General features: G+C 37.3%; 55 protein-coding genes, 2 tRNA genes and 1 riboswitch (2 of these 58 running past the window's edge). Of the genes, 46 read left to right on the top strand and 11 right to left on the bottom strand.

Features of this window, described 5'->3' with window-relative positions:
- Window positions 1-220: the 5' portion of an O-antigen ligase family protein gene (locus tag H3T48_RS01040; protein WP_198187830.1), read on the bottom strand. It extends 1,316 nt beyond the left edge of the window; 220 of the gene's 1,536 nt are visible here — the first part of the coding sequence; its start codon is at window positions 218-220; its stop codon lies beyond the left edge, outside the window.
- Window positions 221-655: 435 nt separating this feature from the next.
- Here H3T48_RS01040 and H3T48_RS01035 point away from each other — a divergent pair, with 435 nt between their 5' ends.
- The 3 genes from H3T48_RS01035 to H3T48_RS01025 all read left to right on the top strand — a co-directional run bounded on the left by H3T48_RS01035 (window position 656) and on the right by H3T48_RS01025 (window position 3,857).
- Window positions 656-970 carry a YxeA family protein gene (locus H3T48_RS01035; RefSeq protein WP_074425861.1) on the top strand — a complete coding sequence of 105 codons (315 nt, stop codon included), beginning with the start codon at window positions 656-658 and terminating at the stop codon, window positions 968-970.
- A gap of 207 nt (window positions 971-1,177) precedes the next feature.
- Window positions 1,178-3,184, top strand: coding sequence for a hypothetical protein (locus tag H3T48_RS01030; protein WP_198187828.1), 2,007 nt, complete (start codon window positions 1,178-1,180; stop codon window positions 3,182-3,184).
- 10 nt (window positions 3,185-3,194) lie between these two features.
- Window positions 3,195-3,857, top strand: a complete 663-nt coding sequence (locus tag H3T48_RS01025) for a putative bacteriocin export ABC transporter (RefSeq protein WP_198187826.1) — start codon at window positions 3,195-3,197, stop codon at window positions 3,855-3,857.
- Between the two features lie 115 nt (window positions 3,858-3,972).
- Here H3T48_RS01025 and H3T48_RS01020 read toward each other — a convergent pair whose 3' ends face one another.
- Window positions 3,973-4,302: a DUF2187 domain-containing protein gene (locus H3T48_RS01020; RefSeq protein ID WP_122036025.1), complete on the bottom strand. Its 330-nt coding sequence runs from the start codon at window positions 4,300-4,302 to the stop codon at window positions 3,973-3,975.
- A 94-nt stretch (window positions 4,303-4,396) separates the two neighbouring features.
- Between H3T48_RS01020 and H3T48_RS01015 the strand changes: the two genes are divergently transcribed.
- The 4 genes from H3T48_RS01015 to H3T48_RS01000 all read left to right on the top strand — a co-directional run bounded on the left by H3T48_RS01015 (window position 4,397) and on the right by H3T48_RS01000 (window position 7,599).
- The gene (locus H3T48_RS01015; protein ID WP_187158344.1) at window positions 4,397-4,945 is read left to right on the top strand and encodes a guanylate kinase; all 549 of its coding nucleotides are present in this window, start codon (window positions 4,397-4,399) and stop codon (window positions 4,943-4,945) included.
- A gap of 138 nt (window positions 4,946-5,083) precedes the next feature.
- The gene (locus tag H3T48_RS01010; RefSeq protein ID WP_122036021.1) at window positions 5,084-5,575 is read left to right on the top strand and encodes a C40 family peptidase; all 492 of its coding nucleotides are present in this window, start codon (window positions 5,084-5,086) and stop codon (window positions 5,573-5,575) included.
- A gap of 213 nt (window positions 5,576-5,788) precedes the next feature.
- The gene (locus H3T48_RS01005; RefSeq protein ID WP_122036018.1) at window positions 5,789-6,526 is read left to right on the top strand and encodes a C40 family peptidase; all 738 of its coding nucleotides are present in this window, start codon (window positions 5,789-5,791) and stop codon (window positions 6,524-6,526) included.
- Window positions 6,527-6,684: 158 nt separating this feature from the next.
- Window positions 6,685-7,599, top strand: a complete 915-nt coding sequence (locus H3T48_RS01000; protein ID WP_198187824.1) for a C40 family peptidase — start codon at window positions 6,685-6,687, stop codon at window positions 7,597-7,599.
- A 48-nt stretch (window positions 7,600-7,647) separates the two neighbouring features.
- Here the strand turns inward: H3T48_RS01000 and hflX are convergent, their stop codons facing one another.
- The 4 genes from hflX to H3T48_RS00980 form a co-directional block, all read right to left on the bottom strand.
- Complete coding sequence (gene hflX, locus H3T48_RS00995) at window positions 7,648-8,913, bottom strand: GTPase HflX (protein WP_198187822.1); 1,266 nt, start codon at window positions 8,911-8,913, stop codon at window positions 7,648-7,650.
- 241 nt (window positions 8,914-9,154) lie between these two features.
- A complete protein-coding gene (locus H3T48_RS00990; RefSeq protein WP_198187820.1) occupies window positions 9,155-10,708 on the bottom strand; it encodes a hydantoinase/oxoprolinase family protein in 1,554 nt (517 codons plus the stop codon).
- On the bottom strand, window positions 10,709-11,824 hold the full coding sequence (locus tag H3T48_RS00985; RefSeq protein ID WP_122036010.1) for a DUF917 domain-containing protein: 1,116 nt from the start codon (window positions 11,822-11,824) through the stop codon (window positions 10,709-10,711).
- 3 nt (window positions 11,825-11,827) lie between these two features.
- Window positions 11,828-13,171, bottom strand: a complete 1,344-nt coding sequence (locus tag H3T48_RS00980; protein WP_122036008.1) for a cytosine permease — start codon at window positions 13,169-13,171, stop codon at window positions 11,828-11,830.
- Between the two features lie 320 nt (window positions 13,172-13,491).
- On the opposite strand from H3T48_RS00980, the gene H3T48_RS00975 reads away from it, so the two are divergent.
- The 11 genes from H3T48_RS00975 to H3T48_RS00925 all read left to right on the top strand — a co-directional run bounded on the left by H3T48_RS00975 (window position 13,492) and on the right by H3T48_RS00925 (window position 24,492).
- Entirely contained in the window at window positions 13,492-14,937 is a 1,446-nt protein-coding gene (locus tag H3T48_RS00975; protein ID WP_198187818.1) for an MFS transporter, read from the top strand.
- A gap of 247 nt (window positions 14,938-15,184) precedes the next feature.
- Entirely contained in the window at window positions 15,185-15,472 is a 288-nt protein-coding gene (locus H3T48_RS00970; protein WP_198187816.1) for a type II toxin-antitoxin system HicB family antitoxin, read from the top strand.
- Between the two features lie 338 nt (window positions 15,473-15,810).
- Window positions 15,811-16,377 (top strand): aldose epimerase, encoded by a 567-nt coding sequence (locus H3T48_RS00965; RefSeq protein WP_198187814.1) that lies wholly within the window; start codon window positions 15,811-15,813, stop codon window positions 16,375-16,377.
- 100 nt (window positions 16,378-16,477) lie between these two features.
- Complete coding sequence (locus H3T48_RS00960) at window positions 16,478-17,575, top strand: LCP family protein (protein WP_198187812.1); 1,098 nt, start codon at window positions 16,478-16,480, stop codon at window positions 17,573-17,575.
- Window positions 17,576-17,594: 19 nt separating this feature from the next.
- Window positions 17,595-18,212, top strand: a complete 618-nt coding sequence (locus H3T48_RS00955) for a glycerol-3-phosphate acyltransferase (protein WP_122036001.1) — start codon at window positions 17,595-17,597, stop codon at window positions 18,210-18,212.
- Between the two features lie 40 nt (window positions 18,213-18,252).
- Window positions 18,253-21,228 (top strand): alkaline phosphatase family protein, encoded by a 2,976-nt coding sequence (locus H3T48_RS00950; RefSeq protein WP_198187809.1) that lies wholly within the window; start codon window positions 18,253-18,255, stop codon window positions 21,226-21,228.
- A gap of 265 nt (window positions 21,229-21,493) precedes the next feature.
- The gene (tyrS, locus tag H3T48_RS00945; protein WP_198187807.1) at window positions 21,494-22,759 is read left to right on the top strand and encodes a tyrosine--tRNA ligase; all 1,266 of its coding nucleotides are present in this window, start codon (window positions 21,494-21,496) and stop codon (window positions 22,757-22,759) included.
- A 99-nt stretch (window positions 22,760-22,858) separates the two neighbouring features.
- Window positions 22,859-23,248 carry an NUDIX domain-containing protein gene (locus tag H3T48_RS00940; RefSeq protein ID WP_198187806.1) on the top strand — a complete coding sequence of 130 codons (390 nt, stop codon included), beginning with the start codon at window positions 22,859-22,861 and terminating at the stop codon, window positions 23,246-23,248.
- 111 nt (window positions 23,249-23,359) lie between these two features.
- On the top strand, window positions 23,360-23,683 hold the full coding sequence (locus H3T48_RS00935; RefSeq protein ID WP_046307748.1) for a heavy metal-binding domain-containing protein: 324 nt from the start codon (window positions 23,360-23,362) through the stop codon (window positions 23,681-23,683).
- 57 nt (window positions 23,684-23,740) lie between these two features.
- Window positions 23,741-23,813: transfer RNA gene (locus tag H3T48_RS00930), tRNA-Thr, on the top strand.
- Window positions 23,814-23,838: 25 nt separating this feature from the next.
- Window positions 23,839-24,492: an HD domain-containing protein gene (locus H3T48_RS00925; RefSeq protein ID WP_198187804.1), complete on the top strand. Its 654-nt coding sequence runs from the start codon at window positions 23,839-23,841 to the stop codon at window positions 24,490-24,492.
- On the opposite strand, the gene H3T48_RS00920 is transcribed toward H3T48_RS00925, so the two are convergent.
- Complete coding sequence (locus H3T48_RS00920) at window positions 24,493-24,993, bottom strand: methylated-DNA--[protein]-cysteine S-methyltransferase (protein ID WP_370567501.1); 501 nt, start codon at window positions 24,991-24,993, stop codon at window positions 24,493-24,495.
- A 345-nt stretch (window positions 24,994-25,338) separates the two neighbouring features.
- Between H3T48_RS00920 and H3T48_RS00915 the strand changes: the two genes are divergently transcribed.
- From H3T48_RS00915 to H3T48_RS00865, 11 genes are all read left to right on the top strand, one after another.
- Entirely contained in the window at window positions 25,339-26,430 is a 1,092-nt protein-coding gene (locus tag H3T48_RS00915) for a BMP family protein (protein ID WP_046307744.1), read from the top strand.
- A gap of 125 nt (window positions 26,431-26,555) precedes the next feature.
- A complete protein-coding gene (locus tag H3T48_RS00910) occupies window positions 26,556-27,626 on the top strand; it encodes a BMP family protein (RefSeq protein ID WP_198187801.1) in 1,071 nt (356 codons plus the stop codon).
- Between the two features lie 78 nt (window positions 27,627-27,704).
- Window positions 27,705-29,240 (top strand): ABC transporter ATP-binding protein, encoded by a 1,536-nt coding sequence (locus H3T48_RS00905; protein WP_198187798.1) that lies wholly within the window; start codon window positions 27,705-27,707, stop codon window positions 29,238-29,240.
- Window positions 29,233-30,366: an ABC transporter permease gene (locus H3T48_RS00900; RefSeq protein WP_198187797.1), complete on the top strand. Its 1,134-nt coding sequence runs from the start codon at window positions 29,233-29,235 to the stop codon at window positions 30,364-30,366. The genes H3T48_RS00905 and H3T48_RS00900 overlap by 8 nt, the downstream gene beginning before the upstream one ends.
- Entirely contained in the window at window positions 30,366-31,322 is a 957-nt protein-coding gene (locus tag H3T48_RS00895) for an ABC transporter permease (RefSeq protein WP_046307737.1), read from the top strand. The genes H3T48_RS00900 and H3T48_RS00895 overlap by 1 nt, the downstream gene beginning before the upstream one ends.
- Before the next feature lie 8 nt (window positions 31,323-31,330).
- Window positions 31,331-32,269: a nucleoside hydrolase gene (locus H3T48_RS00890; protein ID WP_122035982.1), complete on the top strand. Its 939-nt coding sequence runs from the start codon at window positions 31,331-31,333 to the stop codon at window positions 32,267-32,269.
- Between the two features lie 322 nt (window positions 32,270-32,591).
- A complete protein-coding gene (locus H3T48_RS00885) occupies window positions 32,592-33,203 on the top strand; it encodes an ECF transporter S component (protein ID WP_122035980.1) in 612 nt (203 codons plus the stop codon).
- Window positions 33,196-33,939 carry an energy-coupling factor transporter transmembrane component T gene (locus tag H3T48_RS00880; protein WP_198187796.1) on the top strand — a complete coding sequence of 248 codons (744 nt, stop codon included), beginning with the start codon at window positions 33,196-33,198 and terminating at the stop codon, window positions 33,937-33,939. Before H3T48_RS00885 ends, H3T48_RS00880 begins: the two co-directional genes overlap by 8 nt.
- A complete protein-coding gene (locus H3T48_RS00875; RefSeq protein WP_198187795.1) occupies window positions 33,936-34,772 on the top strand; it encodes an energy-coupling factor ABC transporter ATP-binding protein in 837 nt (278 codons plus the stop codon). Before H3T48_RS00880 ends, H3T48_RS00875 begins: the two co-directional genes overlap by 4 nt.
- Window positions 34,769-35,563, top strand: a complete 795-nt coding sequence (locus H3T48_RS00870) for an energy-coupling factor ABC transporter ATP-binding protein (protein WP_198187793.1) — start codon at window positions 34,769-34,771, stop codon at window positions 35,561-35,563. Before H3T48_RS00875 ends, H3T48_RS00870 begins: the two co-directional genes overlap by 4 nt.
- The gene (locus H3T48_RS00865) at window positions 35,563-36,501 is read left to right on the top strand and encodes a nucleoside hydrolase (RefSeq protein ID WP_198187791.1); all 939 of its coding nucleotides are present in this window, start codon (window positions 35,563-35,565) and stop codon (window positions 36,499-36,501) included. The genes H3T48_RS00870 and H3T48_RS00865 overlap by 1 nt, the downstream gene beginning before the upstream one ends.
- A 94-nt stretch (window positions 36,502-36,595) precedes the next feature.
- Here the strand turns inward: H3T48_RS00865 and H3T48_RS00860 are convergent, their stop codons facing one another.
- Together H3T48_RS00860 and H3T48_RS00855 are read right to left on the bottom strand one after the other, a co-directional pair.
- A complete protein-coding gene (locus H3T48_RS00860; protein ID WP_109715836.1) occupies window positions 36,596-37,912 on the bottom strand; it encodes a C1 family peptidase in 1,317 nt (438 codons plus the stop codon).
- Between the two features lie 145 nt (window positions 37,913-38,057).
- Window positions 38,058-38,480 carry an Hsp20/alpha crystallin family protein gene (locus H3T48_RS00855; protein ID WP_046307732.1) on the bottom strand — a complete coding sequence of 141 codons (423 nt, stop codon included), beginning with the start codon at window positions 38,478-38,480 and terminating at the stop codon, window positions 38,058-38,060.
- Between the two features lie 226 nt (window positions 38,481-38,706).
- Here H3T48_RS00855 and greA point away from each other — a divergent pair, with 226 nt between their 5' ends.
- The 3 genes from greA (at window position 38,707) to H3T48_RS00840 (ending at window position 41,332) form a co-directional block, all read left to right on the top strand.
- Window positions 38,707-39,168, top strand: a complete 462-nt coding sequence (greA, locus tag H3T48_RS00850) for a transcription elongation factor GreA (protein ID WP_198187788.1) — start codon at window positions 38,707-38,709, stop codon at window positions 39,166-39,168.
- A 76-nt stretch (window positions 39,169-39,244) separates the two neighbouring features.
- On the top strand, window positions 39,245-40,561 hold the full coding sequence (locus H3T48_RS00845) for a nucleotidyltransferase (protein ID WP_198187785.1): 1,317 nt from the start codon (window positions 39,245-39,247) through the stop codon (window positions 40,559-40,561).
- 108 nt (window positions 40,562-40,669) lie between these two features.
- A complete protein-coding gene (locus H3T48_RS00840; protein WP_187158363.1) occupies window positions 40,670-41,332 on the top strand; it encodes a CPBP family intramembrane glutamic endopeptidase in 663 nt (220 codons plus the stop codon).
- Window positions 41,333-41,390: 58 nt separating this feature from the next.
- On the opposite strand, the gene H3T48_RS00835 is transcribed toward H3T48_RS00840, so the two are convergent.
- Together H3T48_RS00835 and H3T48_RS00830 are read right to left on the bottom strand one after the other, a co-directional pair.
- Window positions 41,391-41,461, bottom strand: a tRNA-Gly gene (locus tag H3T48_RS00835).
- Between the two features lie 94 nt (window positions 41,462-41,555).
- Window positions 41,556-42,161 carry an SOS response-associated peptidase family protein gene (locus H3T48_RS00830; protein ID WP_198187783.1) on the bottom strand — a complete coding sequence of 202 codons (606 nt, stop codon included), beginning with the start codon at window positions 42,159-42,161 and terminating at the stop codon, window positions 41,556-41,558.
- Window positions 42,162-42,257: 96 nt separating this feature from the next.
- On the opposite strand from H3T48_RS00830, the gene trpS reads away from it, so the two are divergent.
- The 14 genes from trpS to H3T48_RS00760 all read left to right on the top strand — a co-directional run.
- Complete coding sequence (gene trpS, locus H3T48_RS00825; RefSeq protein WP_198187781.1) at window positions 42,258-43,277, top strand: tryptophan--tRNA ligase; 1,020 nt, start codon at window positions 42,258-42,260, stop codon at window positions 43,275-43,277.
- 5 nt (window positions 43,278-43,282) lie between these two features.
- On the top strand, window positions 43,283-43,762 hold the full coding sequence (locus H3T48_RS00820) for a deaminase (RefSeq protein ID WP_109715831.1): 480 nt from the start codon (window positions 43,283-43,285) through the stop codon (window positions 43,760-43,762).
- Window positions 43,692-44,348, top strand: coding sequence for a TPM domain-containing protein (locus H3T48_RS00815; protein ID WP_370567500.1), 657 nt, complete (start codon window positions 43,692-43,694; stop codon window positions 44,346-44,348). The genes H3T48_RS00820 and H3T48_RS00815 overlap by 71 nt, the downstream gene beginning before the upstream one ends.
- Window positions 44,349-44,410: 62 nt before the next feature.
- A riboswitch (M-box (ykoK) riboswitch) is annotated at window positions 44,411-44,575 on the top strand.
- A gap of 86 nt (window positions 44,576-44,661) precedes the next feature.
- A complete protein-coding gene (gene mgtA, locus H3T48_RS00810) occupies window positions 44,662-47,352 on the top strand; it encodes a magnesium-translocating P-type ATPase (protein WP_198188291.1) in 2,691 nt (896 codons plus the stop codon).
- A gap of 111 nt (window positions 47,353-47,463) precedes the next feature.
- Window positions 47,464-49,440: a methionine--tRNA ligase gene (gene metG, locus H3T48_RS00805; protein WP_198187779.1), complete on the top strand. Its 1,977-nt coding sequence runs from the start codon at window positions 47,464-47,466 to the stop codon at window positions 49,438-49,440.
- The gene (locus H3T48_RS00800; protein WP_198187777.1) at window positions 49,440-50,207 is read left to right on the top strand and encodes a TatD family hydrolase; all 768 of its coding nucleotides are present in this window, start codon (window positions 49,440-49,442) and stop codon (window positions 50,205-50,207) included. Before metG ends, H3T48_RS00800 begins: the two co-directional genes overlap by 1 nt.
- A complete protein-coding gene (gene rnmV / locus H3T48_RS00795; protein WP_198187775.1) occupies window positions 50,194-50,766 on the top strand; it encodes a ribonuclease M5 in 573 nt (190 codons plus the stop codon). Before H3T48_RS00800 ends, rnmV begins: the two co-directional genes overlap by 14 nt.
- Window positions 50,759-51,649 (top strand): 16S rRNA (adenine(1518)-N(6)/adenine(1519)-N(6))-dimethyltransferase RsmA, encoded by an 891-nt coding sequence (rsmA, locus tag H3T48_RS00790; RefSeq protein ID WP_198187773.1) that lies wholly within the window; start codon window positions 50,759-50,761, stop codon window positions 51,647-51,649. The genes rnmV and rsmA overlap by 8 nt, the downstream gene beginning before the upstream one ends.
- An 82-nt stretch (window positions 51,650-51,731) precedes the next feature.
- The gene (locus tag H3T48_RS00785) at window positions 51,732-51,977 is read left to right on the top strand and encodes a Veg family protein (protein ID WP_046307712.1); all 246 of its coding nucleotides are present in this window, start codon (window positions 51,732-51,734) and stop codon (window positions 51,975-51,977) included.
- Window positions 51,978-52,101: 124 nt separating this feature from the next.
- Window positions 52,102-52,932: a pur operon repressor gene (gene purR / locus H3T48_RS00780; protein WP_046307710.1), complete on the top strand. Its 831-nt coding sequence runs from the start codon at window positions 52,102-52,104 to the stop codon at window positions 52,930-52,932.
- Between the two features lie 52 nt (window positions 52,933-52,984).
- Complete coding sequence (glmU, locus tag H3T48_RS00775; RefSeq protein ID WP_187158370.1) at window positions 52,985-54,370, top strand: bifunctional UDP-N-acetylglucosamine diphosphorylase/glucosamine-1-phosphate N-acetyltransferase GlmU; 1,386 nt, start codon at window positions 52,985-52,987, stop codon at window positions 54,368-54,370.
- A 152-nt stretch (window positions 54,371-54,522) separates the two neighbouring features.
- Window positions 54,523-56,091 (top strand): SLAP domain-containing protein, encoded by a 1,569-nt coding sequence (locus H3T48_RS00770; protein ID WP_198187765.1) that lies wholly within the window; start codon window positions 54,523-54,525, stop codon window positions 56,089-56,091.
- 161 nt (window positions 56,092-56,252) lie between these two features.
- Window positions 56,253-57,629: a glycoside hydrolase family 1 protein gene (locus H3T48_RS00765; RefSeq protein WP_198187764.1), complete on the top strand. Its 1,377-nt coding sequence runs from the start codon at window positions 56,253-56,255 to the stop codon at window positions 57,627-57,629.
- Window positions 57,630-57,645: 16 nt separating this feature from the next.
- On the top strand, window positions 57,646-57,671 hold the 5' end (the start) of the coding sequence (locus H3T48_RS00760) for an ROK family protein (RefSeq protein ID WP_198187762.1). It continues 859 nt past the right edge of the window; only the first 26 of its 885 coding nucleotides appear in the window; the start codon lies at window positions 57,646-57,648; its stop codon lies off the right edge, out of view.

Here is a 57,671-nt window from a genome sequence, read left to right as displayed (position 1 = left end):
TTAGATAGGCGATTAACCATTTTTGTGTACTCAACTTCTGCCACGACTCTTTTTGGCTAAAAAATAGACAAAATAAAACAGCTACGGTAATGAGTCGAATAATGGTCGGCAATGTAAAAGGTAAAATAGTAGCAAGGCTGCCATGGTAAAACCAGTACAAGTCAAGAAACGGTTGAACAAGGATAAACCAGAATAAAATGTTTTTTGCTTTTTCTTTCACTGTTTTTCTCCCAAAATGTTAAGTAATATGTAAGCCTAATTTTAGGCAAAAATGACCGAAAAAAAAAGAGTTTAAAAATTTAGCTGAGCTAAAATTAAGAGGATTTTTATATCTTATCCACTAGATTAGCCTTTATAGTAAAAAGTTGAATAATTTTAAAGAATGTAGAATCATTTTGGCTTGTACATCTTTTTAATTATCTGCAATTGCAATAACAAATTACTTTCAATGAATGAGAAGCTTAACATATAAATATGGTTAAGCTTTTCTAAATTTAAACTAAACTAATAATGAAGTAAGTACAATTGTTTATAATTATCATTATAAGTCAGAAAAAGTCATACTATGTCAGAATTCGGGAGTGCTTTTCAGTCATAATGGAAGCTGATAATTGTAGTAGTAATTCAAAATAAATACATTAAAAAGGAAGAATATATGAAAAAACTATTTTATTCTATTATTGGTATTATCGCACTCGCAATTGCAGCCTTGGTGGTTATACCTAATCAGTATACGGATTACTTTAACCCTCACATTAAGATGGAAACCGATTATGCAAAGGTACCGAAGAACACACAAAAATATTACAATGTTCAGGCCGTTGACCGTAATGGCAGAAAACTCCCTTATAAGATAATGTATGTTGGCGGTTATGATCCGTCACAGGAGTATATTGCAATTCATCATAAAAGACAGTATGTAAAACTAATTGAATATATCCCTAAAAATAAAATGCCAAAAAATGACTAACTGGAAAAATGTCCAAACAAAAAGGTCTCATTACGATATGAGACCTTTTTAATAGCAATTATACACATAGTATTTAAACTCTCCTAAATTTAAATTAAGTTAATGCTGATGTTTCTATAACTATAGTACAATTAACTAAATTGTGATTTTAAGCAAAAAGTACGGGTATCAATAGACTGTGTTTTTTGTATATTAGAAAGATAAAACATGTTACGGAAATTAAAAATTATACTTTTTTCACTGACCACAGTCATTGCAATTGGCTTATTTGCTGAGAGTATTCACACTTATGATGATGAAACACTGCCAAACAATCAAACTTGTATAAATGTTTATGCCGCCAAGCCTGTAAAAAATAGTGCCCCTATAAATCAAAAAGTTACTAAGAAGGCATTTTTTGATAAGCTTCGGGAAATAGCTGACGATAAAAATGTTTCTTTGATTAAATTACGGATTAATAAGACTAACGGACGTACAAGCAAACTAGTATATAATCTTGGCTCCAAAAATGAAACTTATGCAATTTATAAAAATGCAGCAATAAAAAAGCTGACAAATAATGAATTTCAATTAGAAGATATATACGGCTTATATTTTACCAATGCTAAAGGTGAGGCTTTAAATCGAATAGTTTCATTCCTACGTAAAGGCCTGAAAGTAGAAGTCAGAAGCACTGCCCCAACTCCCAGTATTTTATTAAGCTCAACTCTTAGTGGCTTTCCGCAAGGTACAGCAACTATTTTTATTAGTGTTATTAGTATCATATTTATTATTATGATACTGGAAAAAGTATACCGCTTTAAAGCTTATGCCATAATGAAGATCCATGGCTTGAGTAATTGGCAAATAATCAAGTCTGATTTCAAAGATGAAATGCTATGGTTTTTGTTGGCACTGGGTGCTATTGCTATGATAGTGATTGCAAGGAGTTTATATGTGTTTACATTTGCAGGCTTGCGAATGTTCTTACCGTATTTACTTATATTTTTGACGATTTTCTTACTAGTTTTTTTATGTTTAGACACTCTATCATATTCAGTTTTAGTATTAATAAAACCATATCAAGTGATTAAGGGAATAGGAAATTCACGCCCATTTTTATTAATTGGTTATGCGTTAAAGATACTATTGCTTGGGATAGTAGCACTTAATACTATATCTCTACATAATAGTCATCAGGCTTATGTAAGAGACACAAAAATAATTCAAGAAATCCATTCCAAGAATAATCGTTATTCACTTGGGCTTGTGTGGCAACTGTCAGACAAACAAGTAGATAGACGAGTAGCAAGACTGGTACATAAGCTGGTCGTGCAAACACCGAACGTAATAGTTGCGCAAAATTCACAGGAATATCTTCCACCTAGGCGCTCTATTCATCCTGACAATGGCAATGTAATTATTGCAAACGATAATTTCATTAAGAACAGTGAACTTAAGTCTCAACGATTCAAGTTTGACAATAAGAAAGTTCTTTTACTAGTTCCGCGCAATCGCTTAGATCAGACCAAACACGCTAAAAAGCAGATGATAAGCTATCTTAAATTCAGGAACTCTCTCCCTAATTATTATCAAAAAAAATCAAATCATTTACCGTCCATTCAAGTTGTACCCATTGACAGTGGACAAAAAATATTTAATTACACAGTTGGATACGATGATATTACGATGGCAATCTCGATAGACCCAATAATCGTAGTTGCAAACAATAAGCTACTATCAGATGATTTTTATTTGGCTTCCGTTAGTCAATCAAAAACGGTATTTTCTGATCTCAAGTTACTTAAAAAAATGATCAAGAAGTTGGGATTAAGGCCGTATTTTTGGGGCATTACCAGTCAAAGGGCATTAACAGATAATTATCAGCGAAATGCTAATCGCCATTTACTGATGCTAACAATTACAATGATTTTATCTATTCTCCAGCTTAGCTTTGTTATCATGTTTGTTAGCTCAACTTTTCTACAAAGCCAGAGGCATAAGATGGCAATTTATCGAGCATTTGGTAAATCAAGTGCTAAATTATTGGTAGAATTTTTGGTTTTCAATCTGGGCTTTGACTTATTGACAATTAGCTTTATTTTAATAAAGCATAGTTACTTGAGCTTGATACCATTTGGTTTCAGCTACATTTTACTGGAAGCAGTTATTATTTTATTAACATACTATAGAGCCCAGCAAAATATATTAATCACACTTAATCATGGAAATTAGGAGCTGTAATTTGATTAAAATAAGGAATCTTACAAAAAAATTTAAAGAAAAAACCATTTTTGAAGATGTTAGCTGTACCTTAGAAACGGGGAAAAGCTATGCTATTGTGGGCAAAAGTGGGGCTGGGAAAACCACTTTTCTAAATATTTTGAGTGGCTTAGAAAAAGCTACCTCAGGTAAAGTGGAATTTAATGACTTGAATATTAACTCAAAAAATAGGAAAAAACTATATCGTGATTACTTTGGATTCGTTTTTCAAAATTTTGCTTTAATTGATACTGAGACAGTTAAACAAAATTTGCGCCTGGGACTAACTAATTCAAAGCTGTCTAAAACGGAAAAAGATAATAAAATGCGGGCAGCTTTGGCCCAAGTTGGACTTGGGAAAATGCAATTACAGCAAAAAATATACACTTTAAGTGGTGGTGAACAGCAAAGAGTGGCACTGGCGCGGATAATATTAAAAGAGCCTAAGGTGATTTTCGCAGATGAGCCAACTGGTTCGCTAGATGTTGAAAATAGTCAACTAGTACTAAAAATCTTGTTAACTAACTTTGATTCAGATGCAACAGTCGTGATAGCAACACATGATCCAACGGTTTGGCAACAGTGTGACTATGTAATTGAAATTGAGAATCAAAAAATAAAAATAACTAAACGTAAAACTAATTGAATATATCCCTAAAAATAAAATGCCAAAAAATAACTAACTGGAAAAATATCCAAACAAAAAGGTCTCATTATGATATGAGACCTTTTTAATTGAACTTAAAAAATGTTTTCTAAAATTACTTTTCAGCTTTTTTGTCATCAGCCTTTTGTTCATCTTCTGTTTCATCTGCTACTTTGGCAATTTTTTCTACCTTAATGTCACTTGTTGCCTTAGCTTGAATTTCCTTAATTTTACGTTTAGGGGCAGCCTTGAGGTTCTTGAAGTTAACCACAATCTTTTGGTTAAGGTCGCTGACTGCAGTATCGTCAACTTCGTCATAGTCGATAATTGTCAACAGGGCAGAATTTTCGTAAATTTTTTCTACTTTGCCTAAAAACGGTTTGGTAAGTTCTTCTTCGGATTTTGCACTAAGAATGTCATCTATTTTTACATCTGATTTTTTCATGATGAGTTTTACTTCCTCTCTTACCCATGTTTATTTATAATAGAAAGATATTATTATAAAAAGCAATTGTTTTCAAGTAAAGGAAGCCTGGATTTTGCGAAAATTAATTTTGATTGCCGGTCCGAGTGGAGCAGGTAAAACGACAATTTCGGATTATTTAACCAAGGAATTTGCTATTCCGCGTGTTGTAACACATACCACGAGACCAATGCGTAAGGGAGAAAGTCCAGATAAGTCTTATTATTTTGAAAGTGAAAGTAGCTTCAAAAAACTTCACTTTTTTGAGCATGTTAAATATGGATCATATCAGTATGGCTCAAGTAAAGAAGCACTTGACGCTGCTTGGAAAAATCATCAAATAGTTTCCCTGATAGTTGATATCAAAGGTGCTGCTTCCTATATTAATGCGCTAAAAGAGCAAGTCTATTTTTTGTATATTACGACAAGCACTAAAGAAGAGCTACGCAAGCGTCTATTGGAACGCGGTGATACTCCAGAAAAAATCAATGAACGTCTCAGTGGTAGTGAACTAAATGCCTTGCCAGAAGAATTAAAGGCAGATGCACACATTTTGATAAATGATGATTGGGCACAAACGCAGCAAAAATTGCGTGAAATTGTTACAAACTGCCAAGATTCATAGTAAAAATTACATAAATATCGTCTTTCCTCTAAATTTCTAAATGTTTTGTAGCTCGTTTGACATGAACGTGTAACATTCGATGAGTAGTATATAGATTGTTGAGAACGAAATAGATTTGATATAGGAAAGAGATTAATTTTGGAACACAGACATAGACAGAGTTTAGTTAAATTAGTTGCTTTAGTAGCTTTATTTTTCACAGGTATTGTCACTGTCGGTAAGGTATCTGCAGCAACAGCAACTGAAGTTGAAGCAAGTACTGTTACACAAAAGCGTAATTCGGTTGCCAAACTTGCAAAGAAACAAGTTGGTAAGGGTTATGTATATGGTGCAACTGGCCCCTATGCCTTTGATTGTTCTGGATTAGTTCAATACGTTTATAAAAGTTCTGGTGCAGCCGTTTTACCAAGAACAACTTATTCACAAGTTGCTTTGGGTAAAAAGGTTTCAATGAATAAATTAAAGAAGGGCGACTTGCTTTTCTGGGGTTCAGCTTCTTCACCATATCACGTTGGAATTTATGTTGGTGATAATCAATACGTTCACGCTGCAACACCTGATCAAGGAGTAATAAAGCAATCAATTAGTACTTACTTCTATCCTTCAGCTGCAAAGCGCGTTATTGAATAGTCAATTTCTACTCAAATAAATCTTTCTTAACTAATAATTGATAAAAACTCAAGCCTCGCAAACTAATCTTTGGGAGGTTTTTTACGTTCCGGTATCATTTTTGTAATGGTTCTGTAACATGACTGAAGTAGAATTAAAGCTGTGATATTAAAATAATAATAATAATTAACTAATTAAAATAAAATATTGATAAAAATATGGGGGCAATTTGATTTGAAAGTTAAGAGCAATTTAGTAAAATTTACTACGGCTGCAGCTCTAACCATTACTGGGTTAGGAGCAGTAAATGCCGTTAATTCAAATTCCACCACTAATCATGTACAAGCTGCAACGACTAAAGTAAAAATTAACTATGTTCCAGGTTATGGCATTAACATTTGGGATGATTACAATAATCCAAGTTTTACTGGTGAACGTGTTCAACACGGTGAAACAGTAGATGTCTTAAGTACTGCAATTGATGCTAAAGGTAAAACTTGGTATCAAATTGGCGAAGGAAAATGGATTCAAGCTCGTTACACTGTTGATGCTAATAAAAAGACTAAGCAGCAGGCTGAGCCAGATATTGCAAACAGTGTGATTTCATCTTCAAAGCAAGCAAATAAAGTTGTTAACGCTGCAAATGCAGTTGTTGGTAAGCCTTATGCATGGGGTGGCACAGGCCCTAGCGGCTTTGATTGTTCAGGGCTAGCACAATATGTATATAGTAAGGCTGGACTTGACATTAGTCGCACAACTTATTCTCAAGTTAAAAAGGGTAAAACTGTTTCAATGAAGAATTTAAAACCAGGAGATTTGTTATTTTGGGGTTCAGCTTCTTCACCATATCATGTTGGCATTTATGTTGGTGATAACCAATATGTTCATGCCGCAACTCCTGCTCAAGGTGTTGTAAAAGAAAGCATTAGCTCATACTTTTATCCTTCAGTTGCTAAACGTGTACTTAATTAATTAGTTTAACAAGCTAAACACTTAGATTTTTGGTCTAAGTGTTTTTTTATTTTGTTCTTTTGATCGGTGCTGCTTGATAAATAAATTTAACCAGTTAAAATAAAAAGTGAAGTACTAATTTATGACCACATCGAGCTACCAGAAGGAGATTGAATTTAATGAGACGTAATTTTTTAAAAATAGGTCTTGCGGCGGCGATGACACTGACAGGAGTCGCCACAGTTGCACCACAGAAAATAGTGAATGCAGCTACTTTAAAAGCGCCAATTAAACGCGTCCAAATAGATTACTTACCGGGTAAGGACGTTAAAATATGGACAAATTATCAAAAAGACCAGTTGATTAGCTTCCGTGCTAAAAATAATAGCAAATGGAATGTTGCTGAAACTGCTGTCGATAAAAAAGGCAACTTATGGTATAAAATTGGCGACAATGAATGGATTGAAGCCCGCTATACTAAAGATTTAGATGGTGAGGCTGTTGATTCTAACGATCAGCCAGCTAAAAATCAACTAAAAGATTTGGCTACTAATAAAAAGAATAAAAAAGACAAAAAGGCTAAGAAGCAAAAGCAGCCTAAACAGACAAATAAAGAGGTTACTCCACAACCAACCAATGTGACAAATAAACCTCAAAAACCTAGTCAAGCTAAGAATAATCCTAGTTCATTACCTGCAGCAACTGCACCAGCAGCTACTGGCAGTACAGCACAGCGTCAACAAGCAGTTGTTAAATTGGCTAAAAGCCAGGTAGGTAAAGGTTATGTCTGGGGCGGAAATGGTCCGGATGCTTATGACTGCTCTGGCTTGGTGCAATCAATCTATAGTAAAGTAGGTGGGGTACAATTGCCCCGCGTAACTACTGACCAAGTAAAAGTTGGAACAACAGTTTCAATGGATCAATTGCAGCCTGGTGATTTGTTATATTGGGGCTCAGTTGATGCGCCATACCATATTGGGATTTACATTGGAAACAATCAGTATGTTCATGCTTCTACTCCTGATAAGGGTGTGGTCCTTGATACAATTAGCTCATACTTTTACCCTTGTGTTGCTAAACGTGTCATTCAATAAAAATAAAATAATAAAAGGTCACGCATTTGCGTGACCTTTTTGTGTCTTCTAAACAATATATTGGTGAAATTGAGCCTGCTTTTCAGGGGCCAATCTGGCAGTTACGTGAACTCCATCAGTCTTATATTCTTCTAAAATAATTTGGGCGTACTCATGCAGGTTAGCCAGTGTCTTACCATCAGCTAGTGGAACAACCAAATTAACCTTCTGATAGCTTGCAAAAACACGCTTAGTAATTAGTTGGGCGAGCAACTTAATCGATTCAGGATCAGTTGCTGAATATAAAATGCCGCTACCCTCAATTTGCGGATAATTTCGATCGGTTTTATCGGCCTTGTTATATGCGGTAATCATTGGCACATCCTTAACGCCAATTTCGCTCAAAACATTCTGTGTTGTTCGAATCATTTGAATCATGTTTGGATCTGAGGAATCAACAATGTTAATCAATAAATCAGCATCCTTAACTTCCTGTAAAGTTGCCTTAAAGGACTCGATTAGATTGTGTGGCAATTTAGAAATGAAGCCAACTGTATCAGAAAGAATGAAGCTGAAGTTATTACTTAGCTCAATTCGCCGTACGCTAGTATCAAGAGTTGCAAATAACATGTCTTTAACAAAAACTTGCTTTTCATCATTTTCTTTAGAAAATTCTTCCAGTAAACCGTTCATCGTTGTTGATTTACCAGCGTTTGTATAACCGACCAAAGCAACTTTGGGAATATGAGTCTGGTTGCGGCGTTTTGCCTTGATTTCTTCTTGCCCAGAAATAGCGTTAAGCTCTTTTTTAATTATCGTAATTTGCTTACCGATTGTTCTTCGATTTAATTCCAATTTTGATTCACCGGCACCACGGTTGGCAAAGCCACCACCACGTTGCTGGTCTAAATTATTTTCTGATGGATGCAATCGCGGCAATTCATACTCTAACTGAGCCAACTGAACTTGAAGTTTAGCCTGCTTTGTACGAGCACGACTTGAAAAAATTTCTAGAATAAGTTCGGTGCGATCAATAACACGTAATTTTGTCATTTTTTCTAAATTGCGAATCTGCACTGGCGATAACTCATCATTTAAAATAAGCACTTCAGCTTTTAAGCCATGTGCCATATCTTTTATTTCATTGATTTTTCCCAGACCAAAATAAGTCCCTGCAACCACGTGCTCTAAGTTTTGTCTTGATTGTCCGACAACTTCCATATTGGCAGCTTGAGCCAAGTTAGCAAGCTCGGTCATATAGTAATCAAAATTCGAATCATCTAAATTAACGCCGGCGAGATAAGCTTTAACTTTACGAGGGGTATTATCAATCATTTGTTCCTCTTTCTACGTAAATCTTTAGTTTGTTTATTTAATATTCGCTGTTTTAATTTTAATAATCCACATGATTGCTATCTTCTTTCTTTAATTAGGTTAGTTTAATTGTAATACAAATGTTTGGGTTTACAAAGATGATAAATCTCGATAAAAAACTGGATGCTTTAAATTCGCATCCAGTTTTTGGCATATTTAGTATTTAAGGACTTTAGAGATAATTAATTTACTTATTTAGAAGTTAAGCTATTTCGCCGACAACTTTGGTTTTTACTCTGGTTGTTTCACCAGGAGCATAGGCAAGTGGGACTTCCGTAACCTCGACGACTTTAATCGTGTCTGGATTTGCTCCCGCCATGATTGCCTGTTGTGCAGCTTGCTTTTCTACGTCTGCTAATGCATCTGAACGTTTAACTTCAACATATTGGTAAACTTTTTCATATTCACCACCGATATTGGCAATTGTTGCACCGATTGCGTTAGCAACACCGCCAAATTCGTTTTTAATGATTTGCTTAACGCCCTTGAGCTTGGTTGGTGCGATAACTGCACCACCACCGACTAAAATGACGTCAACATCTTCAGCACTGGTTTTCATTTGATCGATACCATCTTCTAAGATTTCGGCAATTTTAGCCATTGCTTCTTGTGCAATGCCTTCATCAATTGATTCAACTAGCTTTGGATCACCAACTTGGCATAAACCAAGGCGGACAGCAATATCGGTAGTCGTTAAAGTGTCCCCACCGAAAACAAGTGCCTTTTCTGTAATCGCATAACCAACACTATCAGGCCCAATTGCTACAGAGCCGTCATCTTTAACTCGGACGATCGTTCCACCGCCTAAGCCAACTGATAAAACATCTGGCATTCTAAAATTGGTTCTTACTCCACCAACAGTAACTGCTTTAGATGATTCACGGGGAAAACCGTTAGTTAGGACACCAATATCAGAGGTAGTGCCTCCAATGTCAACGGTTAATGCATTTTTACTCTTGGATAAGTAAGCTGCTCCTCTGATACTGTTAGTAGGACCACTACCGATTGTCAAAATTGGATATTTGGCAGCATATTCTAGTGACATCAATGTACCATCATTTTGACATAAATATACTTGTGCTTTAGTGATATTTTCCTTTGCTAAAGCATTTGAAAAGCCATTAGTAACATTTTTAATTACCTTATTTAATGCAGCGTTTAAAATAGTGGCATTTTCACGTCCAATTAAGCCAATGGAGCCAATTGATGATGAAGTAGAGACAGGGAAGTCAGCGCCCAAAATTTCATGAGCCAATTCAGCTACTCGTTTTTCCTGGTCATCGTTAATTGAAGAAAAGACACCAACAACTGCTAGACCATCAATCTCACCTTTCCACTCAGTTAATTTTTCTTTCACTTCTTGTTCTGAAAATGGCACGATTGGGTCGCCATTAAATTCATAGCCGCCATGAATTAATGCGTAACGATTTGAAAGGATAGCAGCAATGTCTTCGGGCCATTCAGTATATGGCAAGATTGAAGCAGTTGCTGGATAACCAATTCGCAAGATACCGACCTTACCCAAGTTTTTGCGTTCGACAATCGCATTGGTGGCTTGCGTTGTTCCAAGCATGGCCTGAGTAATTTGGTTAACATCAATGTCTTTTTCATTTACTACTGCATGGATTGCATTCTTAATTCCCGTTTCTACATCTTTAGTAGTATGCGTCTTAGTAGAAACAATTACATTAAGGTTTTCGTCTAAAATAGCTGCATCTGTATTAGTACCACCAACATCGATTCCTAATTTATACACTTATTTTTCCTCCTGCTGACTTTTGTATTCTTGACAACGTTTTTCAATTGGAATGTAGTCAACATCATATTTGAAGTAGCGCGGCCCCACCAATTCAATTCCGGCATCAGTGCGCCATTTGTCGTTAGCAGGTAAGCCAAGCACCATGATTCGTTTACCGTAACGAACCTCTTCATTTGTAATTGGCTGTAGAGTGTCTACGTCAACCATTGTGATTAAGTCGGGAACAGTTGCCAAGATTTGATCATCAAGCTGCATAATAATGTTTTCGTTTTGGAAAGAAATTTTACCAGTTTGTCCTTCATTTTCATTGAGCCCACTTAAAGTGATTTCGCCAAAGTTAAAACCGCCTTTAGTAACATGAGAAATGTCAGTAATCTTTGCAGTCATTAGCTTGTAGCCATGAGTTAATTTGAGCAATTCCTCAAGCGCACTAGCCACAGAGTCATAATCATTAGCATGTTGAATTAATTCACCAATTTTCTGACTAAGCGCAACAATATTTAAAACACCAGCCTCACGAAGCTGCTTACCAGTCAATGAATCACTGGCACTGGATGAGGTAGCACCTACTTGAACGGTAAAATCACGTCCAATTTTTTCTGCCCAAAAAGAATCTGGTGTATTAATCAGAGAGGTGTTGCCACGTTCGTCTGATAGAACCATTGGCGTAACAGAATGTCCTGCTAAAACAAAGGTAGACATTTGTAATTCAGGGAAGGCACGGCCCATCCCATCTGCATCTGCAATTGGCAAGTGCATCTTTGCAGCAGCGACAATTGGCATCATTGAGTTGATTCCACCAGCTTCAACCGGAAAGGTGCCGTAAATTTTTCTACCATAGTATTGTTCAAAAATTTTGAAGGCATTAACGAATTCATTACCGTTAGGAAACTTTTCCATTGAGACTGCTGGCGCACCAATGTTTGATGCAGAAACAAATAACTCATCATCTGGAAATTCATCAGGTTCGAGTAACGTTACTGGACCATGTTTTTTAACTGCGGAAATTGCCATCAATTCACCAATGAAAGGATTACCGCCACCACCAGAGCCAAGTAATGCAGCTCCAATGGCAATTTGCTTAATATCTTTAATTCCTATTTCTCTACTCAAAATTTACTCCTCAATTTCTCTATCTCTTAATCTACGTTGATCCACTTTTCTAACTAATAAACTGCCTAAATAGTAGACAACTCCTGAAGAAATCAAAACGTTAAGTGACTGAACGCCCCAAGTTACAAACTGACCAACCAAGATTCCAGCAACCCAAGCGATAACGGTCATTAGTGGCAGTTTAGAGGATGTTTGAGGTAATTCGCCTTTTGCACGACTGTCATCAAGTTTTTGCCGGTCTGTTTTTAAAATCCAGTAGTCAACAAACATAATTGCTGCAATTGGTGGGAAAACAACCCCTAGAATAGTTAAGAAGCCTTGGAACTTATCAATTAAACCGACTACTGAAAGAATTGTACCCAAAATTCCTGTAATAACAGTCATAACAGAACGATTCAGGTTAACACTGAATACCTGCCGGAAGAAGTTAACAACATTCAGGCTGGCTGAGTACAGGTTCATATCATTAACCTTAACCGATGATAAAACGATTAGGGCAATTCCAAGTGCTCCAGTTAATTGATAAATAATTGGCATAATTTCTTTTGAACCAATTGCATGGGCCATCAGTACACCAATGACATTAACACCTAATTCGCCGACAATTGTTCCGATTACACAAACCCAAAAGACATCGCGTCCATTTTTAGTTCGACGTGTAATATCCGGCATAATAATCGCACCAACAATGAAGTTACCGGTAACCATCGTAATGCCGGCACCCATGCCCATCGCAGCGCCAGGAGCAGCCATAGTAATTAAATGGTGCAAATCGTTGCCCTTTAACATATTGTATGTGGCTACGCCCATTACAACAATAAAGGCTGGAATAGAAATATTAGTTGTCCAACTTAAGCCTTTAAAGCCAAAGATAACTGAAAAAGTAACTAATAATCCGGTGATTGTGGCAACTAACTGATAGCTAATATTGCCGTGGGTGATAGAATGCATGATTTCAACTACACCTTGTGCAAAAACTGAGTTTTGAATTCCAAACCAACCAATCAAACTAATTGCAAAAGTTAGGCCAACAATGGCAGAGCCAATTGTGCCAAAGCCGGCCCATTTAGAAAGAAGACTTGTGGGTAAACCTTCTCTTTGACCGGCTAACCCTAAGCCGAAAGAAATAAATTGTAGAATTACACTACCTAAGATAGTAGATAAAACAGCGTCACGGAAATTCATTCCATAACCTAGTTCGGCCCCAAGCATAAACTGACTTAAAGCGACGAAGCCTCCAATTTGGACCATCAAAACTTTCCACATGGGATCGCGTTTGTCTTTAGGAAAGCGCTGTGTTGAATAGTCATCATAAATGTCTTCATTTGTGGTGTTCTTAGCTGCCATAATTGCCTTCTTTCTAAAATAAGCTCTATTTTGTTAATGCAATATTAAAATAACCATAGTTAGTTAATTAATATTTAATATAAAAGAGTCTAATCTAGTGGTAGTTGGATGTCAATGCTGAATGCTAAGTAATACAGAGAAGCTGACTTGATGAAAAATTAGTGAAAGCTAGATAGGGAGTGCTATTATGCAAACTTAAATAAATCTAGATAAAAAGTGAAATTAACTTATTTTTCTACTTGGCACAAAAGAAAATAAGAGTATAATTTAACTAATTAAGGTACCTAACTAAATTTCAAAAATTGAGAGGATCTGTAAAAATGACACAAGCTTTGAGTTATCAGACTGACGAAAAAGTGCAAAAAAATAGATGGTGGATCTTAGTGGCAGTCGGTTTGTTTACCTTCATGTCAACTCTAGATGGAACGATTGTTAATATCGCTTTACCAGTCATTAGTAAAAATTTGAACATTTCGATGAGTCAGTCCGAATGGGTTGTTTCATTATATTTAATTGTTGTTTGTAGTTTTATTCTATTCTTCGGTAAATTGAGTGATCTTCACGGGAAAATTAAAATCTTCCGTCTAGGTGCCATCTTCTTTATTGCTGGTTCACTTTTATCGGGATTTAGAGTCAACTTGGTATTTTTGTTAGTTTCACGTGCGATTCAGGCTTTTGGTGCTGCGATGACAATGGCAACCAATAATGGAATCATTACTGAAATTTTCCCATCAACTGAACGCGGGAAAGCTTTAGGAACAATTGGTTCATTTGTTGCCTTAGGCTCAATTGCTGGTCCTGGTTTGGGTGGCTTGATTTTGAGTCACCTGTCATGGTCATACATTTTCTGGTTGAATGTTCCTGTTGGCATTATTGCTGCAATTATTGGCGCAATCTTCCTACCAAAAGATATTACTTTTACCAATGCAGTATTGGATAAGAAGGGCTCATTTGGTTTTGCACTAGGGATGATTACTTTATTTGGTGGTGTCTTCTTAGGCCAACAATTAGGTTTTACTTCTGTACCAGTTCTATCAATGTTAATAATTGGACTAATTAGTTTCATTTGGTTTGTTTATACTGAAAATCACACAACTAATCCATTATTACAATTCAATCTGTTCAAGAATCCAGACTTTTCAGTTAGTTTGTTATGTGCATTGTTAATCTTCATTACAAACTTCTTCTTTAATGTAGTAACGCCTTTCTATTTAGAAAATGCGTTACACTTGGCACCAAGTCAAGCTGGTATTATCTTAATGATTTTACCTGTAGTTCAATTATTTGCTGCTCCAGTTGCGGGTACACTTTCAGATAAAATTGGACCAAAATTGATTACTTTTATTGGTTTAGTATTACTATTAGTTAGTCAAATTGGTTACTCACTATGCAATCTGCACTCATCAATCTGGCTATTTATTATTAGTATCGCAATTATGGGACTTGGTAGTGGTATTTTCAGTTCACCAAATAACTCTTTAGTAATGAGTTCTGTAGAACAGAAGGATCTTGGTGTTGCCGGCAGTATTAACTCGCTATCACGTAACCTCGGGATGGTAATCGGTATTTCAAGTGCTACGACAATCTTGTTTGCGGCAATGAGCCATGCAAAGGGTGCACGTGTGACTGAATACCTACCTAAGCAACCAGAAATTTTTATTTATGGTATGCATGTTGTATTTATTATTTCAATGATTATTTGTTTAATAACTGTTGTTTTAAGTGGCTGGCGTCTATTTAAAAAAGACGAAAAAGCAGCTAAGTAATCTATTATTAAAATAAAACTAGAAAACGTTATTGCATTATTAGCAATAACGTTTTTCTTTTTTGCATTAATCAAAAAATACTGTAAAAATCCCTATTTAACAATGCTCTGATTGAAAAAGTGGCCAATATAAAACAAAGGAATAAATAAAAATTTCATAATTTTTCCTTATTTCGCCGTTTTTGGGTATATGATGGTATTAAAGGAAAAGCTATGAACTATAACTAAACAATAGGGAGGTTGGGTAAATGGATCATCGAATTGTTACGTATCCGGCAATTTTTAAGCCGCTAGAAAATGATGTATATGTGATTCACTTTCCAGATATCAAAGGTGGTATCACAGAAGGTGAAGGTCTTCGAGAAGCGATGAAAATGGCTGCTGATACTTTGGCAAGCAGACTATATAATAAGGTAGATTTGCCGAAAAGCAGTAAAACAAGTGAAATAGAGCTTCCTGATGATGGATCCTTTGTTGCACCAGTTTCCGCAGATTTGACAGAAGCATCTCATGATCGGATGAATTACGAGATATAACAAAAAAGCACCCCAGTTGCTTGAGGTGCTCTTTCTTATTAACTTGTTCCAAAAACTAATTATATTCTCGGGAACAATAGTATTATAGTATATTATAACGAAATTTGCTAATAAATTAGGCGGATTTTTTTAAAAAAATCAGTTGATAAAGGTGGTTGAGCGCTTGCAGTAATAGTCTAACCAATCTTTTTAATATAACTGATATTAGTTTTGTAGTATAATCCTTGCACATTGAATTTCTCAGTTAAACTTAGCTAAAAAGCGGGATTTTAAGCTCGAATTGACATTAGTGTCAGTTACATGCTATTTTCTATAAGGGAGAAAGTTTGGAGTAAGCTATGCAAACAATAGAAAGTTCTATTTTGCGTGCTGCTGTTGATGAAAAGGATGCAAAGTTAGTTAATTTTGTATCCCAACATGATCAAATTGATTATTTCAAAGATGGCGACATGCAAAAGAAATTAGGAGTTACCTTTTTAGGCGACGGCCAAGGTGAAAATTGGGCGAAGCTCTTGCCTTGGACAGTTGTAGATAAGGGAGACTCGCGGGTCAGTTTGGCCTTAATTGATGATAGTGAAAGTTATAAAAAGTTTCCGTATCATTTTGAAGTGATCTTAACCTACATTCTTGAAGGTAACCGGATCGATATTAAGTACTACCTCAAAAATAATTCACATAAAGAAATGCCTTTTTCAGTGATGTTCACATTGCCGATTATCGAAGGCTGGGTTAAAAATAGAAATGTGAATGAAATTGAGTTGAGCAATGATGAAGTTAAATTAAAACTTGCTTCATCAAGCTTTGACTTAGATGTAAAAGACAAGCAAGTTGTTGCTTTACTTGATAAAGCAACACTTGAAGGCGATAGTGATGAAGAATTCACGCTAACTTTGACATTAGGCTAGATAATTAATGATTTTAATAAGATAATATAGACAAACCGCAGATGGTTTGTTTTTTTGTTATAATGTATTCATTGTATTTAAATTAGGTAAGTAAGAGAATATGGATCACAATCATAATCATCCGGACAAGAGTCGGGTAGAAATACATGTAAAAGATTACAACAAAAAGAAGAAATTGATAGCATGGCTATGTGGACTTATCTTTCTCATAGCTGCTGGTGTTGCTGCATACTCGTCTTACGTTTATTTTAAAACTAAGAATGCGGTAGACAACACCTATGATAATAATACGCATGTTCAAGTAAAAAACGGCGAATTTAATGGCAAGAAAAAGTTTGCCGTCTTACTAATGGGAACCGATACTGGAGCACTTGATCGTAAGGAAAAGATTGGCAATACTGATACGATTATTATTGCAGTTGTTAATCCACAAAAAAAGCGCTACTCACTAGTGTCTGTTCCCCGCGATACAATGGCGCAAATGGTTGGTGCTGAGCAGTTCCAAGTCGAAAAAATCAATGCTGCCTATCCAATAGGTGGTGCTAAGATGGCAATGGACAGTGTCTCTGAACTTGTTAACGTACCAATTAAGTATTATGCCCTAGTTAATATGAAAGGTATCATGCGTCTTATTCGCTATGTAGGTGGAATAAATGTCAGACCTACACTTAGCTTTGAATATGGTGGTTATGTTTTCAAGAAAGGACAGCTGACTCATATGGGTGGCGGCGGTGCCCTTGCATATTCACGGATGCGCTATGACGATCCTAAGGGTGACTATGGCCGTCAGGAACGGCAAAGACAGGTTATTACGACACTTATTAAAAAGGCCGTTTCATTGAACACATTGACGCAACTTGATTCAGTGCTAACTTCAATTTCTGGCAATGTCAAAACTAATTTGCCATTTGATGCACTAAAGGAGATTGCCTTTAATTACCGCAGCTCAACTAAGAACGTCAAAAATGACTATCTGCACGGGCATAATGCAACGGTTGATGGCGCATCTTATCAAGTTCAGTCAACTGAGGAGCTCCAACGAATTTCTGACTATCTTCGTGCGGAATTAGGTTTAAGCCCTAAAAAGGTTGATAACAATGAGACTTACCAAAACAAGCGAAATAAGGAACACGGCTTTGATTTCACTGATCTTGCAACGCAGGACTATAATATCTACAGTGATTATGAAGGACAATAATAAAAGAAGGTGACGATTAATGACGAGACTGCTTGCCGTTTTAATCGGCTATGCATTCGGATGTATTTTATTTGCCATGTTAGTGGGTCGTTTTTGGTTACATCAAGACCCAACTAAAGTTGGATCCGGGAACCCAGGAACCGCCAACGTTGGTGCCGTTTTTGGTAAAAAATGGGGTATAATTACTTGCATTGGTGATATTTTAAAAACACTAATTTGTTTACTACTTGTACACTATTTTTTAGGAAAAAAGGTAATGTTGGCCTATGCAGGTTTAGGACTAATTTTAGGACACTGTTTTCCTTTTTGGGATCATTTTCGAGGTGGCAAAGGAGTGACAGTTGCTGTCATTTTAGCGGCTATTTATGATGTTAAAGCTGCGGCAGTAACGCTTTTAATTGCACTTATTTTGACTATTATTCTTAAGAACTTAACGGTTCCGCCGTTAGTTTTTATTTTATTATTTAGTCTCTACGAATTGACCCAACTCAGGGAAGCTGGCATTGTATTATTAATTATTACCTTGATCATGACTTTTAAATTTAGATATGATTTACGGGACTTTTTTACTGGAAACGGGAAAAAAGTAGATATTTTATACTCAATTAAGAAAAAATTGGGTATAAAAATGCAGTGATTAATAGCATCATTTTTTAGTGAGGACAGATACTAGAAACATGAATAAAAACAAAAAATCGTTAAAAGTCGTGCAGGCGATTTGCATATTAGTGGCAACGCTCTTTATGTTAATTCAAATGTATAGTTTGAAGGGTGTGGCTGCGAGAGCACATTACTCATTCGTGCGTTTTATGCCTAACATGATGCATAACGCAACAATGATGATTGTACCAATGGTTTTTGGTGCAGTTTATAGCAGGAAAAAACAAAGTGTAAGTGAAAGCTTTAAGTATTGGCTGATGGCCTTCGTTACGCTAGTTGCTTATTACGTCCTATTTTTCATTAAGGTACCTGCACGCTTTAATATGTGGCGTGTTTGGGGAATGTTGTTCCCAATTATTACCAGTACCTCAGTTTTATTTTCTGGCTTGTTTTTCAGTTTACTGGCACAACCACGGATTTATGACTTACAACATAAGCTGACTAAAAAGCAAAACTTACTAGTACTTAGCTTATTAAGTCTTCTTGGCTTTGCCTTGAGTGCCGGAAACTTATCCTTCCAATATTCACTCTATGGTTTATACCTTATTTTGTTCTTTGCATGGGGGATGTTTTTAGCTGGAGTTAAGGTTAATGGTAAGCTCTTTGGTCTAGCTTTATTTAGTGGGATTGTTTCATTCTTTGTTGTTGTAATCGGTGTTTCGGGTTTTGATGCCGTCTACTGGTCACAAATCATTTCCGGCAACGGTGGTGGTGACTGGAACAGAGAATTTTTGAACAATCCATCTTCACCATTTATGCTCCTGATGGTTCTAGCGGCATTCTTATTGTTCAAAAAGGTTATTATGACCTTCAATGAGAAGCAAATGCGTTACTTTATCCCAGTAATCATGTTCATGGATGCGCCAATTTCGCCTAGATTTATGAACGACTTCCGCTTCACTGGCTCATCTTTTGTTAACAAGCTAATCATGATTGTTGTCATGCTGCTTGCAGCTGCAATTTGGGATATGGTGCTGGAGCGGTATCTATTCAAATTTAAGCCAGTTACTAAGATTGTTAAGTACTTAGATCATGAAACTAATTTAGCGAAAATTTGTGAGAAGGCTTGGACAAAATTTACTAAATTTATTGTTGCCAACAGAGTTAACTTACTCACTTGGGCTTGGTTCTATGTTTTGAGTTTCGGTTCATTTTTAATTGAATCTGATAACTTAAGAATCCAAATCAGTACTGCAGCGACAATTAATGCGATTGTTTACTTACTCGGCACCAAATTCTTTGCCATTATTTTAACAACCATCTTCCTTGATGCGTTATTCTCAATTTTCTACTTTGTGACTACACGTTATTGGACGTCCAATGTGCTAGTCAGCCTAATCGGAATTGGGTGGGCCATTGCCAACAAGATTAAACTGCTTCTTCGTGGTGAACCAATTTATCCAACTGAAATCAGTGAAATCGTCAATTGGAAGACGCTTTTACCAATGATTGGTAAAACAACAGTTATTGCTATCCTGGTTGCAATTGTAATCGTAATTGCATTGGATGTTTTCTTAGAAATCAAGTTTCCAATTAAGAAACGCGGCTCATGGAAACGACGTGGAATTTGGGCACTGTTGAGTTTAGCGCTATTCATGACACCATTCCGCTTCAACCATGATGGTGGAGTTATTTACCACATTAATCGTGGATTCGATAATAGACAGCGCTTTAGAAACCCAGAACGTGATATTCAGGTTAACGGACCAGTTCTGAATTTCTTAAACTATATTGACTTGCAAATTATGGATCAGCCAGCGACAGGCTATTCTGCTTCGACCATCAAACAGTTGAATGATAAGTATGCTAAAGTTGCTAACAAGATCAATAAAAACAGAAAGAATAAACTTAGTGACCAGACAATTGTCTTTAACCTAAGTGAAAGTTTCGTTGATCCGAATACTTTCCCAACCATTAAGATAGAACAGTCTGCACCAAATCCAGTTAAGTTCATTGAATCAATGAAGTCACACTCTTCATACGGTACAATGCTTAGTGCTGGTTACGGTGGTGGTACGGCTAACATGGAATGGGAAACCTTAACGGGATTGAACATGGGATTGTTTAAGTCTACTTTGACGCCATATGTTCAGGTTGTTCCTAATTACAGTTTCTATCCAACAATCGGAATGAACTTTGATTACAAGTCAGCTATTCACCCATTTATTGGGACATATTACTCTAGACGTGAAGACTATCGTCGCTTTAAGTTTGATAAGTTTGTCTACACTGGTTCGAAGTATAAAGTTATTGATCAGAAGAAACTTGGTAAGAGTGGCTATAACTCTGACTTTACTACTTATGCTAATGGATTGCAGCAAATAAACGCGCGTAAAGACGGTCAGTTTATTAATCTGATTTCAATTCAAAACCACATGCCATATAACAATTGGTATCCACACAACGAATATATGGGTAAGATCTCAGGTGATCTATTCAATACCCCAGCAGTTCGTGAACAAATGGCGACATATGTTAAGGGTACGCAATACACTGATAAGGCAGTTAAGCAATTTATTGGTCAAATTGATAAGATTAAGAAACCAATTACGTTAGTCTTCTACGGTGACCACTATCCAAGTATTATTTCGCAGAGTTACACTGCTAAGTATCCGGTTGAAATGCACTCAACTCGTTACTTCATTTACTCGAATAAGTATGCCCGTGAACATGGTGCCAAAACGCACTTACCACGTAAGGCCAACAATTTCGTAAGTTCAAGTGACTTTATTGCGATGATGCTTGAGCAGACTGATTCAAAGGTTACACCATACCAAGCACTCCTTACTGAAGTTCATAAGAAATTGCCTGCAATTACAATTAACTTCAAGGGTGATAAGGGTTATGAATTAATTGGACGTAAGGGACAAGTAATTGAACCTCAGTACCTAACCAAGGAACAACAAGACCTCTTGGCTGATTATGAAACTATCCAATATGATATGACTGCTGGTAAAGCTTATGGTTTACAAATTAAGGGCTTCTACAAATAGTATCTGGTGTTGACTTATTAGAAAAAAATGAGTATTATTCATTTAGATATTTTAAGTAGCGCTTCAGTTCAGTGTTCAGAGAACTAGCGGTTGGTGTAAGCTAGGCAGGCTGAAGTTTCGCGAAATACATATCGGGTGGTTCCGCTAAAAACCAAACTTGAGGCGCTAATAAGCGCAAACGTGGGTGGTACCACGGCTAAAAAAGTAATTTAGTCGTCCCTGGATTTCTTAGGAAATCCGGGGACTTTTTTATTGGAGGAAAAAGATGGCAAACTTTAATATTTTAGAAGATTTAAAATGGCGTGGAGCAATTAACCAGCAGACAGATGCAGAGGGGCTAGCTAAGTACTTAGAAGAACATGATGACTTAGCACTCTATTGTGGTACTGATCCAACCGGTGATTCACTTCACATTGGCCACCTAATCCCCTTTATGATTTTAAAGAGATTCCAATTAGCTGGTTACCATCCAGTAATTGTTATTGGTGGTGGTACTGGTACAATTGGGGACCCATCAGGCCGTAGTACCGAAAGAGTTTTACTTGATGCTGAAAAGCTTCATCAAAATGAAATTGCTTTGACTAAGCAAATGGAGAAGCTGTTTGGTACTGAAAACTTTGAAATTGTTAACAACGCGGAATGGCTAGATAAGCTAAGTTTAATCGACTTCTTACGTGACTACGGTAAACACTTCCAAGTAAACAACATGATTAACAAGGACGTTGTTGCCAGTCGCTTGGAAAATGGGATTTCATTTACTGAATTTTCATACCAAATTTTGCAAGCAATTGATTTTTACCAATTAAACAAAAACCACGGTGTACAGATGCAAATCGGTGGTAGTGATCAGTGGGGCAACATTACAGCAGGAATTGACCTTATTCATAAGTTGATGGGAGCTGATCGTGAAGCATTTGGCCTAACTATCCCATTAATGCTTAAAGCTGATGGAACTAAATTTGGTAAATCAGCTGGTGGAGCAATTTGGCTTGATCCAGAAAAAACCAGTCCTTACGAGTTCTACCAATTCTGGATTAACCAAGACGACCGTGATGTAGTAAAGTACCTGAAGTACTTTACTTTCCTGAGTCATGAAGAAATTGATGAGCTAGCAGAACAAGTTAAGACTGAGCCATGGAAGAGAACGGCGCAAAAGACTTTAGCCAAGGAAGTAACCAAGTTTGTTCACGGTGAAGAGGGATTGGCTGAAGCAGAAATGATCACAGACTCTCTATTCTCTGGTAATGTCAAAGACTTAACTGTTACGCAAATTGAGCAGGGATTAAAGAGCGCACCAACTGCAGAATCAGGATCGGCTGCTAAGAATATTGTTGACTTTTTAGTTGATACCAAAATCGAATCGTCTAAGCGTCAAGCACGTGAAGACGTTGAAAACGGTGCAATTTACATTAATGGTGACCGTGAACAATCAGTTGATTTTGAAGTTGATCCAGCAAAAGCATTTGATGGTAAGTATGTAATTGTTCGTAAAGGAAAGAGAAAATATACTTTGGTTAATATCAAAGACTAGTTTATGAATAAAAGTCTGGTACATTATGTATCAGACTTTTTTATAAAGTGAAAAAAGCAAATGTCAAATAGTAGAGATTCAAAATAAGGGGGGCTAAAAATGAGAGCACGAGTTGTCTTATATAATCCGGATTTAAAAGCTATTTTATTAATTCACAGGCTGAAAAACGAGCGCGACTATTGGGTCATTCCTGGTGGCGGTGCAGAAAACCAGGAAACGCCCATTGAAACCGCAATTAGAGAAGTCAACGAAGAATTAGAAATTAAGTTGTTACCGGAAAAGCTTAAACAATTGTTTGAAATTGACAATGAGGTTATCTTTTTAGCCCAAGCTGGGCAAACTAAAGCACCTCGAATTAGTGGGGAAGAAAAAGAACGCTCGAGCACAAAAAATATCTATGAGCCAGCTTGGGTTACTTTAAAAGATCTCACTACGATTAATTTAATGCCACCAGAAATCGCACAACAGCTTTTAGAATTTATCAAATAATATGATATTTTTTAAGCAATATTTGACAAAATATCATTGCATAATTCATAATCTATTTAAGGCAATAATTGCCTATTGCTATAAAATTACCCCGTTCTAGGAGGAAAAGAAATGTCTGAAATATTAGTTACTACTACGGAAAATATTCCTGGTAAAGAGTATGAGATTATTGGTGAAGTCTTTGGCTTAACCACTCAGTCTAAAAATGCTTTCAAGGATTTTGGCGCAGGCTTAAAATCAATGGTGGGTGGAGAAATCCGTAGCTACACTAAAATGTTGCAAACATCTCGTGAGCAAGCTCTTGAACGCTTACGTCAAGAAGCTGAAGAAAAAGGTGCCGATGCAATCGTGATGATGCGTTTTGACTCAGGTACAATTGGCGGTGACATGCAGTCAGTAGTTGCATACGGTACAGCAGTTAAGTTCGTACAGTAAATAATTAAATTTAGCATCCACTAACTAAGGTGGGTGCTTTTTTGTTAAAATTAATTTGCCGCTTTAGCTCAGGAGGTAGAGCACCGCCGTGGTAAGGAGGAGGTCCTCAGTTCAAATCTGGGAAGCGGCTTAAGACTAAAAAAGGAGTGATTAAAATGGAAATAACAAAGGTAATCGATTTTGTTCAAAAGCAATTAGAAGGTGAAAAAACGGGCCACGATTTTTATCATGGTCAGCGTGTGGCCCACTTAGCAAGTCAATTGTATTTACAGGATAATCCTGATGCGCACGCAGACAGCCGCATGGTGGCGATTATTCAGACAGCAGGGTATTTACACGATACGATTGATGAAAAGATCTGTGCGGATCCTGAGCAAGTTATCGAGCAAATTAAGCACTTGCTGCCACAGGTTGGCTTTAGTGAGCTTGAAGTAAAGGATATTCTTTTTACCATTCAGCATATGTCGTTTTCGCAAAATATTGAACACCATTATCAATTACCAGTTTCTGGTGAATATGTTCAAGATGCTGATCGCATTGAAAGCTTGGGTGCAATGGGAATTGCACGCGCATTTACCTATGGCGGTGCTCACGGTAATGTGATTTATGATCCAAAGATTAAGCCTGAAAAACTGGTTAGCCATGACCAATATCGCGAACACACCGAAACCACCATTAATCACTTTTATGAAAAGCTGTTTCAATTAGAAGATTTAATGAATACTGATGGTGGCAAAAAAGAAGCACACAAACGAACTGATTTCATGCGTGCTTTTGTTCAAGAATTTATGGATGAGTGGAATGTTTAATTAATTCTGCCGTTCTAATTGCAGTAAAGCCTTTTTACGTTCAATTCCACCAGCGTAACCAGTCAGTGAGCCGTCACTGCCAATTACGCGATGACATGGAACGATTAGTGTGATTGGGTTATGTCCAACTGCACCACCAACTGCGCGTGCTTTATTTGTTTTGACTGCTTGTTTTGCTTGTAGTTTGTCAGAGAGCTCACCGTAAGTGGTTGTTTCGCCATAAGGGATTTTTTGCAATTCATAATAAACTGCTTTTCTAAATGCTGTAACTTCTGGTCTAATTGGAATAACGGAAGGATCAGGGTTCAAACCAGCAAAGTAGTCATTGAGCCAGCGAAGAGCTAGCTTAAGTGGGATGTTTTTAACATCATCTGCTTGGTCCAACTGATAGTTTGCACCAAAAAATTTCTGATCCGCAAACCATAAGCCTAGTAAGGCCTTCTCATCACTAAGTAAGATCATGTCACCTAATTTTGACTGGAAAACTGCTCGATGTAACACTTTAATCACTCCATACTAATAAATTACTAAAACCATGCGGTTTCACCGGATGGTTTTTATTTGCGCATTATATTATTCATTTTAGCGTGCATTAATTTATTTTAATAGCGAACAACTTAAAAGCTCATTTTTTCAAAAGCTAGTTTTAATAAACATAACACAAGTAAAAAAGTTGAAAAAATTTTCCTTGTCATATACAAAGCTCGATGGTTTAAGAGCCAAGCGCTAATTTGACAAAATCAAAAAGGTTGTTACATCAACACTCTATGTTGTATTATGACTTTGACGCGAATACTAAATATTGATATTCTAGTACTAGAAATTATATGGGGGTCATACATAACTATGAAGACTAAAATCAAGAAAATCCTATCCTTTGCTACCGTAACATTTGCGGCTGGTGTTGCACTTACTGCATGTTCGGGTAAAAAGCAGGGTGGAAGCGGTAACTCAACTGATAGCGCAAAGCATTCAATCGCGTTGATTACTGATACTGCGGGTGTTAATGATAATTCATTTAACCAATCCGCTTGGCGTGGATTTAAGGCATATGGCAAAGATCATAACTTAAAGCGTGGTAAGAACGGCTATCAGTACTTCCAATCGAGTAGTGCAGCTGACTTTGAGCCAAACTTTGACCAAGCTAGCAAAGCAGGATACCAAACAATTTTTGGTATTGGTTATAGTCTGAAAGATGCTGTTAGTGCAGCAGCTAAAAAGGACCCTAAGAAGAACTTTGTTATCGTTGATGAAGTAATCAAAGGTCAAAAGAACGTTGCTTCAGCTAACTTCAAGAGTGAGCAAGCTTCATACTTAGCCGGTGTTGCAGCAGCAACTCAAACTAAGACAGGTGTCATTGGTTTTATCGGTGGAGCTCACGGTAACATTATTGATTTGTTTGACGCAGGTTTTACTAAAGGTGTTAACGATCAAGCTAAGAAGTTAAATAAGAAGGTTACACTTCTAAATCAATATGTTGGTAACTTTACAAGTGCTGACAAGGAAAAAGCTATCGCACAATCAATGTACGCTAAAAAAGCTGACATTATCTTCCACGCTTCTGGTTTAGCTGGTAATGGTCTCTTCCAAGAAGCTAAGGCAATCAACCAAAACCGTCCTGCTGATAAGAAAGTTTGGGTTATCGGCGTTGATGTTGACCAATCATATTTAGGTAATTACAAGAGTAAGGATGGCAAGAAAGACAACTTTGTATTAACTTCAGTAATCACTGGTGTTAATGTTGCTACTCACGATATTGCTAACCGTGCATATAACGGTAAGTTTCCTGGCGGTAAAGAATTAGTTTACGGTTTGAAGACAAACGGTGTTTCCATTACCCGCGGCCATATCGAAGACAAGGCTTGGAAATACTCACGTGATGCACGTCAACAAATTATTGACGGTGAAATCAAAGTTCCAATTCACCCTTCAAAATAGTTCGATTTTGGAATAACAAAAGTTTTTATATGCAAAGTCGAATAGATTCATCTTGTCTTTTTACGTATTTTATAATAAAGTAATAGATGAAAAGTTCGTATTTTTGTGGAGGATAAAAACTAACAATGGGTAAAAAACTTGCGAGACTTTTGTCATTAGGAACTGTGGCTGCTTCAATTACTTTATTAATGAGCGGTTGTTCTGGAAAGAAACAGAATTCAACCGGTGAAAGTAAAAAGAATAGCATCGCCTTAATTACTGATAGCAACGGCGTAAACGACCAATCTTTCAACCAAGCTGCCTGGGAAGGCTTTAAAGCTTATGGTAAAGAACAAGGTCTTAAAAAGGGAAGTGGCTATCAATACTTCCAGTCAAACAGCGCAACAGACTATACGCCTAACTTTAACCAAGCGGCTAAATCAGGCTACAAAACTATTTTTGGCATTGGTTACTTATTAAAAGATTCGGTTAGCGAAGCTGCTAAGAAAAATCCAAAGAAGAATTTTGTAATTGTCGATGATGTAATCACCGGACAAAAGAATGTTGCTTCGGTAACTTTTAAGAGTAACCAAGCTTCATACCTTGGTGGTGTAGCTGCTGCTTACTCAACTAAAACTAACAAAGTCGGTTTTGTTGGTGGGGCTAAGTCAACCATTATTGAAAGCTTTGAAAACGGCTTTAAACAAGGTGTTGCAGATGCCGCTAAGGCAATGCACAAGAAGATAACAGTTGACTCACAATATGTTGGTAACTTTACCTCAACAGATAAAGCGAAATCAATGGCACAATCGATGTACGCAAACAAGTGCGATATTATCTTCCAAGCTGCTGGTTCAGCTGGTAACGGTGTTTTCCAAGAAGCCAAAGCTCACAACCAAGCACATGCTGCTAGTCAAAAAGTTTGGGTAGTTGGTGTCGACGTTGACCAAGAAAACATGGGACAGTATAAAGACAAAGATGGCAAGAAAGACAACTTTACCTTAACTTCTGTTTTAAAGGGCTTGGACGTTGCCACTAAATCTTTAGCAGATGATGCGGTTAAGGGTAAGTTCCCTGGTGGCAAGCACCTTGTTTATTCTTTAAAGGGCAACGGTGTTTCAGTTACAAAGGGTAATTTATCATCAAAAGCTTGGAGTGCAGTTCAGAAATCTAGGGCTGATATCTTAGCTGGTAAAATTACTGTAGCCGGAGATTAATCGCAAATAATCAAGTAATAGGAAACTCTTTGTGTTTTAATATACAAAGAGTTTTTTATAGAAAGAAATATAAGCAAAATGGAAAATACGACGAATGTAATCGAGATGAAGCATATTGTCAAAGATTTTAATGGCTTTAAAGCAAATAATGACATTAATCTAACTTTGCGCAAAGGAGAAATCCTAGCTCTTCTTGGTGAAAATGGTGCTGGCAAGTCAACCTTGATGAGTATTTTGTCTGGTTTGCTAATGCCAACTTCTGGTGAAATTGATGTTCGTGGTCAAGAAGTTGAAATTAAAAATCCGACTGTTGCCAAGAACTTAGGAATTGGAATGGTTCACCAGCACTTTATGTTGATGGAATCATTCACGGTTTTAGAAAATATTATTTTAGGTCATGAAACCACTAAGGGACCAAAGCTAGATTTTAAAAAAGCGCAACAACAAATTGAGGAGTTGTCGCAACGCTATAATTTGAACATTGATCCTAAAAAGAAGGTTAGTGAAATTACGGTTGCACAGCAACAACGAGTAGAAATCCTTAAGGTGCTCTACCGTGGTGCTGATATCATGATTTTTGATGAACCAACTGCTGTTTTGACCCCGCAAGAAATTACGGAATTTATTCAAATTATTAAAGAACTGGCTAAAGAAGGTAAGTCAATCATTCTGATTACGCATAAACTTGAAGAAATCAAGCGTGCTGCAGATCGGGTTACGGTTATCCGTGCAGGTAAGAGTGTTGGTACTTTTGATGTTAGCGATGTAACTAATAACCGCTTGGCTGAATTAATGGTCGGCCGTCACGTTAACATGAAGCTAGATAAGCCTAGTGCTGAAGTAGGGAAAACTACACTTAAAGTTAATGACCTTAAGGTTAAGAACAAACAAGGTATTCTCGCATTAAAGGGATTGTCATTTAATCTGCGTGCTGGCGAAATTTTGGGTGTTGCCGGTATTGACGGCAACGGACAAGACGAATTAGTACGAGCTTTGACGGGAATGCAACATGTTGATTCCGGCAAGATAAGCATTAATGATGAAGATATGACCAATCAAAAGGTACGAAAAATCACCGAAAAGGGTGTTTCGTACATTCCTTCTGATCGGCAAAAATATGGTTTAATTTTGCCATTTTCAATCTCGGATAATTTGGCGTTACAGAATTATTATCATCAACCGTATTCAAGCCACCATGTAATGCACTACGATTTAATTCATCAACATGCCGATGAGTTGATTAAAAAGTTCGATATTAGAACGACTGGTAGCAGTTTGCCAGTAAGTGACTTATCCGGTGGTAATCAACAAAAGGTAATTATTGCACGTGAATTAGATCTTGACAGTGATTTGATTATTGCCTTTCAGCCTACTCGTGGCCTTGATGTTGGTGCGATTGAATATATCCACCAGCAACTTTTGCTTGAACGTGCAAAAGGAAAAGCAATTTTGCTAATTTCTTATGAATTAGATGAAATTATGCAATTGTCTGATCGGATTATTGTTCTTCATGATGGCGACATTTCTGGTGAAGTTAAGCCGGAAGAAACAAGCGATGAAGAATTAGGCTTGTTAATGACTGGCATTAAGAAAGAAGGCAACGCTCTTGCTTAAAGTAACACCAAAAACGAAAAAAATCTTAGTACCACTAATTTCTATTTTTGCTGGTTTTCTAGTTGGTGCATTGATTATGTTGATTTGGAGCTACAATCCCTTTGAAGCATATTCATCAATGTTCTCTAGCGCTTTAGGCAACATGAATGGAATTGGTGAAACAATCCGTGAAGCGACGCCGCTTATTTTTACTGCAATTGGCTTTGCCATTGCTTCAAGTGCCGGCTTCTTTAATATTGGTTTGCCTGGTCAGGCACAAGCCGGTTGGTTAACTTCAATCTGGATCGTACTTGCTAATCCAAACATGCCAAAAGTTATCTTACTGCCATTAGCAGTTATTGCCGGTGCCCTTGCTGGTGCTGCTGTAGCTGGTGTTGCCGGTTGGCTGCGTGCACAATTTGGAACAAATGAAGTTATTACTACTATCATGCTGAACTACATTGTGCTCTATTCTTGCCAGTACTTGATGCAACAAGTTATGTCTAGCAAATTAAGAATCGATACTGATACAACTAAGACAATTACTGCTAACGGTAGTTTGAAAATTGATTGGTTGAGTTCAATGTTTGGCGATTCTAGAATTAACGCAGGTATTTTCTTAGCCTTAATCGGTGTTTTCATTTACTGGTACTTAATGAAAAAGACAACGACTGGTTTTGAGATTCGCTCAGTTGGTGCTAATCCTTATGCGAGTCGCTATGCCGGAATGTCAACGAAAAAGAATATTATCTACTCAATGCTTCTTTCAGGTGGCTTTGCTGGCTTAGGTGGTGTTGTTCAGGGACTTGGAACTTACCAAAACTACTTTACCCAGACTACTAGTTTGGACATTGGTTGGGATGGTTTGTCTGTTGCGCTACTTGGTGGCGGAACTGCAATCGGTATCTTGCTGGCAGCCATTTTGTTTTCAATTTTGAAAATCGGTGGCCTAGGAATGCAAACAATTGCGGGTATTCCTTATGAAATAGTTTCGATTGTAATTGCGGCAATTATTTTCTTTGTGGCAATTCAATATGTCATTGGACTTTTATTTAAGACTCGCAAGGCATCAGTTGAAGAGCCTGAACAAAAGACAGACGTCACTGGCACTACAAATACAACGTCAACTGAAGGAGGACAAAGGTAATGAATTTAGTTGGAATATTATCTTTATTGGTTTCGTCAACTTTTGTTTACTCTACGCCACTAGTTTTTACAGCTCTAGGCGGGGTTTATAGTGAAAACTCTGGTATTACTAACGTCGGTCTTGAAGGTATCATGACGATGGGCGCTTTTTCTTCAGTTGTCTTCAATCTGACCTTTGCTTCAACTTTTGGTAAATTGACACCATGGTTGGGTTTACTAGTTGGCGGCGTTGTTGGATTGCTATTTTCACTATTGCATGCTGTAGCAACGATTAATTTCCACGCTGACCACGTAATCAGTGGTACTGTGCTTAATTTAATGGCACCACCACTAGGCGTCTTTTTGGTAAAGGCAATTTATGATAAAGGTCAAACTGAAAATATCACTCAAAGCTTTGGTTACTTTAGTTTTCCTGGTCTTGCTGATATTCCAGTCATTGGACCAATTTTGTTTAAGAACACCTCTGCTCCTGCTTGGGTAGCAATTATCGTTTCAATTATCCTTTGGTGGGTATTGTATAAAACGCGCTTTGGTTTGCGTTTACGTGCCTGTGGTGAAAACCCACAAGCAGCCGACACAATGGGTGTTAATGTCTATGGGATGCGCTATGCTGGTGTTCTGATTTCTGGCTTTTTAGGCGGAATTGGTGGTGCTGTTTTTGCTCAAGCAATTTCCGGTAACTTTTCAATTTCGACCATTGTAGGTCAAGGATTCATGGCTTTAGCAGCAATGATTTTTGGTAAATGGAACCCAATTGGTGCGATGCTTGCATCACTGTTCTTTGGTTTTGCTCAGAGTATCAGTATTATTGGTAATCAATTACCATTTTTCAACCATATTCCATCCGTTTACATGCAGATTGCACCATATGTAATCACGATTGTGATCCTAGTTCTGTTCTTTGGTAAGTCAGTTGCACCAGCTGCTGATGGTCAAAATTATATTAAGTCGAAATAAGGAGAAAAATGAAAGAATTCTATTTCAATCACGATGGTAATATCGATGATTTAGTATCATACCTATTGTTTTTACAAGCACCAGAAATCAAGTTGCTTGGTGTTGGTGCAATCGATGCCGACGGTTATGTTGATCCATCAGTTGAGGTCTGCCGTAAGTTAACCGATCGTTTTAATACGCGCGGTGATAAGCTAGAAGTTGCTAAGTCAAATTCACGTGCTGTTAACCAGTTTCCTGAAGCTTGGCGGACAGCATCGTACTCTTTCAATTCATTACCAATTCTCAATGAATCAGGCAAAATGGTTACCAAGGAAGCAGACCAACCTGCTCACTTAGACATGGTCACTAAGCTCGAAAATGCTACTGAGCCTGTAACTGTTGTTATGACAGGTCCATTGACTGACTTGGCTCGTGCCCTAGATGCTGCTCCTGAAATTGAAACAAAAATTGAAAAACTTTATTGGATGGGCGGCTCCCTTGATGGTCACGGAAATGTTGTCCAAGTTAATGCAGATGGCACGCAAGAATGGAATGCATTCTGGGATCCATACGCTGTTGAGCGTGTACTAGCTTCAAATATTCCAATGGAAGTCATTGGCCTAGAAAGTAGTGAGGAACTACCGCTAACAAATGAATTGAAGATGCACTGGGCAGGTTTACGCAAGTATCCAGCTGTTGACTTGGCTGGCCAAGCTTATAGTCTTCTAGTTAATCCACCAATTCAAACAGCTCAACTATACTTTTGGGATATTTTAACTGTTATCAGTGCACTTTATCCTGAAGTTGTTTTAACAGCAGAAAAACGTAAGGTAAAAGTCATCACTAAGGGAACTGCTGCTGGCCGAATGGAAGAAGATCCAAATGGCCGTGAAATAACTTTAGTAACTAAAGCAGACAAAGATTTATTCTTCAAGAAGTTTGACGAATTACTTATGCGTGCAAAATAATAAACAAAAAAGAGTGAAGTTCATAATTTTGAACTTCACTCTTTTATTTTGCCTATTTTTAGTTTAAGCGATTGATTCCCAAGCAGCTGACTTACTAATTTGAAAGTTTGTTAAAGTCATTTATCATAATTTACGAACATTATACTTGAGTGCTAAAAATAATATACAGTTTATTCCATTTGCTTAACGGTACTTATTGTAGCCGATTTGTTAGAAAAAGTGGCCTTGAAAGTTTTGATAAACTAATGTAATCTGTTATTAACTTATGCATACAATTTTATGTATATATCAGTATAATATTCGTGTTTTATGGAGGGATAAATTGAAACGAGGACTTAGGTATGACTTCGACTTGCTGGCACTTTTATTAATACCAGTTGGTGTAGCGTTAAATTTTGTTGGATATCAGTTGTCAGCGGCACTAAAGCTACCTGTTTGGATTGATCAAGTAGGAACTTGTTTTGTATCTATGATTGCAGGTCCATGGGTCGGCATGGTGATGGCTTTATTAGGAAATATAATTAACGGTATGCTAATACCAACAGCAATTCCGTTTGCTTTAGTAGCTATGACTAACGCATTATTTGTTGGTTTATTTTCACGGTTTAAGTTTTTTAGCAACATTTTTACGACAATTATTGCTTGTGCAGTTGTCAATGTTGCAACTGCAATACCTTCAGCTATAGTAACAACTTTTGTGTTTGGTGGAGTAACTGGATCTGGTAGTGATTTAATTACAGCCGCCTTTTTAGCAGCAGGTAAAGTTTTGCTTTGGTCTACAATCCAAGCAAACTTAGTTGGAGGTACTTTTAGTGTGGCCTTTAATTTCACAATTGCATGGTTGTTGGTAAGACGTTTGCCAGACAGATTTTTAATTAAGTTAAATTATGGTCGTCCTTACATTAAGAATAGAGAGGCTTTAGCATATGCTTAAATGGTTTAAAGGACTTTATCCTTCAACGAAGGCACTAATTGTTTTGCTTCTCATTTTGCTTAGCATGATGAGCTCAAAATGGCAGGTTCAATTATGTTTAATAGCGGTAACGATGATTTTAGCTTTGCTCTCAGGAACACTTGTAAGGCTAATTAAACTGTTTTTTGAGTCTTTAGCATTAATTGTTATTTTCTTGTTTGTAATGCAAGTTTTCTTTATCGGATATCCTGATTCACATCAAATTTGGTGGATCATCAAATTCTCACAAACAGGCTTTAATACTGCAACAATATTGGCGTGCAGAATAATTGCTATTTCATTGCCGATCATTTGGTATTTCTTAGTTACTTCTAATAGCGTTATTATTCAAGCTTTAGATCAAACCAAGTTGCCTAAAAAAGTTATATTTGTTTTAGCATCAACCATTCAGGTTGTTCCTCAATTAATGTGGCAATCGAATACCATTAATGAAGCTCAGCAAGCAAGGGGAGTAGAAACTACTGGCTCAATCTGGCAAAGAATAAAAACCTTTGTACCAATGATGGGGCCTTTGGTTTTATCTTCCGTAGAACAAAATGAAGAAAAAGTTTTAACTTTACAAGCACGTGGCTTTTCTAATCCAACACCTAGGACAACTTTGCATCATATTTCCAAAAGAAGAATTGACTATTTGTTAGATATAATGCTTGGTTTGATCTTAATTATTTTTGTTATTTGGGGAGGAAAGATTTTATGAGTTTACTAGAATTGCAACATATAAGTTATCGCTATCCGTTAACCCCAGAACTTACGGTTAAAGATCTATCACTAAAGGTTGAGCCAGGTGAGGTACTAGGTATTGTTGGCAGTAATGGTTCTGGCAAAACGACTATTTGTAATATCATGCGTGGTTTTATTCCTGGTTTTTATAAGGGAGAGCTTGAAGGAAAAGTTGTTTTTGAAGATCAGCCGCTGGATACTTCTAATCTTGGCAGCTTAGCACAAAAGATTGGTTATGCGTTTCAAAATCCTTTCACACAAATAACAGGTGTTAAATATTCAGTCTATGATGAGATAGGCTATGGCTTGGAAAATTTGTCTGTTCCTAGAGAAGAAGCAAATAATAAAATTGAACAGGTAATAGAGCTACTAAACTTGCAAAAAATACGTAATCAAAATCCGTATGATTTGTCAGGTGGGCAAAAGCAAATGGTGGCTTTGGCATCAGTTATTGTATTAGATCCCGAATTGATTATTTTGGATGAGCCTACTTCGCAACTGGATCCTAGTTCGACATTAGCTGTATATGATATTGTTAAGAACTTGAAAGAGCAGGGAAAGACAATCATTATTGTTGATCATAAGGTTGATTTGTTAGCACAAATTTGTGATGAAATTGCTGTGATTCAGGATGGACAACTTGCACTTAAAGGTGAAACGCATCATGTTTTTAGCGATAAAAAAGTGATAGAAGCAGGTGGACAGTTGCCAGAAGTATCCGACTTTTACTTACAAGTACATCCGGAAGCAAAGAAGGTTCCAGTTACGATTGATGAAGCATATAAAATGTTAAAGGAAGCTAAAGTATGAGCTATTTAAGTCTGCAGGATGTCTGCTATTCGTATGATAATGAACATAATGCGGTTGAAAATGTCAGTTTAGATCTTGAACTGGGTGAAGCGGTAGCTATTATCGGACAAAATGGTGCTGGTAAAACTACGACTGTAAAAATGATGAATGGTTTAATTAGACCTAGTAAGGGTCGGGTTTTACTTGACGGCAATGATACTAACGGAATTAGTGTTGCAAAATTGTCTCAGCATGTTGGCTATGTATTTCAAAATCCTGATGAACAAATTTTTCAGGATTCAGTTGAAAAGGAAATTGCATTTTCGCTCAAAAAGCAAAAGTTGTCACCGGTTGAAATAGACACCAGAGTGAAAGATGCTGCCACACTCTGTCATTTGGACAAAAAACTAAATGAACATCCATATAATTTGCCATATTCACAAAGAAAGTTTGTCACAATTGCAGCAATTATTGCGATGGATCCTGAAATAATGATATTTGATGAGCCAACTGCTGGACAGGATCATAGTTCAATTGTGCGCTTGAATAAAATTATCAAGAAACTAACTAGCATGAATAAACTGGTGATTACAATTACGCACGACATGAGTTTTGTCGTTAATAACTTTGAGCATGTCATAGTTTTTGCACAGGCACACAAACAAAAAGAAGGCTCACCTGCGGAGATTTTTAGTGATGACGCTCTCTTACGCAAAAGTAAATTAGAGCCGCCAGTAATTGCTCAACTTGCTCAAAAGCTTGGCTTTGACGAGGCTTTAACAATTGAAGATTTAGTAAGAGCCGTAAATTGATGAATATTTTATATGACTGTGATCCTGGTCAAGATGATGCAATGGCATTATTAACTGCTCTAGGTAATCCGGATAAGGTGAAAATTCTATGTGTATCTACTGTTGGTGGAAACCAGGACATTAACTTAGTAACTCAAAATGCTGGTCATTTGCTTGCGTTTTGTGAGCAACAAATTCCTCTAGTTAAAGGGCAGGCGGGACCATTGCTTAATCAATTGCACGTGCAACCAGAAGCTCATGGAAAAACGGGGATGGATGGCTCTAATAATTTAGATAGATACAATTATCCAGTTAGAAAAGATAATACGATTTTGTTTATGGCAGACATATTGAAAAAGCAACCAGAAAAGGTGACTATTGTTGCTACAGGTCCGCTAACCAATATTGCTTTGTTAATAAAAACTTTTCCTGAAACATTAGCTAAAATTGCTAAAATTGTTGTTATGGGCGGTGGCATAGACCATGGTAATGTTACTAAATTAGCTGAATTCAATATTTGGACAGATCCTGAAGCAGCACAGATTGTCTTTGATTCACCGCTAGAAGTGGTTATGGCCGGCTTGGATGTAACCGAAAAAACAACTATTACTAAAAAGCAGATAGCGAGTCTTCAAGCTGGTGGTTCTGTATCTAAATTAGCAGGTAATTTGCTACATTTTTATCAAAAGTCCGGTGAACAATTTGGTTTCATAGACTCACCGGTACATGATTTGGTTGCAATGGAATATGCAATTTGGCCAGAATTGTTTGAAACAGTTCCAGCCAATATCAAAATTAGTACTGATCACGGAGACACATATGGTCAAACCTATATCGCTAGAGAAGCAAATGACCATAAGGGGACTGAAAATGTACTGATTAAAAGACTGAAAGTAGATCTATTTTTTGCTCGTTTACAAAAAAGTTTGCTGTTCCTAGACCAAAAATTAGACAGCTAAAACTAAAAATTATTGATCTGATTAAATGTTAATTTAGACAAAAAAAGACGAAATTCATAATTGAATTTCGTCTTTTTTGTATCTATCAACCAGTTTAAGCGATTGAATCCCAAGCAGGAAGATCTGTAATTGGGCCTTCTGCCAAGGCAAGCTGTTCAGAAGTTAAGTACTTCTTGTGTACGACAACTTCGTAAACGTAGTCCTTGAACCAGTCATTATTCATAACGAAGAAGCCCTTGTCACCGTTTTGTTCGCCCCATGAGTTTTCAACTTTCCATTGACGAATGTGACCATTATCTTCATCAACACCAACTAGCGTCATAGCGTGAGTAGCTGAGCCAGCACCAGTACGCAATCTGTCAGCCTTAGACATTGTTAAATCAACGCCAAACAGCTCGTTGAACTTGTATAGATTGTTGTCAAGGTAGCCTGCCTTACGGTCACTTTGTATACCAACATCATTACCAAACCAAACAGCTTCACCGTCTTTTAATTGGTTAACTGCGTAAGTTTCCAAAAATTCCATTGGCAAGTTTAGGAACTTGATTCGGCAGACACCTTCAACGTTATCAGCGAATGGTAGACCGTAGAGCTTGTTGTATTCATGATCAGGTGCATTTGTTAATACAACGTAGTCATCAAAGTCAACATCGCCCATGTACTTGTGCAAAAATTCGAGTGGGGTTAAGTCTTTATCCAAGTGATATTTCTTATCGTCATCACGATATTCCAAATCGAATTTCTTTGGTGGTTCACCAACAGCAATTGCTGTCATTTGGTAAACTTCACCTAAAAATTGTTCACGTGCTTTTTCGACTTCTTCGTCTTTTCCTTCTTGCTTTAGTTTACGCAAAACCAAAGCGTCTTTCTTCAGCTTGTCACCCAAAGCCTTACCCAAGGCACTGGTGTTATTAGCGTTAAAACTTTCCGGCATTGCATAAGAAGGTACAACACCATATTTTTCAATCAAAGCAGCTCCCATGTGGAAATGACCACCATCTTGACCGGCACCTTCTAAAATAGCTCTAACTGTCCGTGAGTTGAGGGGCTTGTCTGCTGTGTCCAAAATGTTGTCATAAAAAATGTTTGCACGCTCGATTTTGTCCCAGAAGAAGTTGTAACTTTGTGAAAAAGTAAAATTCTTACAGTTATGCTTTTTACCAAAGTTGTGGCGCAAAATATTTAGAGTGGCGAATTCCCAGCAACGACCAGATTGACGTTGATTAGTAACGTTTTCTGTGTCTAATTCTGTTGAGAAAACACGAGTTAGTTCGCCTTGTACCCGTTCATTGTAAGCAGCAGCTAACACACCACTTTTTTGAGTTGCACGTGCAACTACTTGATTTTTAGGGTTTTGATTAAAATTGTCCGTAAACTTTTCTAGTTCTTGGACAGTAACTTGATGTCCCATAGATAATTCTCCTTTTTTAATCTAATTTTAAATTACTTTCTATTTTAATCTAAAAGAAAAGTGGGTTCAATAGCTGAACCCACTTTAGAGAATTAGTTGTATTGGCAACTTATCTAGAACTTCTTGCAATTAAAATATAAATAAGCTAATCAATTTGAATTGAATTATCACTTTGATCAGAACTTTGTTTTGGTAAAGTAATAGTCAATACACCATTATCATACTTTGCACTGATCTCACTTGCAACTACATTTGGTAATCTAAAGCTACGAGAAATGTGACCATCGATTCTTTCACGATGAATAAGGCTGTTGTCCTTGGACATATCTTTAAATGACTTTCTTGAGCCTGAAACGCTTAAAATACCATTATTGTAGCTTAGATTAATGTTGCTCTTATCCATTCCTGGCATATCAACTTTAATCACATATTCTTTATCGTTTTCAATTACATCTGATTGCATTAATTTGGCAACATTAGTATCGTCAAAAAACTTTCTAGGAAGATCAAACCAATCATTCATTGCATCAAATAAGTCATTACGACGATTCATCATATCATTTGCCATAATTTAAAACTTCCTTTCAATTTTTTTGTTTTCAATTTAGTTAAATATGTAAGTAAAGACTTTCATTTCTTCCTTACAATTAATATTATAGTACCATTATTCGAAAAGTGAACAACTTTTTAGCACTTTTCTTCATCGAGTGCTAAAAAATAGAACAAAACGTTGATATATCAAGAAAAAAACTTGTATAATTTTTTTGCGAAAAAGTAAAAAAGGAGATAAAACTTTGGTTTATTATCAGAAAATGACGCCAACAGGCTACCAAAAAATTGAAGAAGAAATTGCTCGTTTAAAAAAGGACCGACCAAGACGAATCAAAATTTTGCAGGAGGCCCGATCACTTGGTGATTTATCGGAAAATACCGAGTATACAGAGGCTAAGAGAGACTTGGGGCACCTGCAAAGCCGTTTGCGCTACCTTGAAAAGCAATTGAAATATGCTGAAGTAATTGAAAAGAACGATGATGGCAAAGTTGATTTAGGTAAAACAGTAACGCTTCGTTTTGATGATGATGAAGAAACAGAAAAGTATCAGATCGTTGGACGAATGGAAGCTGATATTGCCGAAGGCAAAATTTCCTTTGACTCACCTTTGGGCCAGGCAATAAATAAAAAAGAAGCTGGAGCAGTGGTAAAGGTTGCAGCTCCTGCGGGTGAATACCAAGTGACAATTCTTGCAGTTGAATAAAAAATCCTTGCCGAATCGAACTTACGTTTGTATAATTTGTAATACAAACAAGAGTTCGGAATGGAAGTGGTAAAAAATGTATGATTATCGTTATGAACCTCATAATGTAGTGTTTATGATTGATAATAAATCGTTTTTTGCTAGCTGCGAAGCAATTGAATTAGGTCTTAATCCAATGAAGGCGGTATTGGCAGTTGCGTCTCATCAGCAAGATGAGGAAAGTTACGGTTCTGGCTTAATCATGGCTGCTTCGCCCTTAGCTAAGGCAAAATATGGTCTAAATAATGTAATGCGGGTTCGTGATGTTCCTAGCAAAAAAGAGGCACCTGACTTAATTTTGGTGCCCCCACATATGAATTTATATATTAAGCGCAGTACGCAGATACTTGAAATCTTTCGTCAATTTGCGGCTGATGAAGATATTCATCCCTATTCCATTGATGAAAGCATGATTGACATGACAAAATCTTGGCATTTATTTGGTGATGATCCATATTTAGTTGCGCGTAAGATTCAGCTCGAAATCAAAAATAAGCTTGGCTTTTATACCACATGTGGAATTGGTGAAAATCCCTTATTGGCTAAATTATCAATGGATATTTCGGCTAAGCATCGTCACTCAATGATTGACTATTGGCACTATATTGATGTTCCTGATACTATCTGGCAGATTAAAGACATGGAAGAAGTCTGTGGCATTGGTAAGCGCACAGCAAAGCATCTGCGCCAGCTTAACATTAATAATATGTATGAACTAGCACATTCGGATCCTGCAATTCTAAAAAAAGAGTTTGGCGTAATGGGCGAGCAGTTATTTGCAATGAGTTGGGGGGTTGACCGAAGCATTATTAGAGAACAGTATTTTCCAAAAATGAAGAACTATGGCAATTCACAAATTTTGACAAGAGATTATACGGATCAGCGTGAAATAGAGATTGTCTTGCGTGAAATTAGTGAACAAGTGGCAGCTCGGATTAGATCACATAGAGTGCAGACGGGATGCATTAGCTTGATGGTGAACTTTTCAAAATATCGGCTTAAGGGTAAACGGAAGGGTTTTAACGTTCAGCAAAAAGTTTGTCCAACTAATGATAATGATGCAATTGCAGCAGAAGTGCTTGCCCTTTTTCGCAAAAATTGGCGTGGAGAAAGGGTTCGTGCTTTAGGGGTGAGTTGTGGTGATTTGCATCCCGATAATTACCAACAATTGACCTTCTTTGTGCAACCAAGTCAACAGATTAAAAAGAAAAAAATTGATCAAACAGTTGATCAAATAAGACAAAAATATGGTTTTACAAGCTTAGTCAAGGCTTCAAGTCTGCTTCATGGCGCAACTGCAATTAAACGTAGTAGCTTGGTTGGGGGCCATAATGGCGGTAATGCTTACGATTAGTGCTTAGCCTTTCTTAAATGAAAAATCGTGCTGGTGTTTCATAAAGTAGTCTTTTTTTGCTATAATATGGAATTTGTAGGGTACACAAAGAGATAGGGGTAATTGATAGTGAATACACCAGCATCAAGACAGGGTAACCTAATACGCTATATTTTCTATTTAATTGGTTACTTGATGGTTGCCGGCGCGTTCAAACTGGTTACGATGAATTCACCAATTCACATCTGGGATTTGATTTTGTTTATAACCATTTCTTTGATGGTGTTGCTATTTTTTATTTACCGGTTTAATCGTGAGCAACGCTTTTTCGATAGAAGCTATTCTGGTTCCTGGCTTAATAACTTTGGCTTAATTATTGCTTCAACAATTGTTATAACAGTCTTACGCATTTTTGTTTCATGGCTACAATCAACTGGAAAATTAAAAATGTATCATTTTCAGATTGCTTATTTGCAACATGAATCGACTTTAGCCTATTGGTTTCTCGTATTGGCGTTGGGTGTGGTTATACCAGTTTTACAGGAATTCTTGATTACTGGTTTCTTGTTCAATTACGCTTTTCGCAAAAACACAGTAATGACAGCAGTTTTGGGTATTATTGTTTCAGGCGTTTTGTTTAGTTTGCTAAACTGGCAAGATTCAATTGCGCTTTTGCTAGTTAATGCGCTTTTTGGCGCAATATTTGCATGGTCGTATCTGCATACCCAGACAATTTGGATGCCAATCTACTTGGCGGTCCTAAATAGCGTAATTCTAATTATTATGACTTAAGCAAAATAACATAAAACAAAAAAGGCAACGATGATTAATCGTTGCCTTTTTCTTGTTAAGCGGATAGCGTGAATCGAACCCGCATCTTCAGCTTGGGAAGCTAACGTTCTACCATTAAACTATACCCGCATTACTCAAATAGTTTACCATGTTTCTTTTTTGAAACCAAGCACAGATTTGGTAATTAGCTTATGAAGAAGTTGAAGTTATTTTAAAAAGATACTTACTGCCGCTGAGGAAGCTTGGCACTTGTAAACTGAAAGTGACTACGATCAACGAGGGATGAAAAGTCCTGAAAAAGCCACTGACGCAATTCGCTAGGTTTGATCACTAGCGGCATCCGATCGTGCACTTTGGCATATTCTGCTGACGGTTGTGTGGTAACCATTGAAAAATGGTCTTTTTGATAGATGCCTGCAATCAAGGTTAATGGTTCATTGGCAGTTTGGAAATAATAGCGCTCATGATATTCATGGTTGTTAGTAGCAACATAAGTTTCACGACTGGATTCAAAAAACTGGCTGGCAATAATGATGCACCGATATTTAGCAAAGGAAGAATCCCACATTGACTTCTTTTGCTCAAAAAAACGTTCAACGCGTGCGTTAAAAAGCACCTTTTGGTGGTCAAATGGACTAGGGTAACCCCAAGCTTTTGACTGGAGTTGAAGCTGATCATTTTGGTATAGCAACACTGAAGCGGCCCCTTTTGGAAAAACTGCCTGATTTTGTGGTAAGTTTTTATCGGGCTCAATTAATGGTAGGTTTAAGTCATTTACTAAGTATTTTTTAATATCTGCTAAGGTAGGCAGCTGAAATTGATTGCACATTTTATCCTCCATGTTTAATCATTGCTTGATTTTTGGTAGAATTAACTATAATTATTACATTAAAACAGTTTTTAAGTTTTCAGAAAGGTAAAAACCATGGCTAAAAAAGTTATTTTGACGGGTGACCGCCCAACCGGAAAGCTCCACGTTGGGCATTACATCGGTTCCTTAAAAAATCGGGTAATGCTACAAAATTCAGGGGAGTATCAGCCTTATATCATGATTGCTGATACACAAGCATTAACTGATAACGCTCGCGATCCCGAAAAAATTCGTAATAGTCTCATTCAAGTCGCATTGGATTATTTGGCTGTTGGCATTGACCCTGAAAAATCAACCATTTTTGTGCAATCACAAATTTCTGCACTATTTGAATTGACGGCATATTATATGGACCTTGTGACTGTGAGCCGCTTGGAGCGTAATCCAACAGTTAAGGCTGAAATTAAGCAAAAGAACTTTAATGATTCCATTCCGGTTGGCTTTCTGAACTACCCAGTTTCACAGGCAGCTGATATTACTGCGTTTAAGGCAACGCTAGTGCCAGTTGGTGATGACCAAGAGCCAATGCTTGAGCAGGCACGTGAAATTGTTCGCACGTTTAACCGCGTTTATGACTGCAATGTTTTGGTTGAACCAGAAGGTTACTTTCCTGAAAAAGGTCAGGGTCGTTTACCAGGACTCGATGGTAACGCCAAAATGTCAAAATCTTTAGGTAATGCGATTTATCTATCAGATGATTCTGAAACTGTTCAGAAAAAGGTCATGTCAATGTACACTGACCCTGATCACATTCACGTTGAAGATCCAGGCAAGGTTGAAGGCAATACTGTTTTCACTTACCTCGACATTTTCGATCCTGATAAGAATAAGGTAGCGCAATTAAAGGAAGATTACCAAAAAGGCGGCTTGGGTGACGTCAAAATTAAGCGCTACTTAAACGAAGTGCTTGAAAACGAATTGGCACCAATTCGCCAGCGCAGAGCAGAATATGAACAAAAGCAAGATGAAGTTTATGAAATGCTAATCGAAGGCTCGGAAAAAGCCAACCAGGTTGCAAATCAAACCTTAAGTGAGGTAAGGGATGCAATTGGTCTGAACTATTTTAAGAGGTAAAAAAGATGCGTGATCGGATTCCTTGGAAGCAATATTTTATGATGCAGGCGTTGGTGATTGCCCAACGTTCCACCTGTGATCGTGCGCTTGTTGGTAGTGTTCTGGTTAAGGATAACCGGATAATTGGTACGGGCTATAATGGCTCTGTTACGAATGAACCACACTGCGATGATGTTGGCCACCAGCTGGTCGATGGCCACTGCGTCCGCACCATTCACTCCGAAATGAACTCGCTTATTCAGTGCGCTCGTAATGGCGTTTCAACTGATGGTACGGAGATCTATGTCACGCATTTTCCATGCTATAATTGCGCCAAGTCGCTGGTTCAAGCTGGAGTTAAGAAGATTAATTATTATTTTGACTATCACGACAGTCCGTTAACAATTGCACTGTTTAAAGATTGTGGGGTTCCTTATGAGCAAATTAAAATCGACCGAAATTACGTGGAGCAATTGGCACGTAAATTGGAAGATGCTGAAAACTAAGCTAGTAGCAGTTATTGCACTAATCAGTCTTTTTCTGACAACGACCGCTTTTTCAAATCCAGATTTACACGATAACTGTAATTTGGTAGAAAAAGAAACTAGCAAGTTAATTAAGGAGAAAAACAACCGATATTTACAAACTAGTGAGCAACCTAAAATTATTGTGAAAACGGTCAATCGGGTTGATCATTTAACACCTAAGAAACTAAGCAAGTATAAGCGTACTGTTTTTATTGTTGTGGGTTATAAGGACAAAAAGAAAAATGTTCAGATCTATTCCAGCAAGGATTTGCATAGTGCCTTTACTGCTGACATTAGGGGCAACATTATTCGATCACAATCTGATCAGCTTCGTAGCAATAATAAAAAAGAGTTTAATAAGGGCCTGCGGTTTGTTTTTAGGGCTTGCGCCACAACAATTGATCAGCGTTACCAATATGCACTAGATAAATATGATTTATCAAACGATGAAAGGACACAGCTCACGCATCCGCGCCGTCTGGCATTACCGATTGCCTTGGCATTAGTACTCGTAATCGGTGGGTTATTATATTTCTTCAAAACTAATATGCAACTAAAGAAATAAATTAAATAACTTGACTTAGCGCAGTTTGATATATTACACTCAATATGAAAATTAAATAGCAACAAATAAACTGTTAGGTGAGACTCCTACGTGAACATATGCTATCGCCCGGAAACATCCAGAGATGCCAACGAGTCAAATAGTTTCCGTCGACATAAGGCGGCAACCAGATAGCTAGCTCTAAGCTTACGTCACGTAGTGTTAAAACTGAACGACGAGTATTAATGATACCTTGTTTTAAAGGGGTCGCCAGCGGTATGTAGGCGGCCCCTTTTTAGTTTGTTTGAGTTCTTTGAAAAAAGGAGTGAGAATGATGCTGAGAAAACCAAATGAGGCAACCAGCAACAAGGATTTAGAACTGGTGAAGGCAATTGCCAAAGAAAGCAGGTCTGAAACTTTAGCTAGACTACATGCAAGTAGTGAAGGCTTATCCACTGAGCAAGCAGAAAAAAATCGTGAGGAGTATGGCGCAAATACAATTGAGTCCACCCAACACAATTCAAAATTGCGCTTTTTGGTAGAAGCCTTTATTACACCGTTTACACTGGTAATATTAGTTTTAGCTGCTTTGTCACTATGTACAGATTATATTTTTGTACCAGCAGGTGAAAAAGACTTAACTACCGTTTTAATCATGTTAATCATGGTATTTATTTCGGGAGTAACTAGTTTTATTCAAAATGTCCGGTCATCAAACGCGGTCGATTCACTGCTCAAGATGGTTTCTGTAACAACAGACATTATCAGAGACGGTAAGGACCAAGAAATTGATACCAGCGAAGTAGTCGTTGGCGATATCATCAGACTGGCTGCAGGCGACATGGTTCCTGCAGATATGCGTCTTTTAAATAGTAAAGATTTGTTCTGTTCATCCAGTTCACTAAACGGTGAATCGAATCCAGTAGAAAAGATTGCGACTAAGAAACCAAAAATTGGTGCCGATCGAGATTACCTCGACTACCCTAATGTTCTTTACGAAGGGACCACAATTGTTTCTGGCTCCGGGCTAGGCGTGGTTTTTGCCACTGGTGAACGGACCATGTTTGGTAAACTGGCTCATGATATTTCACACAATGATGTCAAAAACACTGCTTTTGATGTCGGCATCAAAAATGTTTCTAAGTTGTTGATTATCATGACGGCAATTATTGCACCACTTGTTTTCATTATTAACGGCTTAACAAAAGGGGACTGGGTTAGTGCATTAATCTTTTCAATCGCAACTGCCGTTGGCTTAACACCGGAAATGTTGCCAGTAATTGTTACAACCAATTTGGTTAAGGGTTCAATCGAAATGTCTAAAAAAGGCACGATTGTTAAGAAGATGAATTCAATCCAGAACTTTGGTTCAGCTGATATTCTATGTACTGATAAGACCGGTACATTAACTCAGGATAAAGTGGTTTTAGAGCGTCACTATGACCTCAACTTGCACGAAAACCAACATGTTTTGGAATTAGGCTATTTGAATTCATACTATCAAACAGGAATGAAAAACTTGATTGATAAGGCAATTATTGAAGCTGCCGGTGATGAACTAGACATTAATGAAATTCAACGTGACTACAACAAAATTGACGAAATTCCGTTTGACTTTTCTAGAAGAAGAATGAGCGTGGTTGTGGAAAATTCTGACCGTGAGCACGGTGAACACCTTTTGGTAACTAAGGGTGCGTCCGAGGAAATGATGGCTGTTTCCACTAAGATCGAGGTTGACGGACAGATTTTGCCACTTACTGATGAACGCAAGAAAAAGGTAATGGACAAAGTCAATGATATGAACGATGATGGCTTGCGGGTTATCATGATGGCATATAAGCGCAATCCAGCACCCGTTGGTGAATTCTCTGTTAAAGATGAGAGTGATTTGATTCTATGCGGCTTCCTTGCCTTTCTTGATCCACCAAAGGAAAGTGCTAAGGCTGCCCTTGCACGACTCAAGGATGATGGAATTACCGTTAAAATTCTAACGGGCGATAATGAAGCTGTTACCAGAACAGTTGGTTTACAAGTTGGCTTGAATGTTGACACTGTCTATTCTGGTGCAGACTTAGAAGGTAAGAGCCCTGAAGAATTGGCAAAAATGGTGGAAGAGTGCAACATTTTTGTTAAGTTATCTCCAGAAGACAAAACCAACATTATAAACTTATTGAAAGACAACGGTCACACGGTTGGCTACATGGGCGATGGCATCAACGATGCCCCTGCAATGAAAGCCGCAGACGTTTCAATCTCAGTTGATACAGCAGTTGATATTGCTAAGGAATCAGCTGACATTATCTTATTACACAAAGATCTGAACGTACTAGAAACAGGCGTTAGAATTGGGCGTAAAGTCTTTGGTAACACGATGAAGTATATTAAGATTACCTTATCATCCAACTTTGGTAATATCCTGTCGATTATGGTTGCCTCTTCATTTTTACCATTCTTACCAATGTTGCCATTACAACTGTTAGCACTAGACTTACTGTATGGAACTAGTTGTTTATCGCTGCCATTTGATGATATGTCTGATGAATTCTTGCGTGAGCCGCGTACTTGGTCAACGAAAAAGCTGCCAAAATTCATGTTCTACTTCGGACCAACTTCATCCGTTTTTGATATTTTGACGTTTGCACTGCTGTACTTCGTCATTTGTCCACATTTAGTTGGTGGCAGCTTTACTGCAATTGGGCCAGCTAAACAAGCAGCGTTTATCGCATTGTTCCACACTGGCTGGTTTATTGAATCACTTTGGACACAAGAAATGGTTATTCATGCTTTGCGTGATCCACGCTTACCATTTATTGGCCAGCACGCATCGCCAAGCGTTACTTTGTCTACTTTTGGCGCAGGGGTAATTGGAACATTGATTCCATTTTCCTTCCTTGCACAAAAACTAGGCTTTGGACCAATGCCAATTTCCTTTATCTGGGTTGTTTTAGTGATTTTAGTTCTCTATATCTTGTTGACGATGATTGTAAAACACTTCTACATGAAAGATGAAAAATTCTTAATTTAAATAGGCAAATCTTTATAATATATCTAAAAAAGGGAACTCCGTGAGGAATTCTCTTTTTTATTGATGTAGTATAATATAATGAAATTAAACGAATCTTAAGGAGAACAGAATATGGCTGATAAAAAAACTTTTTATATTACAACCCCAATTTACTATCCGTCCGGCCGCTTAACCATTGGTAATGCATACACAACAATTGCTGCCGATGTAATGGCGCGTTACAAGCGTAGCCAAGGCTATGACACTTTCTTTTTAACTGGTACTGACGAACACGGCTTAAAGATTGAACAAAAAGCAGAAAAGCAAGGAATTAAGCCACAAGAGTTTGTTGATAACATGGTTGTAACATACAAAAAGCTATGGAAGAGCCTAGATATTTCATACGATAAATTCATTAGAACTACTGATGAAGAGCACGTTAAGGGTGTCCAGAAAATTTTTGAACAACTATTAAAACAAGGCGATATCTATCTTGGTGAATACACTGGCTGGTACTCAGTTGAAGATGAAGAATATTTCACTGAATCTCAACTTGCAGAAGTTTATAAGGACGATGAAGGCAATGTGATTGGTGGTAAGGCGCCATCAGGTCATGAGGTTCAACTAGTTAAGGAGCCATCATACTTCTTTAAGATGAGTAAGTATGCTGATCGACTTTACCAATATTACCAAGACCATCCTGAATTTATTTTGCCTCATTCTCGTGAAAAAGAAATGGTTAATAACTTCATTAAACCTGGTCTTGAAGATTTATCAGTTACTCGTACTACTGTTTCCTGGGGAATTCCTGTCCCAAGTGATCCTAAGCACGTTGTTTACGTGTGGATTGATGCATTGTCTAACTATATTACTGCATTGGGTTATGGTTCAGATGACGACTCACTCTTTAAGAAATACTGGCCTGCAGATGTTCACCTAGTAGGTAAGGAAATTGTTCGTTTCCACACAATTTACTGGCCAATTATGTTGATGGCACTAGACTTGCCTTTACCTAAGCACGTTATTGGTCACGGCTGGGTATTAATGAAGGACGGTAAGATGTCCAAGTCTAAGGGTAATGCAGTTTATCCTGAATCTATCATAAATCGCTATGGCGTAGATGCTTTACGCTACTACTTAATGCGTGCATTACCATTTGGTTCTGATGGAGTCTTTACACCGGAAGACTTTGTTGAACGCGTTAACTATGATTTAGCAAATGATCTAGGTAACTTGCTTAACCGGACAGTTTCAATGATTAACCAATATCAAAATGGTGAAGTGGCGCCAGTTGCTAAAGACCAAGATGAATTCGGTCAAGAGCTTGCTAGCGTTGCCGCTGAGGCAATTGCTAGTTACCAAAAAGATATGGATAAACTTTACTTTACCCAAGCAATTGAAGATATTTGGAAACTAGTTAGCCGTGCAAATAAATACATTGATGAAACCACTCCTTGGGAACTAAATAAGGAAGGCAAAAAAGAGGACTTGTCGCGTGTAATGTCCAACTTAGCTGAAAGCTTAAGAATCATTGCCTTATTAATTGCACCAATTATGACTAGAACACCAGTTGAAATGTTTAGACAGCTGGGACTTGATTGGGATAATTCTGAACAAAAGCAACTTGGTTTTGGCGATTTTGCTTGGAATGTCAAAGTTATCAGTGATCCAAAGCCAATTTATCCACGTTTGAAACCAGAAGACGAAATTAAGTACATTAAGGATGAAATGGCTAAGGCAAAACCAAAAAAGGAAAGCCGCAGTGAGAAAGTAAAAGAAAAAGAAATTTCAATTAATGATTTTGACAAAGTCAAAATTAGAGTTGGAAAGATTCTTTCAGTTGAGCCTGTCCAAGGATCAAGTAAACTATTAAAATTCCAACTTGATTTTGGTAATGGCGATGAACGTCAAATCCTAAGTGGTATTCGGAAATATTATCCAAATGCTAGTGAATTACTGGATAAAAAAGTATTGGCAGTTACTAACCTGAAACCACGTAAAATGCTTGGTCAATTAAGTCAAGGAATGCTTTTATCAAGTGAAAAAGGTGGCACAGTTAAGTTAGCAATTGTTGGCGACGAACATGAAATTGGGGCCGAATTAGGTTAATGGAATTAATTGATAATCATACGCACTTGCAAGATGGGCCTTTCCAAGGTAAAGAAGAATTTTATCTTGATCGCGCACGCCAATTAGGTGTTAATAAAATGATCTGTGTTGGTCAAGATCCAGAGTTTAATCGGGGTGCAATTGAGCTTAATCAGCGTTTTGAGCAGGTTTATGCAATGGTTGGGTACTGTCCCGATGTTGCTAAAGATTACGACCAAAAGGCTGAAGATGAGTTAATTGAGCAGCTTCAAATACCCGGTGTTGTTGCAGTTGGAGAAATCGGCCTTGATTATTACTGGGATGAATCTCCACGTGAACAGCAGCGCGAGGTATTTGCACGCCAGATAGAGGTTGCGCATGAATTGAAAATGCCCGTAGACATTCACACAAGGGATGCCTTTGCCGATTGTTACGATATCTTGAAGAATAGTAATCTGGAATACGGTGCAGTTTTGCATAGTTTTAACGGTGATGCTTCCTGGCTTGAAAAGTTTTTAGACTTAAACGTCTGCTTTTCATATTCTGGTGTCGTGTCTTTCACCAAAGCAACCGAAGTTCATGAAGCCGCTAAGAAGACGCCAATGGATCGGCTACTAGTTGAAACGGACGCACCATTTTTAACACCTAAGCCATATCGCGGTAAGCAAAATGAACCTGGCAACGTTTATTACGTTGCACGGGCAATTGCTGAATTGAAAGACATTCCGTTAGAAGAAGTTGCCAAGGCAACTTATGAAAATACGATGAGGGTATATGGTCTTAACTAAAAAACAATTTAATGCCGTTGTAGTGGTAGAAGGTAAAGATGATACGATCCGCCTAAAACAGTTTTTTCCTGGCATCGAGACAATCGAAACCAATGGCTCTGATGTGCCACAGGTGGTCTTGACTGAATTAAAAGAATTGGCGAAAAAACGTGAAATAATTGTCTTAACTGATCCAGATCTTAATGGTGAGAGAATCCGCAGATTAGTTACTGAGGCGGTCCCTAATGCCAAACAGGCTTTTATCACACGCAAAGAGGGCGATCCTCATAAAAAAGGAAAAGGCAATTCACTGGGAGTTGAACACGCATCAAAGCAGGCACTTGTTAAGGCTTTGAGCGACTTACACGAACAGCAAGCACCTTCTAGTGATATTAGCAAGCAAGCTTATCAAAAACTGGGTTTATCAAGCGGGCCCAATTCGCGAAAATTACGTGAGCAAGTAGGAATTAGCTTGCGTATCGGTTATGGCAACGCAAAACAGTTTTACAACCGGTTATGCACATTTGGTATTACGCTTAAGCAACTTGAGCAGGCCGTTAAGGAGGCAAAAAATGAATAACGAAATTCCAATTGGTTCCGCGGTTCGGACTCAAGCAATTATTAATCGCTACTTTATTAAGGCGAAGAAGAACCTAGGACAAAACTTTTTGGTTGATTTAGATGCAATTAAGGGGATTGTTCAGGCAGCTGAAATTCAATCTGGTGATCAGGTGATTGAAATTGGACCGGGAATTGGTTCATTGACGGAGCAACTCTTGCTTGCAGGTGCAAAGGTCTTTGCCTACGAAGTTGATGAGAGTTTACCAGAAATTTTATATAATGAACTCCCTGCTAAAATAGATGGTGTCCCACTTGATGACCGTTTTAAACTAATGATGAAGGACATTTTAAAGGCAGACTTTCCGGCAGATTTTGAAGATTTTCTTGATGTAAATAAACCAATTAAGGTTGTAGCCAATTTACCATACTATATTACGACTCCAATTATTTTCTTTTTGAATCAAGCAAACTTAAATTTCACTAGTTTAACTTTAATGATGCAAGAAGAAGTTGCCGAGCGGCTAGACGCTCAGCCAAATAGCAAAGCTTATGGTCCTTTGACAATTGCGGTTCAAACGCAAATGACAGTCAAACTTGCGCTAAACGTAAAAAGCAGTTCATTTATTCCGCGCCCTAAGGTTGACTCAAGTGTAGTTGTTTTGACTCCTTTGACAGAACAGATGGATGTTGGTGATCCGAAACACTTTAATTGGGTAGTGAAAATGTGTTTCAGTCAAAGGCGTAAAACTTTAAATAATAATTTAAAGAATTTAGTACCAGATCCTGATCAACGAAAGCAGTTGATAGATTCTTTAGGAGTGGATCCACGTATTAGACCGGAACAGCTAACAATCAAGCAGTTCATCCAGATTGCAGCCGCGATTTCACCGCAAAAATCATGAAAAGCTTCTGGGCTACCACTTAAAAAGAATTGAAAAAATGATAATATTGTAGTAAAATAGAGCTCCAAAGGAGTTGTTAACAGTGCCAACATCTATTACTACTATTAAGCAGAAATTAGATTCACATTTGGGTGATTCTTTGACTGTGGTTGCAAGAGCAGGACGTAAGAAAGTTACCAAAAGACGCGGGGTCTTGAAGGAAACATTCCCAGCTGTTTTCGTTGTTGATTTGGATCAGGACCAAAATAACTTTGAACATGTTTCATATAGCTACACGGATTTGTTAACCAAAAATATCACATTAAAATTTGATGATGCAGCTGAATAAGCTAGATTAAAAATAAAAAGATCATACTTTTTGGCATTAACATTTTGTAAAATGTTAGTGTCTTTTTTTGTCGTTCAGTGTATAGTAGAAGCAGGCAAAAGACAAACATTAGAGAGGGGATTTTATGAAACGTTCAGAGAGATTAGTTGATATGACTAAATATTTAATGGAACGCCCACATGACTTGATACCATTACCATTTTTTGCTAAACGTTATGGAGCTGCTAAGTCATCTATTTCAGAAGATTTGGCAATTTTAAAACATACTTTAGCTAATAATCAGGATGGTATCTTAGAAACTGTTGCGGGTGCTTCAGGAGGTGTCCGTTACGTTCCTTTTTGGGGTAAAAAACATGCGCAAAATTATTTAACTGATTTAGCTGCAAGAATTGAGGACCCGGATCGGATATTAGCGGGCGGCTTTGTTTATCTTTCTGATATTTTAGGAAATCCGCAAGACCTTGAAAAAATTGGTAAGCTAATTGCCACACGTTATGCATATTCTAAAATTGACGTAGTAATGACAATTGAAACTAAGGGTATTTCACTAGCTCAAGCTGTTGCACGATATTTAAACGTACCATTTATTATTGCACGCAAACGCTCAAAGGTAACTGAAGGCGCAACGGTTTCTGTTAACTACATTTCTTCTTCGCTTGATCGTGTGTCCAAGATGGAATTACCTACAAGAGTTTTAAATGAGCACTCTAATGTTTTGTTAGTAGACGACTTTATGATGGCCGGTGGTACTTTGACCGGTATGCAGCAATTAGTTAGAGAATTTGATAGCAATATTGCTGGTATCTGTGTTTTATGTGAAGCTGATTTTGAAGATGAAAAGCTAATTGAAGGTCACCTTTCATTAGTTAAAATTAAGCGTGTAGACGGTAAAAAGAAAGTCATTATTGCTGAGCCAGGAACCATAGTCGCACATACCGATTATGATCGCTTTTAGTTTGAAATAATAAAAGTGGGCAAAATCCAAAATTAGAAGAGGCTAAAAAATAATGAAAAAATTTGTTATTGTCCTTGCAGCTGGCAAGGGTACAAGAATGAAATCTCAGCTATACAAAGTTTTGCATCAGGTTTGTGGTAAAACAATGGTTGAACACGTTGTTGAAGCAGCACAGGGAATCGAACCAGACAAAATTGTGACTGTTGTTGGCACAGGCGCAGAAGACGTTGAAAAGGTATTAGCTGGAAAATCAGAATTTGCACTGCAGAAAAAGCAGTTGGGAACGGGTGATGCCGTTTTAACTGCAGAAAAAGAGTTAGCAGGAAAAGATGGGGCCACGTTAGTTATTACTGGTGACACACCACTGTTTACTAGTGAGACCTTTAAAAAGTTGTTTGACTACCATCAAACTAAGGGCAATGCAGCTACTGTTTTAACTGCGCAAGCACCTAACCCATACGGCTACGGTAGAATTATCCGTGACGATCAAGATAACGTCTTAAGAATTGTTGAACAAAAAGACGGCAGTCCTGAAGAACTGAAGATCAAAGAAATTAACACAGGTGTTTTTTGCTTCGATAATAAACTGCTGTTTGAAGCCCTGAAACATGTTAATAATCAAAATGCACAAGGTGAATATTATTTGACTGATGTATTGGAGATCTTGCGCAATGAAGGTCAACGAATTGGCGCATACCGCATGCGTGATTTTAGTGAGAGTATTGGTGTTAACGATCGTGTTGCGCTCGCGCAAGCAAGCAAAATCATGCAAAAGCGGATTAATGAAAAGCACATGTGTAATGGTGTAACCTTTATTGATCCTGATACAGCTTATATTGATTCAGACGTGAAAATTGGTTCTGATACAGTTATTGAAGGCAATGTTGTCATTAAGGGCAAGACAGAAATTGGCAGTGATTGCTTGATTACTTCTGGCTCACGAATTGTTGATTCAACGATCGGCGACCATGTAACAGTCACTTCATCAACAATTGAGAACTCACAAATGTTTGAAAACACTGATATTGGACCAAATTCACATCTGCGGCCTAATTCAATCATCAAGAAGGGTGCACATATCGGTAACTTTGTTGAAGTTAAGAATGCCGAAATTGGCGAAAATTCTAAGGTTGGCCACTTGACTTACGTTGGGGATGCAACTTTAGGTAAAGACATTAATGTCGGTTGTGGCACGATCTTTGCTAATTATGATGGTATAAAAAAGGATCATATTAATGTCGGTGACCGTGCCTTCATTGGCTCAGGAGCCACTTTAATCGCACCGGTAAATATTTCAGATCACGCATTTGTTGCTGCTGATTCAACTATTACCAAGGACGTAAACAAATATGATATGGCAATTGCACGTGGGCGTCAGGTGAATAAGCCTGACTACTGGCACAAATTACCACTATCAAAAGATGAAAATTGGGAATAAACCTGTTTTTCAAAATTAAACTTAGAAACAACACAAATGTAATTAAATAGTATTAAGAAAAGGTAAGAAGTTACCATCTTAATTGGTTTAATTGCATTTTTGGTATACAATAAATATATTAAAATAGTTTTTTAATGAGGTGTAATAGATAAATGAAACTAAGTCATAAATTAATGATGGTATCAACAGCTGCACTTATTGGTGTTAGTCCAGTATTGAGTGCGAGTCAAACTGCAGTAGTGCAAGCAGCTCATAAATCTACAGCAAAAAAGACTTCTTCTACTAAGAAAAATACTTCAAAGAAGGGCACAATTAAATTAAGCCACAATTCTTATGTATATGATAAAGACGGTAAGCGTCTAAAGACTTATATGGGTAGTGAGAAGAACACAACCATTGGTAAAGGCTATACTTTAAAATATTCAGACAAAGTAACTATTGGTGGTATTGATTTTTATGATATTGGCGGCGGCGCTTTTGTCAAGGCAGCTAATGTTGGCTATGTTGATGGTAAAAAGGTCACTAAAGCTAACACAACCACCGCTACTGCAAGTGCTAAGATTAAGCACAATGCTTACATTTACGATGCTAAGGGTAAAACTGACAAGAAGAAGATCAAGAAGGGACAAACTGCTACCTTTGATCAAGCAATTTACATTGATAAAAAGCTTTACTACCGCATTAGTGGTCAAACTAACCAATTTATCAAGGCAGCCAACGTTGGTAAATTATCTGGTGCAAGTTTAAAACCAGTCAATGAGGATAATACGCCAAGCGATAATCAAAAAGACCCTACAGTAATTACTTTGAATCATAATGCATATATCTATGACGACCAAGGTAATTCAAGCAAGACTTTACTTAAGAAGGGTCAACAAATTCAAGTTGATAAGTTACAGTACATTGACGGCAAATTGTACTACCGCATTAGCGATAGTAAATATCCCGGTGAAAACCAATGGGTTAAGAAGAGCAACGTTGGTGTAATCACTGGTAAGCAATTAAAACCTGCAAATGAAAAGCCGGTAGAAGATCAAAATGCAACTTTTGCTACTATTGCGCGTGACACCAATGTCTATGATGACAAGGGTGTTGCACAACCAACAAAGACCTTTGCTAAGGGACATGTTGCTCGTGTAAACGAATTACGTTACATTTGGGTTCAATCTGAAAACAAAGCTGTTTTGTTCTACAAATTACAAAGTGATAAGAATGGCTTTATTAAAGATGATGATGTTAACACTGTAAGTGGACATAAACTTACTCCAGTTAACACACCAGAAACTGCTAAAAGTCAGACCGTTACTGCTACTGATACAGACAAGAAGCCACTACAAGATGCTTTAGGTCAAGCAGCAGCTGTTAAGGCTAGCGATGCATATAAGCTTTCAGCTAAGTCATTACGTGATGCCTACGATGCAGCTATTGCAACTGGTACACAAGTTAATACTGCAATTTCAACTGTTGCACAGGTAAATGATACTTTAAGCAAAATAACTTCTGCTAAAAATGCTCTTAACGGCAAAAAAGTTGTAGTTAACGACTTAAAGAACTTAAGTATTAGTGAAGCTGATCAAATTGTTCAACTTGCTGCTACAGCAAATGGTGTGGACAAATCAGCAATTCAATTTAGCAATAATAACACTGTTTTAACAATCACTAGTGCAAATGGTTTCCAACAAACTTTGAACATTACTGATTACGCAACTACAAACAAATAGTTAATGCATTTATATTAAATGCCACCAAATAATTGGTGGCATTTTTTGTTGTCAAAGATAGCTTACAAATATGTCAGTTAAGTGGTAAGAAGCTTTACTTAATAAAAATGTTTTACTATAATATATTGAAACGTTTCAAAAATATTGAGTGAGGTATGAAAATGAATAATCAAGCGCTACCTGATAATTTTATGTGGGGTAATTCAACTTCAAGCATGCAGACGGAAGGAGCGGTCCATGAAGGTGGAAAAGGCGACTCTGTTTATGCAAACTATCGATCAGAAGACGGCTCATCAGTATGGGATGAAGCAATTGATGAGTACCATCGATATCCAGCTGATTTAGATTTGATGGCTAATCAGGGAATTAATTGCTATCGCTTTCAAATATCATGGAGTAGAGTAAACCCAACGGGTGACGGTGATTTTAACCCAGAGGGAATTAAGTTTTACTCGGATCTAATTGATGAACTGTTAAAAAGAAAAATTCAACCAATGATTTGCCTCTATCATTTTGACATGCCGCTAAATCTAGCTAAGAAATATAATGGCTTCAGTAGTAGGTATGTAGTTGACGCTTTCGTTCGATACGGTAAAAAGATGATCGATCTGTTTGGTGACCGTGTTAAATACTGGATTACTTTTAATGAACAAAACCTTTATTTTATGCCTGGTGCAGCGAAAATTGCAGGCTCACTAAAAGAAGAAGAAACGCTGACGGATATTTATACCATTAGTCACCACTTGATGCTAGCTCACGCTAGAATTGCTGCTTACTTACATCAAACAACGGACTGTAAAATTGGGGGCATGCTCGCCTACAGTGAAGTTTATCCTGTTTCTGCACTTCCCAAAGATGTTTTGTATGCACGTCAATTAGATGAGTTCTTTAACAAAAATTTGTTAGATGCGTTTGTTTTTGGACATTACTCAAACGAAGTGATTAGTTTTGTTAAAAATAATAATCTTAATGTGGATGTTTTACCTGAAGACCTTAAAGAGATTAGTAAAATGAAAAGTGATTATATTGCTTTTAGTTACTATCAAAGTGCAACAATTAGTAGTAGTTTGATTCCAGACAAAACTGCGCCAAATTATTACCTTCAATATGGCGGTAAAGAAAATCCATTTTTGCAAGTAAACGAGTGGGGCTGGTCAATTGATCCTACTGGCTTTAGAGACATTTTAACCAAGACGTATAATCAGTATCAACTGCCAATGTTTCCGATTGAAAATGGAATAGGAATTAGAGAGAACTACCACGGAAAAGAAATTGATGATGACCTTCGGATTAGATATCACAAAGAACATATTCAAGCATTAAAAGACGCAATGTACATCGATGGTGTCGACATTATTGGCTACTTAGTTTGGGGACTTATTGATATACCAAGTTCTTCAGGCAACATGGATAAGAGATATGGCATGGTTTATGTTAATCGTACTAACAAAGAAGTCCTTGATCTCAAACGGATTCCTAAAAAAAGTTACTGGTGGTTTAAAAAAGTAATTCAAAGTAATGGTAGGTACTTGGACTAAATACTAGGAGAGAAAAATGAAATTAGCGGTTTTCGATATTGG

This window comes from Lactobacillus sp. M0403 (assembly GCF_016101265.1).
In the GTDB taxonomy this organism is placed as follows: Bacteria; Bacillota; Bacilli; order Lactobacillales; family Lactobacillaceae; genus Lactobacillus; species Lactobacillus apis.
The sequence above is the reverse complement of the archived record's forward strand: the minus strand, read 5'-3'. Positions and strand labels throughout refer to the sequence as shown.

Coding starts and splice junctions, on each gene's coding strand:
- H3T48_RS00980 (WP_122036008.1), bottom strand. CDS start 13,171: ATGGCAGCTAAGAACACCACAAATGAAGACATTTATGATGACTATTCA.
- H3T48_RS00890 (WP_122035982.1), top strand. CDS start 31,331: ATGAAAGAATTCTATTTCAATCACGATGGTAATATCGATGATTTAGTA.
- H3T48_RS00925 (WP_198187804.1), top strand. CDS start 23,839: ATGGAAATAACAAAGGTAATCGATTTTGTTCAAAAGCAATTAGAAGGT.
- rsmA (WP_198187773.1), top strand. CDS start 50,759: ATGAATAACGAAATTCCAATTGGTTCCGCGGTTCGGACTCAAGCAATT.
- purR (WP_046307710.1), top strand. CDS start 52,102: ATGAAACGTTCAGAGAGATTAGTTGATATGACTAAATATTTAATGGAA.
- H3T48_RS00940 (WP_198187806.1), top strand. CDS start 22,859: ATGAGAGCACGAGTTGTCTTATATAATCCGGATTTAAAAGCTATTTTA.
- hflX (WP_198187822.1), bottom strand. CDS start 8,913: ATGATTGATAATACCCCTCGTAAAGTTAAAGCTTATCTCGCCGGCGTT.
- H3T48_RS00955 (WP_122036001.1), top strand. CDS start 17,595: ATGACGAGACTGCTTGCCGTTTTAATCGGCTATGCATTCGGATGTATT.
- H3T48_RS00770 (WP_198187765.1), top strand. CDS start 54,523: ATGAAACTAAGTCATAAATTAATGATGGTATCAACAGCTGCACTTATT.
- H3T48_RS00765 (WP_198187764.1), top strand. CDS start 56,253: ATGAATAATCAAGCGCTACCTGATAATTTTATGTGGGGTAATTCAACT.
- H3T48_RS00895 (WP_046307737.1), top strand. CDS start 30,366: ATGAATTTAGTTGGAATATTATCTTTATTGGTTTCGTCAACTTTTGTT.
- glmU (WP_187158370.1), top strand. CDS start 52,985: ATGAAAAAATTTGTTATTGTCCTTGCAGCTGGCAAGGGTACAAGAATG.
- mgtA (WP_198188291.1), top strand. CDS start 44,662: ATGCTGAGAAAACCAAATGAGGCAACCAGCAACAAGGATTTAGAACTG.
- H3T48_RS00975 (WP_198187818.1), top strand. CDS start 13,492: ATGACACAAGCTTTGAGTTATCAGACTGACGAAAAAGTGCAAAAAAAT.
- rnmV (WP_198187775.1), top strand. CDS start 50,194: ATGGTCTTAACTAAAAAACAATTTAATGCCGTTGTAGTGGTAGAAGGT.
- metG (WP_198187779.1), top strand. CDS start 47,464: ATGGCTGATAAAAAAACTTTTTATATTACAACCCCAATTTACTATCCG.
- H3T48_RS01000 (WP_198187824.1), top strand. CDS start 6,685: ATGAGACGTAATTTTTTAAAAATAGGTCTTGCGGCGGCGATGACACTG.
- H3T48_RS01020 (WP_122036025.1), bottom strand. CDS start 4,302: ATGAAAAAATCAGATGTAAAAATAGATGACATTCTTAGTGCAAAATCC.
- H3T48_RS00820 (WP_109715831.1), top strand. CDS start 43,283: ATGCGTGATCGGATTCCTTGGAAGCAATATTTTATGATGCAGGCGTTG.
- H3T48_RS00865 (WP_198187791.1), top strand. CDS start 35,563: ATGAATATTTTATATGACTGTGATCCTGGTCAAGATGATGCAATGGCA.
- H3T48_RS00950 (WP_198187809.1), top strand. CDS start 18,253: ATGAATAAAAACAAAAAATCGTTAAAAGTCGTGCAGGCGATTTGCATA.
- H3T48_RS00875 (WP_198187795.1), top strand. CDS start 33,936: ATGAGTTTACTAGAATTGCAACATATAAGTTATCGCTATCCGTTAACC.
- H3T48_RS00800 (WP_198187777.1), top strand. CDS start 49,440: ATGGAATTAATTGATAATCATACGCACTTGCAAGATGGGCCTTTCCAA.
- H3T48_RS00855 (WP_046307732.1), bottom strand. CDS start 38,480: ATGGCAAATGATATGATGAATCGTCGTAATGACTTATTTGATGCAATG.
- H3T48_RS00830 (WP_198187783.1), bottom strand. CDS start 42,161: ATGTGCAATCAATTTCAGCTGCCTACCTTAGCAGATATTAAAAAATAC.
- tyrS (WP_198187807.1), top strand. CDS start 21,494: ATGGCAAACTTTAATATTTTAGAAGATTTAAAATGGCGTGGAGCAATT.
- H3T48_RS00970 (WP_198187816.1), top strand. CDS start 15,185: ATGGATCATCGAATTGTTACGTATCCGGCAATTTTTAAGCCGCTAGAA.
- H3T48_RS01035 (WP_074425861.1), top strand. CDS start 656: ATGAAAAAACTATTTTATTCTATTATTGGTATTATCGCACTCGCAATT.
- H3T48_RS00960 (WP_198187812.1), top strand. CDS start 16,478: ATGGATCACAATCATAATCATCCGGACAAGAGTCGGGTAGAAATACAT.
- H3T48_RS00870 (WP_198187793.1), top strand. CDS start 34,769: ATGAGCTATTTAAGTCTGCAGGATGTCTGCTATTCGTATGATAATGAA.
- H3T48_RS00880 (WP_198187796.1), top strand. CDS start 33,196: ATGCTTAAATGGTTTAAAGGACTTTATCCTTCAACGAAGGCACTAATT.
- H3T48_RS01030 (WP_198187828.1), top strand. CDS start 1,178: ATGTTACGGAAATTAAAAATTATACTTTTTTCACTGACCACAGTCATT.
- H3T48_RS00915 (WP_046307744.1), top strand. CDS start 25,339: ATGAAGACTAAAATCAAGAAAATCCTATCCTTTGCTACCGTAACATTT.
- trpS (WP_198187781.1), top strand. CDS start 42,258: ATGGCTAAAAAAGTTATTTTGACGGGTGACCGCCCAACCGGAAAGCTC.
- H3T48_RS00905 (WP_198187798.1), top strand. CDS start 27,705: ATGGAAAATACGACGAATGTAATCGAGATGAAGCATATTGTCAAAGAT.
- H3T48_RS00910 (WP_198187801.1), top strand. CDS start 26,556: ATGGGTAAAAAACTTGCGAGACTTTTGTCATTAGGAACTGTGGCTGCT.
- H3T48_RS00815 (WP_370567500.1), top strand. CDS start 43,692: ATGAGCAAATTAAAATCGACCGAAATTACGTGGAGCAATTGGCACGTA.
- H3T48_RS00965 (WP_198187814.1), top strand. CDS start 15,811: ATGCAAACAATAGAAAGTTCTATTTTGCGTGCTGCTGTTGATGAAAAG.
- H3T48_RS00935 (WP_046307748.1), top strand. CDS start 23,360: ATGTCTGAAATATTAGTTACTACTACGGAAAATATTCCTGGTAAAGAG.
- H3T48_RS00860 (WP_109715836.1), bottom strand. CDS start 37,912: ATGGGACATCAAGTTACTGTCCAAGAACTAGAAAAGTTTACGGACAAT.
- H3T48_RS00845 (WP_198187785.1), top strand. CDS start 39,245: ATGTATGATTATCGTTATGAACCTCATAATGTAGTGTTTATGATTGAT.